Below are 57,671 nucleotides of genomic sequence, written 5' to 3' on the forward strand. Positions count from 1 at the left end.
ACTGACATCGAATGGGCAGCTAGGCTATGAGATGCTACTTCCTGATAAGAAGGTACTAAAAACTTACCAAGTAGCAGTCAATAGAGAATTGACGCCTGAGGATAGTCGGGCTTTTAAAGAAGGAATCGTATTTGATAGCGGGTATCGCTGTCTGCCTGCAGAACTGACGATCATAGAAGCAACCAATACGATCAGTACAGCGACTGTCACGATTCAAGAAGGAAAGTTCCACCAAGTTAAGAAGATGTTTCTAGCTCGCGGGAAAAAAGTAGTAGAACTCAGAAGAATTAAGATGGGTCCGCTACAATTAGATGAAAAATTGCCAGTGGGCGCCTATCGGTCGTTGACGCTCACTGAATTAAAGCAACTAAAAATGTATTTTAAATAGGAGAAGATAAAATGAACTATCAAACAATATTATTTGACGTAGATGACACATTGCTTGACTTTCAATTAACCGAAGCAAAGGCCTTGAACGAATTGTTTGCAGAACAAGGAATCGAATTGACTCCTGAAGTGAGAACAAGTTACAAAGCATTGAATCATCATTTGTGGCGTGAATTTGAAAAAGGAAATATGACAAGAGAAGAAGTTACAGGCAATCGTTTTGGACTATTATTCCAACAATTTGGAAAGACCGTTGATAGCGCAGCAATGGAAAAACGCTACCGTCACTATTTGAATCAAGGACATGATTTGATCGAGGGTAGTCATGAACTGCTTCAAGCACTAGAAAATCAAGCAGACCTCTATATCGTGACCAATGGTGTATCGAAGACACAATACCAACGTTTGACTGATGCGAAGATGCTAGGATATTTCAAACAGATTTTTGTTTCTGAAGATGTCGGCGCACAAAAACCGATGAAGGCTTTCTTTGACCATGTATTCTCTCATATCCCAAATTTCGAAAAAGAAAAAACAGTGATTATCGGTGACTCGCTCACTTCTGATATCAAAGGTGGAAATGCTGCTGGAATCGATACGATTTGGTTCAACAAAAATAAATTGCCTGAGATTACTGAAATCAAACCTACTTATCGAGTAGATTCACTAGCTGAACTTTATCCTCTTTTGGAAATAGACGTACATTAATTTTCAGAAAAATATAGCATTTTCGTGTTTTTTCGCTATAATAGATTAGAATGAAAAAACGGATATGAAAGAGGTTTTAGTCAATGACAAAAAGCAAGCCAATTATCATTGGTGTGACGGGTGGATCAGGAAGCGGAAAAACAAGTGTTAGTCGCGCAATCTTCAATAATTTTCCAGACCATTCCATCATGATGCTTGAACAAGATTCTTATTATAAAGATCAAAGCAATTTAAGCTTTGAAGAACGATTGAATACGAATTACGATCATCCCTTTGCCTTTGATAATGATCTGCTGATTCAGCATGTAGAAGAACTACTGAACTATAAAGCCATTGAAAAACCAGTCTATGATTATGTTGCACACACAAGAAGCCAAGCAACGATCATTCAAGAACCGAAAGAAGTAATTATTTTAGAAGGTATCTTAATTCTAGAAGACGAACGCTTGCGTGAGTTGATGGACATTAAAGTCTATGTTGATACAGACGATGATATTCGCATCATCCGCCGAATCAAACGAGATATGGAAGAACGTGGCAGAACATTGGACTCGGTCATCGAACAATATTTGACAGTGGTCAAACCGATGTATCATCAATTTATCGAACCGACCAAACGTTACGCAGATATCATCGTGCCTGAAGGCGGCGAAAATCACGTTGCTATCGATTTGATTACGACTAAAGTTGCTAGTTTTTTAGATCATAAATAAGTTGTAGCGAGGATAAGAACAGTTGTATGTACTGGAGCAGTGAATCTGTCAGAAATAGTTCTGATGGGTTGCTGATTGGATTTAGGATAGAGTGATAGATGACTCTCTTAAATTCTTTACCAGTCAACTGTTTTTTTATTTAGAAAAAAGTAGGATTATACTTAAGATGGTGGAGAGACTATTTATGGTAAAGAAAGCAAGTATACACAAGTACATACAGGCTATCCCGATTATCGGCTTCGTGTTTTTTCTAGTATTGGTTCTGTACGGATACCGACATGGTATTTTTCAGTCAACGGATTCTTTACAGAAATTTTTTCAACAATTTGGCCAATTCGCGGTAATCATGTTTATCTTATTCCAAGTTATCCAAGTCATTATCCCTATTCTGCCAGGCGGTATTTCTTCTGTAGCAGGAATGTTGATGTTTGGCAACGGATTTGGTCTGCTTTATAGCTGTATCGGTTTAGTGATCGGGGAGGCAATTGGTTTTTTGCTTGTTCGCTATTATGGCGTAAGTTTTGTTCAACTTATCCTTTCACCAAAAAAATACCAGAAATTTGATCAATTATTGACACGAAGAACAAAAGATATCAAAAAAGTATTGATTGTCACGCTGTTATTACCTTTTGCGCCTGACGATCTTATCTGTCTTGTCGCAGGATTGACAAAATTGACTTTCAGAGAATACATGCAGATCGTTATTCTTTTGAAGCCATGGTCTGTTGGGATCTATAGTATGATCATGCTGTTTTTATTTCATAAAGCGCAAGGCAGCTTATAAGAAGGGAAGAAAACGATGTTAGAAAAAGTCAAAGTTACGCAAAATGAACTAGAAGAACTAGTCGCAGTTATCCAAGAAGTCTGGCCGGAAGCATTCATTCCAATCATTGGACAAGAACAGGTGGACTACATGTTAGCGACCTATCAATCAAAAGCACAGATCGAAAAGGAATTAGCCACTGCTGTCAATTATTACTTGTTGAAAGATGAAGGCGAAACAGTTGGCTATACAGCATATGAAGTGATGGATGGGAAAATCTACTTGAGCAAATTGTACCTGCTAAGCAAAGTACGAGGAAAAGGGCTGACATCTGCAATTTTTCGTTGGTATGAAGAATTAGCAACCGAACAAGGGCTGAATGAAATCTTTTTACGCGTAAATCAAGAAAATACCCAAGCTATTGCAGTTTATCAACACCAAGGATTTGAAATCGAAGAAGAATTGATTTCCGATATTGGCCGAGGATTTCAAATGGTGGATTACAAAATGAAAAAAACACTCGCATAAATGGTGGGGGTGTGTTAAAGTAGCTTCATGCGACGGGTCGAGAAGGCCTCTGGTTTACAGATGCGCCTGATTGATTTTGGAGGCACACGATAAGTTAATTATCACTTGCCGGAATGCAAGGGTGTCGGACAAGACTTTTGTGGAGAAGGGCTTGTCTGCTTAAAAACAGCTGTTTTTAAGCACCAGTAAGTAAAAGCCGATCAACTCAACAAAGATAAGTGCGAATTTTGAGACGTTACTGTTTCATTCATACTTATTTGAGTGATCGGCTTTTATTTTTATGTATCAAAAAGAATATACGAACGTGAGGTTGGGACAGAAGTGTTTAACTCCGAGAAATAAGAAGAAATTCACGAAAATTGCTTTTCAAATTTTTGTGAATTTCGGCTTATTTCCGAAGGAGTTGCTTCTGTTCCCACCGTTTATTCGTTTTTAAAGAATGAGACAAAAGTGTTTCCTAATTTTGTCCCACGCTCAACCTCTCAGTTCTAAGCTTAGTATCAGGACATTCTGTGGCTGAGAGCATAGTGATCGCCGTTTATTCAGAATTAAAGTCTGTAGCAAAACTGATTTTTAGATTTGTCCTACATTCTTCTATTTAAAATGAAACATAATGAATATTTTTTAATTTATAATTGTAGTTATTTAACTTTTTATTTTTAACAACGATTATGATCTTTTTTTCGACAGTTATGTTGCTTTATTTTTGGATATTGCTTAGTTTTCAAAGTTTTTTATTGCAAAATAGAAAGCTTTTTTTTATTCTCTATTTTTTAAAATAAATAGAGGAGATTTATTAATTATGAGATAATATAAGATAATCTAATATCAAATAACAGTAAGTTTTATCAGCTTCATTGCCTTAGTGTAAAAGCTTTAATGTTGATCAGCAGAAGGAGGATAGAGATTGTTTTAGAAACTTGAAAAATTGAATGATTAAAGTTAAAGCTTGTTCCTTAGATTCCATGAATTTTGCTATCATGTTTGTGAAACTTGAGTAAAGGAGAGGTTTATTGTGGACTGGATCTATTTAATTCTCGGTTTAGCAGTAATTGGCTGTTTTGTTTGGAGTTGGTCCAAAATGCCTAAAATTTTGGAGTACTGGAAGGAGCAAGGAAAAGATGAAAAAGATGACTAGGCTTGTAGCAGTAAGTGCGCTTTTCACAATTTTGGCAATATCTGAAACACAAGTAACTCAAGCTTCCGAAGTAGTAATAGATACTACGAATGCCGTTTCTGAGGAACAACCTACAAGTTTTGATAAAGGACAAAGCATTGAGGAAGTTGTTAAAATAATTGACAACTACTATAATAATCCTATTCCCGTTAATGGATTTTTGCTCAGAGCGGCTGCTGGGACTAAATGGGCTGCTGGGACAGTAGAATATGTGGGGCAAGGGTCCCAATTAGTTACAAATTATTTTTGGGTTAAGGGAAGCTCCATGTCTTCGACGAATGTGGTTGGCAAGGCTCAACGAAACGCAGTAACTGCAAAATATGGCTCGGTTAATAACAATACCTCGTACAAAATGAAGACACAACAAAAGCTTAACTTAAGCCCTCAAACTCAAGGCTATGTAACTGTGTCAGCGCAAGCTTGGTGTTATGCAAGAGATTAACTCATAGGCTGAAGTAAAAAAGGAAGTTTCAACTAGGACATCTTTTTTTTGGCTCTTCGTCAAATCGTGTTGTTTTGAATTAAATCGTAAAAGGGAGACGTTCCGGTGTTTCCTTTTTGTTATAAAAAAAGATTGGCGTTCCTACTTCTAAGAGTAACAACACCAAATATTATAGAACCCAATTTTTATGTATTCAAAAGAATATACGAACGTGGGACAAAAGTAAGAAACACTTTTGTCCCATTCTTTAAAAACGAATAAACGGTGGGAGCAGAAGCAACTCCTTCGGAAATAAGCCGAAATCCACAAAAATTTGAAAAGCAATTTCCGTGAATTTCTTCTTATTTCTCGGAGTTAAACCCTTCTGTCCCAACCTCTCAGTTCTAAGCTTAGTATCAGGACATTCTGTGGCTGAGAGCATGGTGATCGCTGTTTATTCGGAATTAAAGTCTGTAGCAAAACTGATTTTTAGATTTGTCCTACATTCTTCTATTTAAAATGAAACATAATGAATATTTTTCAATTTATAATTATAGTTATTTCATTTTTTATTTTTTAACAACGGTTATGATCTTTTTTTCGACAGTTATGTTGCTTTATTTTTGGATATTGATTAGTTTTCAAAGTTTTTTATTGCAAAATAGAAAGCTTTTTTTTATTCTCTATTTTTTAAAATAAATAGAGAGGATTTATTATTTATAAGATAATAGTAGTGTAAATAATAAAAAGAAAGGAGGATAACTAGTTGTCCGTTGCTTAGTTTAAAATAAAAGGAGCATATATGAAAAAAAGAGGAAGCTTATTTCTGTCGTTGTTGTTGCTTTTGTCATTTGTTACGAGTCCATTAGCTGTTCACTCACTTGATACTGCCACTGAAAGATAAGATACTTTGCCAAAAGAGTCACTTGTTTTTTCGCAACCACTCTCATCAGAAACTACTCCAGAAAATCGCGATGTTACTAGCGCTATCACATTATTTAATAATCTGTCTTTTTCTCAATATGCTTCTGCCTTACCGGGAGCCTTAACTTTAGGTGCTGGTTTTTTAGGAACTGTCGCTGCCCCGATCGTACTACCGGCTATTCTTGGAGCAAGCGTCGCCTATGGTAGTTTACAACTAGGTTCTCATCTGGGAGTAACGACGAATGACTTAATTAAAACATCTAATGGTCTTCGTGAATCTTTGGCTAGTGATCAAAGTTTACAGCAAGACCTTGCTGATTTTGCTCTTTCAGGGATGGACTCGACCGCTGGAACCTATGATTTTTCACAGAAATTGCAAACGCGTTACGCTCAGGATCTGACTAGCCATACATTGATGAGAGAATATCTTACCGGAACTGGCGATTATGGAGCCTATGAATTCGATTGTAATGATAATCTTAATCTTGCACGTCGCTATATCAGCTATGGACTTCTTTGGTCGGAGCGAGAGCGAGCGGCCATTGTTGGTCGAGATGCTTCCGTGGCAACACAACCGTATGCCAATGATCAATTTTTTGTACTAGAGAGCCTTCGCTTAGTAGAAACTAGTCGAGGGAGTAATCAAACCAAGGTCGAGGTCGTTGGGCGTTCTTATGTTAGTGGTGGTGCATCGCAATCCTTTGTTTATGAAAAAGAGATTGCTCTACCAATGACTACTGCTTTAGAACAACTTACCACATTAGATGATTTACTTGATTACGTGCAAAAAATCACGACTTTTACGTTAGGATCCATTGCGACACCTTCAAAAGAAGTCGCAATTGAAACCGCTAAAACAATGGCTAGTACATATAAAATTCGAACACAACAAATTAGTGAAGACCTAACTAATGCATTGGCTGAGACCAATAATGGACTAGGCTTTGATCCGTCAGGAATGATTGCTACGCTATATGGGGAAACAATTGTTTTAGATCAATCAGGACAGTTTATATATGCTACTACCCAAGAAGTTGTTCCTACTTACCTTTGGGATGCCATTTCATTTTCTTATAGTGCTGAAGCTATCCCGAATGATGATTCTCTTACGATAGATGGAAAACGTGGGGTGCTGGATGAAGAAACGGGGGATATCGTTGATGATAATACAAAGGAGGTCCTTGTAAAAGGGGCCATGGGAGCTACTTGGACCTCTCTAAGCATGAAATTATTGATGGAAAAGATCCAAGAAATCAAAGCATCTGAGAACAATGGGGAAGATGAGGATGAAAACGAGTGGTATACACCAATAGATTTATATTATGACGAATACATTGCTGATGGGGGTAAAGGGCATACGGTTGCACGACATGTAGGTAAAACAAGAGCTGAGCTAGAAGCACGCCTCCCTGAGCATGGTAAGCGAAAGTATGCCTCTACGTTTGATAATATCGTCCAGGCATTAATCGCTATCAATGTAGGGATTTTTACGGCTAACCGTGACTATTTGGGGGGAAGATAAAACTATCATTGGGGGATTGCTCTTTTGATTCCAAAATGAATCGAGTGATCTATAGTTCTGTGCAAATTATTCCTTTTGGCTGGGGACTTCATAAAAAAGCTAAAAATGAATATGATTATCATAGTTTAATTCGACGAACTAAGGTGATTATTCAGAAAAAAAATACTATCATTCGAAAAAAACGTAAATACTATATTGTTACTGCTTATCCAGACATTCAAAAGAGCCTACAGGATGGGTACTCGTTTGTGTCCACTACTAATTTTTCGATTGGCTGAGAAAGTAAAGAAGAAATAAAAACTATTATTTTTTATGTATTTCACTTTAAAACAGCTAGAGAACAAGGTCAGTTGGTTTGATCTTCTCTCTAGCTGTTCATTTTTTAGTCTATGATGAGCACGATATCCATTACGGTAAATTGTTTGTTTTCAGGGTCATAGATCGACCATAAAAATGCCCCATCGTCTTCTCTGCCATCATTATAGATATTTGTAAAGTCGTTGTTCCATTGGTAGATCACTAAATTCTTTTTATCAGGGAATAAGAGATCATTGACTTTCCAAAAGTCTTTGCGTGTTCGCTGTATACCAACGTAGCTAAGAAAAGCCGATTCATATTCTCCATCTTCCGCGAAAAAATTTTCCGGTGTGAGTGCCACAGCTTGCATCATTTGAGGATTCACGCGAATAGGGAATCCATTATAAGAATCAAAAGAGGGAACATCCATGTAGACAAGTTTTACGTCTGCGGTTAATTTATATAATTGAGGGAATTGTTTAGCATCGGCTTCCCAACCTTTTCTATACCCTATTCGTTCCCGTATGATTCTTGCTCTATATTGTTGCACGGGTTCGCCATATATGGGAAAGCCTGTGGCTTCTTTTGTTATCATGTCAGCTTTAATCTGGGCATCGACCCTCATCTCTATGGCTTGCTTTATTTCAGGCGTCAAAGTGATCTCTACATCTGGTACTTGATCTAGCTTTTGTTTTAATCCTGGTACGAGCTGAGGTACTTGGATTGACCATTTCCGATTCATATACGTGAGGTAAGCCAAGACGGCTTCTTGATGGCTGGCGTACCCCTTGTAATTTTCTTCTGTAAAAAAAGCGCACTCTACAGGTTCGATTAAGCGATCATTGAATTTATAATAAAAGGTTTCTTTTTCTAACAGTTTCATGTTTTTACGCTCCTTACGATTATTTACGTATCTATGCTGTTTTTTCATTTTATCATGAAGCATCGTTCAATAAAGGCAGTCTTTAAATCTCCTTTTTTCCTAAAAAAGAAATTTTTGAAAGGTATTTTTTCTATTTATACATAGGACGATTTCCTAATGTGGTTGAAGGGAGAGGCTTAAAGGCATGGAAGACGAGTGTTCGAATGAGCCAGATTCGTTCAACTTTTTTCAGTATAAAAAAGTTTGATTTCAAAACCTCGGTTGCAGTTTTGCTAGTAACAGGGTTTGATTATTTTATAAAATTGGTTTCTGCTACAATTAATGCTAGAATGATTTTAAATTATAAAATTGAATAAGTAGCTAAGGAGCTTTTTTATGTACGAAAAAATCAAACAATTCGGTCGTAATTTTACGCAAACTACGCCGTTTATTTTAAGTAATACGGTCATTTTGATTCCGTATCTTTTATTTTTAAGCTTAAGCGATGGTAATGGCTGGCTATCCATTTTACCATTTACGCTTTTTTATACGTTTCGTATGACGGGGCTGTTTTTAATCAGTAGTCTGCGGTTTGGATTAGATAGCTATACTTTATTGATGATCTCTTTACTGATGGGCGGAGCAGGCTCGCTATTAGGCATTCTAGGAGTTATCTATTTTCCTTTGTTTTATTTATCAAGTATTTTATTGGGTTTGAGTGCTTCATGGCTAGTTCCGGCAAATGTTACTGTGAATGCGCATGAAAAACATCAGGGATTTACGAATATGACAGCCAACAAATTCCCGTTTGCTATTCTGTTATTGATTTTGCTGTTTCGCTCGATTGCTCTTCCTGGTACTACGCAGATCGTTGTGACACTAGCTATATATACCTTGTTTTATATCATGGCTTACCATACGGTTAGACATTATCCGCGGTATGAATTAGATTTCAAGGACATCAAATCCAATTTAGTAGCAACCAAAGAATTTGTTCTCTTTATTGGTTTCTTCATCCTTTTGTTTTTGCTGCGTAACGCGCGATTACTAGTTGATCCTGAACTGTTCGATATTGCGGTTTATGGTTTTTTATTGTTATTTGTTTTGGCAGCCTTTTATTTAGGCAGGGCGAAGAAAAACTGGAAGCTGCCAACATGGATGAATCTCTATACCTTTTTAAATGGCATGCTAGGCAATTTCTTGTTTTTATTCAGTACGATCTATGTGGGAAGAGTCTATGGTTTTGATCGCTTGGCAATTGACATGTACTTGCCATATATTGCAGGAATGATTTTAGCAAAACTTATTGGCAATAGGTTGTTACGAGGTTTCTCAGCTACACCGCTTGTTGTCCAACTTGCTGGTCTCTTTCTTTCATTGCTCGTTCTTTTAGTGCCGTACGGCTTTGTTCCAGGGCTATTTTTACTCAGTTTTTGGCATGCGGTTGCTAGCAGTTGGCTGAACCACGAATACTATGAGATTGAGACAGAAATTCCAATGGATCGCAGAATCATCACAAAATTTACTACTCAAAACAAGGGAAGTGTGACGCATCAATTTTTGTTGATGGTTTGGATGTTGGTCATTGCTCGCTTGATGGGTGAGCCAGTAGCTTTGCTGTTGCGATTAACAGGAAAATTAAGTGTGCTAAGTTCAAGTGTTCAATTGATGACTTATGCCAAATGGGGAAACGTGGGCCTATTGTTGTTAGGCGTTATCACAGTCTATTTACTATGGAAGCGAGATGAAAAACATGCGCCTATTCATTGATGGAGATGGATCACCAGTCAAAGAGGATGTCATTGATTTAGCCAGCAAAAAAAAGCTTGAAGTAGTGATTGTGACAAGTGTCGATCACTATACTACAAAAGAATATCCCTCAAATGTGCAACTCGTGTATGTTGATCGTGGTACAGATAGTGCAGATTTTAAAATCGTGGGTTTGATTCATCGAGGAGATTTTTTAGTCACCCAAGATTATGGTCTGGCATCACTCGTTTTGCCAAAAGGTGTACGGGTCTTTCATCAATCTGGAAAAGAATTTGATGAAAGTAACATTGGTTCACTTTTAGAGCAACGGTATCATAGTGGGAAAATGAGAAAAGCTGGTCTGAGAACTAGAGGGCCCAAACCCTTTACAAAAGAAGACCATGCAGCTTTTCGGCTTGCTTTTGAGCAAGCATTGGCGGAAAAATAGTTGGAATTAAACATGAGGTCGAGACAAAAGTCGTTTCGATTTGAGAAATTGAAGAAAAAAACGAGGTTGGGACAAAACTAAAAATCAGTTTTGCCACAGACTCTAACTCCGAATAAACGGTGGGAGCAGAAGCAACTCCTTCGGAAATAAGCCGAAATTCACAAAAATTTGAAAAGCAATTTTCGTGAATTTCGGCTTATTTCTCGGAGTTAAACACTTCTGTCCCAACCTCGTTTTTTTGTATGGAGATTATTTTTTTCTTTTCTTATACAACTGGATCAATGAATCGATGGCTAAGAAGATAATGACTAACGCAGCGATCGCATAGGTACAAATCCCTAAGATGGAGATGACATTGAAACGATCATCTGGTGCGGCTTGTACTAAAAGTGAGGCTCCTACGATCAATGCAGCAAGGATCACGCCGAAAACGATCCGATTGACCATGTTTTCTATACGACTTAATAGATCTTCTTGCTTTTTGATCTCTAAATTCACTTTTCCTTGCCCTGAGGTCCATATCTCAAGTAGATGATGCAGTTGTTGAGGAAGTTTCGGTGCAGTTTTCAATCCGCTTAATAAGTCTAATCCCGTTTTCTTCAACGTTTCTTCGATTTCTAAATGAGTGAAAAAATAATTCTGAGCAAATGGTGTGGCAATCTCCATCAATGACATTTCAGGATCTAACACACGAATCACACCTTCTAATGTACTAAAAGCTTTGAGTAATAGAGTGATATCGCGATCAAACTGTAAATTGTTTTGGTGGCAGATCACAACGATTTGAGTAAAGACCTCTTGGATCTCGATTTCTTCGATGGGAGAATCGGTATATTGTTCAAGAAAGGTAGCCAGTTCTTGATGGAAATTACTTTCATCAAAAGAACCTTCCTGTTGGCAAAGTCGTAAAACAGCCTTCTCAATACGATAATTATCTTTGGTGTATAACGCAATGACGGCTTCTGTCAAGCGTTGGCGAAGTGTCAGCGATAGTTGGCCCATCATGCCAAAATCAATATAGTTCAGCGTATAAGGTGCGGCTTGTCTCGTGACACGAGAAGTAGCTGTCACACTGATCGAATGAAATTCTTTTTGTCGTTTTTTTGTTTCGGTTGTTTGGTTGTGGCTTAACTCATCTGGGGTCAATAGATGGAATAAAATATTCCCAGGATGAGGATCTGCATGGAAAAAGCCATCATCGAATACTTGCTTCATAAAATTTTCGACTAATAATTTTGCGATGTTTTGTTTTAATTGCTGATTTTCATACCCTTCAATGAGTGGTGGTTCATCAGCTGTTATGTTCATTAAATGGTTTAAATTTTCTCCAGGCATTGCTTCCATCACGATCACTTTTTTCGAACAAAAAGCTTCATAGATTTTTGGACTGCGAATCTCTTGCCAATGGTCATTCTTTTCATAAAATAATACGCCATTCTTACTTTCTTTAAAAAAGTCCAATTCATTCGTCAACGAACGTCGTACTTCTTGCAGCACACCATTCAAATCTACTACGCTAGTTTCAGGAATGTATTTGATCAAAGGAAGAGCTCTTTCAAAAAGTTGCAGATCCAACATGATCTCTTCAGCAATATTTGGATGTTGGACTTTAACGACCACAGTGTCGCCATTTTTTAACTTTGCATGGTGTGCTTGACCCATAGAAGCTGAGGCAAAAGGAGCTTTGGTAAACTCTTCAAAAATATCTTCGATCAATAAGTCCAACTCTGATTCGATTGTTTTTTTTACGGTTAGATAGCTATCACTAGGGACACTATCCTGTAAGGTTTTGAACGTTTTTGTAAACTTAGTTGAAAGCAAGTCATCACGTACAGATAACATTTGACCGATTTTAATAAATGTTGGTCCTAATTCTTCGAAGGCAGTTTTCACCTGTTCAGGATTTTTTTGCTGGACAAAGTTAGGAACGACATTGTATTTGATAAATATTTTGATGATTTCTGCTAAACGGCTGCGAGAAGTTGATTTTGACATGTAACTCACTCCTTTCTATTATCATAACTGGAAAGGAAAAAAGGAACAACTAACTTGACGGTATATTTTACAATTCCTCAATCGGATTTTTCTAATCAGCAAATCATCACTATTAGACAAGAATCTAAAAAAAGTGAGGATCTATTTCTTGCATTTTTTCCTACGATTCAACACGAAACGCTTCTTTCACAACCATCTTTTTTGTGCTAGAATATGAAATAAATCACTGAATGATTTAGAATACAGGAGGACAATCTTTTGAAGATTACTTTACTATATGGCGGACGCAGTGAAGAACATGATGTTTCGATTCTTTCAGCGTTTTCAGTCTTGAATGCTATTTATTATGCGTATTATCAAGTGCAACTTATATTTATCAGTAAAGATGGTCAATGGGTCAAAGGACCATTGTTAACAGAAAAACCAGCCAGCAAAGATGAGTTGCATCTGACTTGGGATCCAAGTGGAAAAGTAACAGACGGCTTTACTGGAAAGGTGATCAATCCTGGAGAAATCAAAGAAGAAGGAACGATTGTTTTCCCAGTTCTGCATGGACCAAATGGAGAAGATGGCACGATCCAAGGATTTTTAGAAACATTGAATTTACCTTATGTGGGCGCGGGTGTGTTGACGAGTGCATGTGCTATGGACAAGATCATGACGAAGTACATTTTACAGGCCGGGGGAGTACCACAAGTTCCTTATGTCCCAGTATTGAAAAATCAATGGAAAGAAAATCCTAAAAAAGTTTTTGATCAATGTGAAGGCTCTTTACTTTATCCGATGTTCGTCAAACCTGCGAATATGGGATCAAGCGTAGGGATCTCCAAAGCGGAAAATCGGGAAGAATTACAAAATGCGTTAGCGACTGCATACCAATATGATTCACGTGCAATCGTTGAACAAGGGATCGAGGCTCGTGAGATCGAAGTCGCAGTCCTTGGAAATGAAGATGTACGCACCACGTTACCTGGTGAAGTAGTAAAAGATGTGGCTTTCTATGACTATGATGCAAAATACATCAATAATAAAATCGAAATGCAGATCCCTGCTGAAGTTCCAGAAGAAGTGTATCAAAAAGCACAGGAGTATGCGAAACTTGCCTATACGATGTTAGGCGGAAGTGGCTTGAGCCGTTGTGATTTCTTCTTAACAAATAAAAATGAGCTTTTCTTAAACGAATTGAATACAATGCCTGGATTTACTCAATTTAGTATGTATCCTCTACTATGGGAAAACATGGGCTTAAAATACGGAGATTTGATTGAAGAACTGATCCAACTAGGAATCAATCGCTTCAACCAACGCCAAAGTTTTTTTGAAGTAAATAAATAAAACCAGAATGAAGCTGGATCAAGTGTCAACTACGCTTGTTCTGGCTTTTATATGCGAAAAGGAAGGTTTTTATGAAATTAACGATACAAGAAATCGCACAAGCAGTCGGTAGTGGGAATGAGGAATCAGGTAAGATAACTGGAGTGGAATTTGATAGTCGTAAAATCAAAGCCGGTGATCTATTTGTTCCCTTAGCTGGAGCAAGGGACGGGCATGAATTTATTCAGCAAGCAATTGAACAAGGCGCTTCGGCTACGCTGTGGAGCAAAGAACCAGCAAAAGCTCCGCAAGAAATTCCAGTGATCATTGTAAAAGATACATTAGCAGCAATGCAAGATCTGGCAAAATACTATTTAGAGAAGGTTGGCGCGGATGTTATCGCGGTGACTGGGAGCAATGGCAAAACAACTACGAAAGATTTGACTGCATCGGTATTATCGCAAAAATTCCATACGTACAAGACACAAGGAAATTACAATAATAATATTGGTTTACCTTACACCATCTTGCATATGCCTGACGAAACAGAAAAAATCGTTTTAGAGATGGGGATGGATCATGCCAATGAGATCACTGCACTTTCTTTGTTAGCCCACCCTAAAGTTGCGGCAATCACGATGATCGGAGAAGCGCATATCGAAAACCTTGGTTCTCGAGAAGGAATCGCTAAAGCGAAGATGGAGATCGTAGATGGGCTTGCATCGGACGGTTTATTGATTATTCCAGAAGCAGAGCCGCTATTAAAACCACTCACAAAGAATTTGACACAACGTGTGCAAACATTTGGGATTGGTTCAGGAGATGTCGATGCCACTGTTGAAAAAGAAGAAAAGACAGAAACAAACTTTAAAGTAGCAAACGACCACTTTATGATCCCTCTTCCAGGTAGTTATAATGTGACCAATGCGCTGATTGCTTATACGGTAGGCCGCTTTTTTGGGTTATCTATTGAAGAAATCCGTCTTGGTTTAGCAAATGTCGCTGTGACACAAAACCGTACAGAATGGCTGACAGCAGGTAATGGTGCCTCCATTTTAAGTGATGTCTACAATGCCAATCCAACCGCCATGGGCCTGGTTCTGGATACTTTTGGTCAACTCCCTTCTGAAGGCAGACGAATCGCTGTGCTTGCAGACATGCTTGAGTTGGGACCAGATTCCTTGCAGATGCATGCAAGCATGAGTGAACATATCAAGCCCGATAAGTATGCTGTAGTCTTTTTGTATGGGCAACAAATGCGCGCACTGAAAGAAGCCTTAGAAAAACAATATCCCACATTATCAGTCGTTTATGTTGAAAAAGAAAAAGAAGAATTGATCAAAGCAATCAAAGAAGAATTGCACCCTGAGGATAGTATTCTATTAAAGGGAAGCAATAGTATGAAACTGAATGAGGTCGTTCAACAGTTATTGGAAATGAAATGATGAACTGTAAACTTGCAGAAAATGAAAAATCATGCTAAAATAACCTATTGCCGAAAGATGAAGAGAAATTGGACTGGTTTTATCATAATGTAAATTGCTAGAGCCAGATGTCATAATAATGATAAAGCTGAACGCGACCCGTTTGGCTTTTCTAATGCCTAAACTTCGCAAAGTGATTTTTCGGTGGTGCCACAGGGGCTAAGAATGGATAAAAACGTGCGTGGCCACTGTCAAAAAGAACCAAACACTTTGACCGAACAATCGACGGGGTAGCAAAAATTAAGCTACATCCTCAGTTAACAACCATATAGGAGGATTCATTTGAAATTTAAAGAACTAGAATTATCACCAGAATTATTGAAATCAGTAGAGCGTGCAGGCTTTGAAGAAGCAACACCAATCCAGTCAGAAACAATTCCTTTAGCATTGTCTGGAAAAGACGTGATCGGACAGGCACAAACAGGAACTGGTAAAACGGCTGCTTTTGGTTTGCCAATGTTAGAAAAAATCGATACAAATCGTAACGAACTACAAGGATTAGTTATTTCACCAACTCGTGAACTAGCAATCCAAACACAAGAAGAACTTTACCGTCTTGGCCGCGACAAACGCGTACGCGTGCAAGCTGTCTACGGTGGAGCAGATATCGGCCGTCAGATCCGTGGATTAAAAGATCGTCCACATATCGTTGTCGGTACACCAGGACGTATGTTAGACCACATCAACCGTCACACATTGAAATTAGGGACTGTTGAAACACTAGTATTAGACGAAGCAGACGAAATGCTGAACATGGGCTTCTTAGAAGATATCGAAAGTATCATCTCTAGAGTTCCTGACCAAAGACAAACATTATTGTTCTCAGCAACGATGCCTCCAGCGATCAAAAATATCGGCGTGAAATTCATGAAAGATCCAGTGCACGTGAAAATCAAAACAAAAGAAATGACTGCTGATTTGATCGATCAATACTATGTACGTGCAAAAGAATATGAAAAATTTGACATCATGACTCGTTTGTTTGATGTACAATCACCTGAATTAACGATTGTTTTCGGGCGTACAAAACGACGTGTGGATGAATTAGCTCGTGGACTAGAAGCTCGTGGCTATCGAGCAGAAGGAATTCACGGAGATCTTTCACAACAAAAACGTATGAGTGTATTACGCTCATTCAAAAGCGGACATCTAGACATTTTAGTTGCGACAGACGTTGCAGCTCGTGGACTAGACATCTCAGGTGTGACGCACGTGTACAACTATGATATCCCTCAAGATCCAGAAAGCTATGTTCACCGTATCGGTCGTACAGGGCGTGCCGGAAAAGGCGGAATGTCAGTAACTTTTGTTACACCAAACGAGATGGATTATCTTCATGTCATTGAAAACTTAACGAAAAAACGTATGACTACATTGCGTCCTCCTACTGAAAAAGAAGCATTCAAAGGACAATTAGGCGCAGCAATCGAACAAATCGAAGCAAAATTGGAAGAAAATGGGTTAGATAAATATCTTCAAACAGCTGATAAGCTTTTAGAAGAATATTCTGCTCAAGATCTAGTAGCGTTGTTATTAAAAACAACAGCAAAAGATCCTTCAGACGCAGTCCCAGTTAAAATCACACCAGAACGTCCATTGCCTATGCAGAAAAAAGGCTATAACAAGAATGGTAAACGTGGTGGCGGTAATAACCGTAATCGCCGTGATAATGGGAATTATCGTGGAAACAAATCTAAAGGTGGATATAACAAAAACAGTAGCCACCAAAAAGATGGCGGTAAACGTCAAAACGATAAAAAACGTGGTTTTGTGATTCGCACAAATAATGATTAATAACAAAATGAAAGTTTCTCTTTTTTAAGAGAAGCTTTCATTTTTGTTATTTCTATACATATTGGTGGTAAAATAGCGAGAATTTGGTAGAATGAGAGTGTTCTAGAATTTTTGAAAAGAGAAAAGTATATGATAAAAGGAATTGGTATTGACGCAGTTGAATTACCTAGGATTGCGAAGATCATCAAAGAAAAACAAAAATTTATTGACCGTGTGCTAACGTCTAACGAAATTGCTCAATTTCGTGAATTGCCTTTTCATCGGCAAGTAGAATTTTTAGGTGGGCGATATGCTTGCAAAGAAGCATTTTCCAAAGCTTGGGGAACCGGCATTGGCAAAGTGACCTTTCAAGAAATCGAAATCTTAAAAAATGATGCAGGACAGCCCGTGGTGACAAAATCACCTTATAGTGGGAAAGTTTGGGTCAGTATCACGCATACGGATGAAGTCGCCTATGCACAAATTATTTTAGAAGAGTAGAAAGAAGGAAAAAATATGGTTGTCGCTTGGCACCGTCCTACAAGAGCAGTTATACATACAAAAGCTATTACTGAAAACGTGAAAAATGAAGTGGATCGATTACCTAAAGGGAAAGAATTATTTGCTGTTGTCAAAGCAAATGGTTATGGACATGGGGCAATCCAGACAGCTGAAGCTGCTGTTGCTGGCGGAGCTACCGGTTTTTGTGTATCTAACCTGGATGAAGGAATCGAATTGAGAGAAGCCGGTTTTACACAGCCGATTCTAGTATTGAACATGGTTCCAATCGATGCACTGACATTAGCTGTTGCTCACGATCTATCCATCACTGTAGGAAACCAAGAATGGTTGAATGAGGCGGCAGAGTCCCTGTCTGATCGTGGAACAAACCATCCTCTTTCACTGCACCTAAAAGTAGATACTGGGATGGGCAGAATCGGCTTTACGACTCCAAAAGATGCCGTAAGCGCTGTGACGTTCATTCAGCATAGTTCTGTGCTACACTGGGAAGGAATCTATACCCATTTCTCAACAGCTGACCAAGCTGACGATACTTATTGGAAGCTACAACAAAAGAGATTTATCGAAATGATCGATGCAATGCCTGAATTACCGAGATATATCCATGTCAGCAATAGTGCCACAGCATTATGGCATGATGAACCAATCGGCAATATGATTCGTTTTGGGGTGGCGATGTATGGACTGAACCCTTCTGGTCATGCGTTGGCTGAAACATACCCTTTACAGCCTGCACTTGAATTAGTATCAGAGTTGATCCAAGTGAAACAATTGGCTAAAGGAGAAGGTATTGGTTATGGCAAGACTTATACGACTAGCGAAGCAGAGTGGATCGGAACGATCCCTATTGGTTATGCAGACGGTTGGTTGCGGAAAATGCAAGGATTTTCAGTTTTAGTAGAAGGAAATTTTTGTGAAATCGTTGGTCGTGTCTGTATGGATCAAATCATGGTGCGTTTACCTCACGAATTCTCTATTGGAACAAAAGTGACCTTGATCGGTAAGAATCATGGACAAGAAGTAACAATGCAAGCAGTGGCGGATCATATCGATACGATCCATTATGAAGTAGCTTGTGTACTAGGAACACGGATTCCTAGAGAATATCAAGATTAAGGAGAATCCTATGGTTAAAAGAGGAGATATTTATTTTGCTGATCTTTCTCCAGTCGTGGGATCAGAACAGGGCGGGACCCGTCCCGTCTTAGTCATTCAAAATAATTTAGGCAATCATTTTAGCCCTACGATTATTGTTGCGGCAATCACGGCAAAAATGGCAAAGCCTAAATTACCTACGCATATAGGGATCAAAGCAACGGGGACAGGAATTGAACGTGATTCCGTCATTTTGCTCGAGCAAATCAGAACAATCGACAAATCAAGACTGAAAGAAAAAGTCTGTCATTTGGATCGTGGGATCATGACAGATGTTGATCGTGCATTAAAAATCAGTGTAGGCATCGAAGCATTGGCGCCTGTCACTAAATAAAAGCATTACGCCTTTACATATAAAAGGATTGATGAAGCTCAGTCGTGCGTATGTTTTACCGAACGGATAAAATAAAAATAGAAGAACAAAAAGAACCCTAGATCCAAACACACGAGAAAGTGTCCTGAATCTAGGTTTCTTTGTTTACTTACTGCAAGATTGGCTTACCAACTTGCTTTTTTTACGCCAGGGATCAATCCTTGATGCGCTAATTCACGGAATTTGATCCGAGACATGCCAAACTTACGCATGTAGCCGCGTGGACGTCCATCGATCAAGTCACGATTTTTTAAGCGTTCCGGACGAGCGTCTAAAGGAAGTTGTCTTAATCCTTCATAGTCCTTATTGGCTTTTAATTCTTGGCGTAAAGCGGCATAGCGCTCAATCGTAGCTTGTTGTTTTTTAACTTTGGCGATTTTTGATTTTTTTGCCATATTCTTTCCTCCATTTTTATAAATCGTAAAGGTTTCGTTTTCGGAAATGCAACTTTAACATAAACAGTAGATAAACGCAATTTATTTGAATTTATTCAAAATAAGGCGCATTTTTTGTCAAATGGAACGAGGGAACGTAAACTAAAAGTAAAAAGGGGTGCAAAGAACATGGAAAGATTAGGGATTACAGGGTATGGACCAGCAATAGAAGTCTTTAAACGTATCACTGCAGAACCAAGGGAATTGACCGCAAATCATATTCGGGTAAAAATGAAAGCGTTCGGAATCAACCCTTATGATATTGCTTTGCGTTCAGGTAGCATGCAAGAAGTACGCAAATTGACGTTTCCTTATGTCTTAGGAAACGATGGTGCGGGAATCGTAACGGAAGTAGCAGCGGATGTTCAATCTTTTAAAGTGGGGGACCGAGTGGCAGTTCACCCAATATCAGGAGCGTATGGAGAAGAAATCGTCTTACCAGTGGGGAAAGCGGCTAAAATCCCAGAAAAAATGAGTTGGTCAGAAGCGGCAGCAATCGTCACACCGGGGATTACCGCCTACAATCTGATCAATCACCTGCTAGATCTTCAACCAACCGATACAGTAATGATTGAAGGGGCATCGGGAGCGGTAGGAACTAGCTTGATCCAATTACTTCATATAAGAGGAATCCGAACACTCGCCAGTGCTTCTAAAAAGAATGAAGAAAAGATACGTCAACTTGGAGTTTCTGATTTTTCTGCATATGACCAAGAAGATCCTGGGATAAAGTTCCAAAATCAGGCAGATACTGTGATCGATGCAACAAAAGGGAGCGTAAAAGGTGAATCTGGTATCCAAATCATGAAAGAGGGTGGAAGATACATCGCCTTGAATGATCTTCCTTCCCTAGAACTACGTCAAAAAAAGACAGGATTCTATGAACCTTTTATACCTAGAAAAGAATATCAGGACCAAGAAGCGTTTACTCACTTATTCAACGCATATCAAAATGGTGATTTTCATATTTTTGTGGGGAAAGAATTACCGGCTACGATAGAAAACGTGATTTGGGCACATCAACAATTAGAAGGGCACTCTACAACAGGCAAAATCATTTTGACTTTTGATTAAAATTTGCTGTTTTTAGGAATTTTATGAAAATTTGTTGATACCACTCTTAGACTTTTCATAATTCTAGTACTGTATTGGCGTAAAAATATCTTTCTTCTTCAATAAATGATAAAGTAAAACATGTAAAATTTAATCATTCGTTCATTTATGCAGGAGTAGAATAGGACAATTTCAGCTATGTGTCAAAATTATTGCTGTTTTTGAAAAAAGAGAATTGAAAATTACATGATTTACATGGTAAAGTAATTCAGCTGAAAAAAAGAAGAAGGGGATATTTATGCGTTCAATCAAAAATACATTGAAGTTATACCTACTTGATTGGAAAAGGATTTTTAAAAATCCAATTGCAACAATTTTGATTATTGCGATTATGATTATCCCTTCATTGTATGCATGGTTCAATATCAAAGCATTATGGGACCCATATGGAAATACAGGGGAGCTGCCAATCGCTGTCTACAGTGCAGACAAGCCGGCAGAATTCCAAGGGAAAGAAATTGCAATTGGCAAAGAAGTCATCAAGTCACTTCATGACAATAAACAACTTGGATGGCAATTCGTTGACTCAAAAAAAGAATTAGAAGACGGTGTACGTTCAGGAGAATATTATGCAGGTATTTACCTGCCAGAAGATTTCTCTGAGGACTTATTGAGTTTTACAAGTGGCGACATCAATAAACCTAAAATCGAGTACACAGTGAACGAAAAGATCAATGCCATCGCTCCGAAAATCACAGATAAAGGAGCAACCGCGATCCAAACACAGATCTCAGATGAATTCATCAAGACAGCTAGTTCTACTTTGCTGAAAGTTTTCAATGAAATCGGCTATGACATTGATTCAAATCTTGTCAGCATCAACAAAGTAAAGTCAATGATCCTGTCCACAGATGAAAATCTGGATACAATCGATGGGTATACGCAACAAGTGCTTGACTTGCAAAAGCAACTACCAGACATCAAAGAAAAATTGAATAAAGCCAATGAATTCATCGATTATTTACCAAAAGTCGATGAGATGGGGCAAAAAGTCGTTGAATTAAACGGCAAAATGCCTCAACTACAAGAGCAAGCGAAAATCATTTTAGACTTGCAACAAAAGATTCCGGAGATCCAGAATGCTGGAAAACAATTAGCTGAAATCGATGGAGACTTTTCATCAATCCAAGAAACGATGAACCAAGGAATCAATGAAGCGAAACAAGGCTTGACGATCATTCAACAAGTCCAAGATATTTTGCCAGATGTCAAAAATCTGGAAGGGCAGGCCAATAACCTCGCTTCACAGACTAAAACTGGTGCAAATCAGCTGAAAGACGCGCTACCTGGTATTACGACAAGTGTTAAGACAACACTTGATTCAATTGGACAAGTAGCGACTACGACAAGTTCGTTAGCTTCAACAATCAATCAGGCAATCTCGGACAATCAGCTCACAGATGATGAAAAACAAAAAATTGGTGAAGTGTTAACGAATTTTGCCAATAGCATTCCAGAGCAACAAAATGCGATTGATCAATTAGTATCGTTCCTAACAAAATTACAAGAAAATGCTGGGAATACAAAGCTACAAAACATTATTGATGCGTTAAATAACGCAAAACCTGTGTTAAGCATTCTGCAAGAACGCGTGACAGCATTAAATCAAGCGATTCAAAGTGGAAACATTGAAAATGTCAAAACATTATTAGGACAAGTTCAAGATGCTGCTAAAAACGTGAATAGTCTTGTATCGGCTATTGACCCAGCCCAAGCTAGTTCAACCGTTGAGTCTATCTTGAACCAAGTGATCAGTACGATCGAAACAGCACAAGGTGCATTAAGCAAAGCAGATCAAATCGACTTTGATTCATTGTTAAGCTCAACAAAAGCTACTGTGACGAATGCAGTAGCGATCTTAGAAAAATACCAAAAAGAAATGCCTGCTATCGGGCAAGAAATCCACGATGCCAATACCATGTTGAATGGCAATATGGCAACGATCGTTGATGGAATCAACAAAGGCGCAGACCTATACAACAATGATCTGCCAGTACTAGCTAATAAATTAAATTTGGCTGCTGACTTCATTCAAAATGATTGGCCTACGTTGAAAAACGAAATTACCGGAACGATGTCGACAGTAAATGAAAAAATGCCTCAAGTGGAAACAGCTGTAAATGCCGCTGCTGACCTGATAACCAATGACTGGCCAAGTATCAAGGCAGGTATCCAAAAAGCCGCTGACGCGATCCGTAAAGGCGAACAAGAGGTAGATCTTGGAGAAGTAATCAAACTCTTGAAATTAGATGCAACAAAAGAGAGCGACTTCTTTACTAGTCCTGTAGAACTAAAAACCAATGCACTCTATCCAATCGCAAACAACGGTTCAGCAAGTACACCGTTTTATACAGCGTTATGTTTATGGGTCGGTGCGGTACTACTATCGAGTGTCGCTACAACAGATTATTATTTAGGGAAAAAAGATCGAAACAATTTTACAAAACGTGAACAATTCGTTGCCCGTATGTTGACATTCCTAACTATGGCGGTCGCACAAAGTTTGATCGTTACACTAGGAAATATCTTCTTATTAGGCGTAGATGTCCAAAATCCAGTTTACAGCGTCTTATTTGCTGTATTGATCGGCTTAGCCTTTATGATGATCGTCTATGTTTTAGCTGCCTTGTTCGACAATGTCGGGAAAGGATTAGCGATCATCATCTTAGTACTATCTATTTCCGGTGGTGGCGGGAACTACCCGATCCAAGTATCAGGGAAGTTCTTCCAAATGATCAATCCATTCTTGCCATTTACCCATGCGGTCAACCTATTGAGAGAATCAGCAGGCGGAATCTATTGGCCAAACGCCATCCCAGCCATTTGGATCATGATCGCACTATTCGTAGTCTTTGGCATAGTAGGAACAGCCGTAGCACCATACGTACAAGAAAAAATGCTCAAATTCAAAGAAGCAGCACACAAGAGCCATATATTCCATTAGGCCGTTTCAACGCTGCTCTGCATCAAGTAATAAGCCCCACCAGACGAAAATAGTTCCTCATATTTTTGTTTGGTGGGGCTTATTATCGTAGATGCAAGCGTTGAAACGCCGATTATCGGGGAAGATACAGGGACAAAGCAAATTGGAATTGTAGACCAGACGAAAATAGTTCCTCATAGTCTGAGAAACAGAGGCTTCGTTCAAAGAGTTGTTTCATGGATATTGATTATCAGAAACATGAAGAAAACTAGTGGATTTCGAGCGAAGAAGACGGTATTTTTCAATTGCTTTTTCCAAGTGTGATGAATGAAGAGTAGCCTAGTCATCTGTTTATTAAAAGTTAGCCATGTTACATATTTTAACAAGAAGGGTGTAACGATGTATATCAGCTGGGCGCTTTTCACTTTAAGGTACGATTGAAAAAAACTATTGATTTTTTTCTGCTTTTTTCCAATTATTTTTAATAAACTTTATTGACTTTTATATTTTGTGAGCGTACTATAACATCTTGTTTAATATAAAACTTCGATAATAATCATTTGAAGCAAATATGTGTGTAAAGGAGTAAAAAAATTGGATTACTTAAAAAGGTTGTTAGTAGGTAAGCCGTTAAAATCAGCTGACAACGATGACCAGAAATTGACTCGATTTGCGGCGCTTGCTCTGCTTTCATCAGATGCGCTATCTTCCATTGCGTATGGGACAGAACAGATCGTAGTGGTTTTAGTTGCATTGTCGACTGCAGCTATCTGGTATTCGTTACCAATTGCAGCATTTGTCATTATTCTATTGATTTCATTAACATTATCCTATCGTCAAATTATCCATGCCTATCCCCATGGTGGAGGCGCTTATGTCGTAAGTAGTGAGAACCTCGGTAAAAACGCAGGGTTGATCGCTGGTGGGTCGTTATTGATCGACTATATGTTGACGGTCGCAGTTTCCGTTTCAGCCGGTGCAGAAGCAATTACTTCGGCGATCCCGGCTCTATATGGGCATCAAGTGGGAATTTCTGTGGCAATCGTACTACTTTTGATGATGTTGAATTTACGCGGGTTAAGGGAGTCGGCTTCATTCTTGCTCTTCCCAGTGTATACGTTCATTATCGTCATCACGTTATTGATTGCTGTTGGTTTGTTTAATATATTAACAGGTGCGATGCCGTTGCATGCAACAGCTTTACCAGGTGCTGCTGTACCAGGTGTGTCCATTGCCTTGATTTTACGAGCATTTTCTTCTGGTTCATCTTCACTGACAGGGGTTGAAGCAATTAGTAATGCTGTACCTTTCTTCAAGAAACCACGGGCGAAAAACGCTGCTGGAACTTTGACGATGATGGCGTTGATTCTAGGATTCTTCTTTGTAGGAATTACCTTTATCAACTATTGGTACGGAATTGTTCCTGAAAAAGAAGTAACTGTATTATCTCAAATCGGTCAAGCTGTTTTTGGTCATGGGATCTTATATTACATTTTACAATTTGCTACTGCGTTGATTTTAGCTGTAGCTGCTAATACTGGTTTCTCAGCTTTTCCTGTTCTAGCTTTTAACTTGGCAAAAGACAAATTCATGCCTCATATGTACCAGGATCGTGGAGATCGTTTAGGGTACTCTAACGGGATCATGACTTTAGCATTTGGATCAATCATCTTGCTATTCATTTTCCATGGTTCAACAGAGCGCTTGATTCCATTGTATTCAATCGGCGTATTTATTCCATTCGCGTTATCACAAACAGGGATGGTCATCAAATGGAAAAAAGAAGGCAAGAAGTGGTTAGGAAAATCAATTGCAAATATCGTAGGAGCATTTATCTCATACGCCATCATTGCAATTTTGTTTGTTTATCGTCTAGGCGATATCTGGCCGTTCTTTATCATTATGCCGATCGTCATTTTCATTTTCTATAAGATCCACGATCATTATAAAAAAGTAGCTGAGCAACTTCGTTTAGAAACGGATGCGAAATTACATGATTTCGATGGGAATACAGTACTTGTATTAGTCGGAAATGTGACTCGAGTAAATATCGGTGCGTTGAATTATGCGCGTTCAATCGGTGATTATGTTGTAGCGATGCACGTTTCCTTGGATGAAGATGTGGAGAAGGAAAAAGAGATTGAAGCCGAATTTAAAAAGCATTTTCCAGATGTTCGTTTCTCCGTAGTCCATTCGTCTTATCGTTCGATCGAAAATCCGATCATCCGCTATGTGGATCTTGTAAGTAAGAATGCTGCAAAACAAAACTATACAACGACTGTTTTGATTCCACAGTTTGTACCGAACCGTAGATGGCAAAATATCTTGCATAACCAAACAAGCTTACGTTTACGTCTGCGTTTGTCATGGCGAGAAAATATCGTGATCAGTACGTATAGTTATCATTTGAAAAAATAATTGAAAAAAGTGGCTCTTTGTCAAATGATGTTGGTAAAGAGAAATCTTAGAATAATTTGGACAGAACAGAAAGAAGAAACCCTCTTTCTGTTCTGTTTATTTGGTTAAAAATGTTTTGCCATGACGAATCATGATCCGTAGTTTGAAATTGTAAAAGTTGCGAAAGCCGTACGCATTGCGTTTTAATACTTTGATGTGGTTGTTTAAACATTCTAATGGTCCGTTTGAATAGCTGTAGTGAAGCGCATTTTGGATCTGTGGCAGAAAATTTTTAAACGTTCGTAAAGTGGTTGTATAGGTTTCAGGCAGACCGCTAATGTCTCTAGTTAAACAATCCTCAAATAGTGACTGATCTCTTTTCTTTACCGCATAAAGAATGTCTTGGTATAACTGATAGCCTTGGCGTAAGTTGGGACAAGCAGCTAACAGTCGATCGACAATCTCACTTTCAGTCAAATAATCTTTAAAACTGGCACGCCAAACCCGTTTTTCATAGTTTAACTTTGCTTCTTCTTTTTGTAGGAGTTTCCAATAACGTTTCATTTTTTTCCCTAGTCCTCGTTGAGACTGAGAAGATCCTTTAAGTCGTACAGTGGTTTCTTTCACTCGGTGATTCAAGAAAGTTCTGCCAATATGTTGGACGATGTGGAAACGGTCGATGATCAACTGAGCATTCGGGAAAAGCTTTTTCACCAACGAAACATAAGGCGCATACATATCAATAACAATCAATTGAACGGCTTCACGAGTCGCTAATGAAAACCGAGAAAAATAGCGTTCTAAATAAGGCAAGCGTCGATTTTCGACAATATCCAATAATGCATGGCTTTGTCCGTCCATCATGATAAAACTCATTGCACTGGCAACACTTCGAACCGATTTGAATTCATCAAAGCATAAGACCTTTGGCAAAGTCTGTTTGAAAGGATTCAATGGGCGGTAGAATCGCTTCATGACACGATAGACCGAAGAAGTGGAAATATTTTTCTGACGAGCGATTTCCGTCATGGAAGTATTCTCTTTTAAGCGAGCAATAACAGACCAACGAACTTTTTGAGTAATGAAACAGTGTTTTTCAGCAACAGAGGTATCCGCTACGAATGTTCTTTGGCAAGACTTACATTTAAATCGTTGTTTCTTCAACTCCAGATAAGTGCGATACTCAGACACATCATTCAGTAACAACCGAACGGTTGTCGTCCCCCAACGAATGATCCTAGAGGGGACGACACAAAGACAATGGGGACACTCTTCTGGCTTGTACAGAAGAGTTCCTTTGTAAATCAAGCAAATTTGCCCTTTATATTTTTCTTTAGTTAAACAATTTTCCTCGAAATAGATATTTAGGTCTAGAATATTTAGGGTATCTTTGATAAGCTGAGTATGAGACATCTTGAATCCTCCTATGAATTGGTAGCCAAATTAATTCTAAAGGATTTCAGGGTGTCTTTTCTATATTTTTTTATACAAAAAAGATGTTGGCGAAGTTCACCAACATCAAAAAGTATAGAGCCAAAAAAGTGTGGGGAAAGTAAAAAATACTTTCAGCCCACACTTTTTGTTTAGAAATATTTTATCCTTGATTATTCGATGTCTTCGCTGCTGGATCAAGTCGGCGTTCTAGGATTCCTAAGACCCAGTCGGTAATGATAGCCATCAAAGCAGTTGGCAACGCACCGGCTAGTATGATCGATGTACCATCTGTGGCATTGGTCCCACGAATGATGATATCCCCTAAGCCGCCTGCACCAACGAAGGCACCAATAGCAGTGATCCCGATGGCTACGACTAAGGCATTTCTGATCCCAGCCATGATAACAGACACAGAAAGGGGAAGTTCGACCATAAATAGCCGTTGTGTAGCTGTCATCCCCATTCCTTTTCCAACATCAAGGATTCCCTTATCTACTTGGATCATCCCAGTGTAAGTATTTTTGATGATCGGTAATAGAGAATAAAGAAAGACGGTCACGATCACTACATTGACACCTAATCCAAGTCCAATCATCAAAATAGAGATCATTGCCAATGAAGGCACCGTTTGGATGATATTTGCCAAGCGAATCACCCAGTTAGCTAATTTTCGTTTGCGAGAAACCATGATCCCAATTGGAATCCCGATGACTGCTGCAAATAATACACCGTAGATCGAAATCAGAAAGTGGCGGATGAATTGTGAAAAGACATAGGCGCCGTTTTCTTGAAAATAAACGATGAATTGTTGAAACCAGTTCATATTTTCCATTACGCTCACTTCCCTTCAAAATAGTGATTTTCTTTTAAAAATCGTTCAGCTACAACAGAAGGTTCAACGAGATTGTTGTCTGCTTCATAGTTCAACTGCTGCATTTTTTCCGTACTGATGGTGTTGCCTAACTTATTCAATGCTTCTTCTAATCCAGGGGTATTCTTCAATACCTGATTGTCAACAACAGGAGCAGCATCATAAGGAGGGAAGAAGTTGCGATCATCTTCTAACATAACTAAGTCATAGCTTGCAATCCGTCCATCGGTGGAATATCCTAGAACGATGTCCATTTTTCCCGCTTCTACAGCGTCGTAAACTAGACCGATCTGCATAGGCAGGATCGAATCAAAAGAGAAGCCATAGGTTGTTTGAAACCCATCGTATCCATCTCCTTTACGAGTGATCCAAGAGGTATCTACACCAGCGACAAGTTGGTCAGCAACATCTTTTAAATCACTGACTTTTTTTAGATTGTATTTTTCAGCCGTATCTTTTCGCACAAGAAAAACGTAGGTGTTTTCAAAACCGTAAGAAGGGAACCATGTTTGATCGTATCGTTTTTCAAATTCTTGTTTCACGATAGCAAATGCTTTCTTAGGATCTTTTTCTGGCGGCAAGTTCAAGGTAGTTGTTAAATCTGTGCCAGTATAACGTGCGGCAGAGATAGAGGCATCGCCATTCATCATCGCTTGATGATTGATCGTGGTTGTCGCCAAGTTGTTGATGATAGCAGTATTTTTATCTGTATAGTGTTCCACCATCCCAGCAACTAAACTAGCCAAAATTTGCGCTTCAGAGGTAATCCCGCCGGTGATGGAGATCGTCTCTTCATCGGTGTTGCTGGCTAAACCAGGAAAAGAACAGCTTGCCAAAAGAAGAGCCGTGACCATAAGTAAGAGACTATTTAGTAATCGCTTCATTCGTCATTCTCCTCTCTTAAGGCAATAGGGGTAAGACGATTTTCTAATAGCCCTAGTAAGAAATCTGCCAGTAGTGCTAGGATCGTTACAGGAATTGTTCCAGCGAAGATCAAATCTGGCTGATAGTTATTCAAGCCACTAAAAATCAGATCACCTAAACCGCCAGCACCGATATAAGAGGCAAGCGTTGCCCAAGCGATGACATAAACGGCAGCTAAACGAATTCCTGCCATGATCGTTGGCATAGCAATCGGCAATTCTACAGAAATAATAGACTGGATATTTGTCATGCCCATCCCTTTTGCAACGTCACGATAGTTCCAGTCAACGTTTTTCATGCCAATAAACGTATTTCGCAAAATCGGTAGTAGAGAATAAATAAATAGTGCAATAATGGCCGGTGTTTTTCCGACACCAAAGAGAGGGATCATCAAAGCTAACAAAGCAAGAGAAGGGACCGTTTGTAGCGCACTAGTGATACCGATTACGATATTGGCGATTTTAGGCAGACGAGTCAATGCTACGCCAAGTGGTACAGCGACTGCGACCCCGAGAATCAAAGCTACAGCGGAGATGTAGATGTGTTCGATACTCTTGTTTAAAATTTCAGCGCCATATTGTTGAAAAAATTCAGTCATCAGTTACTCCTCCTTTGTGTCAACGGAGGTGGATGAACCAATCGCATTGGTGATCGAGTGTTCTTCTCCCCAGATGACATCATAGACGATATCCACCAGAGAAGCTCTTGTCAAAATACCTACGACTTTGTTGTTTTCATCCACAACAGGGACGTATTTCAATCCGCGTTTCAAGATCCGTTGTAAGGTATCACGTAGATAGGCGGATTCTTTTACATAAAAAACTTGTTTATTCAAAATATCACCGACACTTGATACTTTGCCACGTTTTTTATCTAGCGTTTCAACATCGATAAATCCTTTTAGAACATTTGAATTGTCTGTAACTAATAATGTATCGACACGTTTTTCCCGCATGAGTTTGATTGCTTCTTGTAATGATTTTTCAGGCGTGATCGTAATGGCTTTATTCAACATTACTTCGCCTACTCGTGTGGTGTCGGGTTTCGCTTGGAGTAGTCGATCTTCACCGATCAATTCTTCGACAAATTCATTTGCAGGATTGCGTAAAATGTTTTGAGGGGTGTCGTATTGGATCACTTTTCCTTCACTCATGATAGCGATCCGGCTCGCTAATTTGATGGCTTCATCCATATCATGGGTAACAAAAACAATCGTTTTCCCTAAACGTTCTTGCAGATCCTTGACTAAGTCTTGTAAAGAATCACGAGTAATGGGATCAAGTGCGCCAAATGGCTCGTCCATCAAGATGATATCTTGGTTAGCTGCAAGCGCTCTTACTACACCGATCCGCTGTTGTTGACCACCAGACAACTCATGAGGATAACGGTCAAGCATTTCACGTGGGAGTTCAACCAGGTCGATCATTTTTTCCGCAGTTTTATTGCGTTCTTCTTGGCTGACTTTCAGGAGTTTTTGCACGAGGGTGATATTCTCACGAATCGTCATATGAGGCATCAACCCGATACTTTGGATCACGTAACCGATTTGTCTGCGTAGCTCTACAGGATTGATATCTTGGATCGATTGACCATCGATCAATATTTTTCCTTTCGTCGGATCAGTCATTCGGTTGATCATCCGCATCGTCGTTGTTTTACCGCTTCCGCTGGTACCTATAAAGCAAATAAATTCACCTTTTTCGAACGAAAGATTGACATTATCGACGGCTATTTTTCCACCTTTGTAGATTTTTGATACATTTTGGAATTCAATCATGATGCCACCTCTTCTTCACTTTCTATAAAGACTGTTACTAATAATAGTATGCCTAAAATAACGTAGGAATACAAATGTTGCAGCTGTCATTTGTTCTTAGGTTTTTGCCAATCCGCTGGTAAAAATGGTAGAATGATGGGGCACAAGATAGAAAGTGAGTGACGATATGTTAACAACAGAAGATTTTGATTTTGACTTACCAGAAGAATTGATTGCTCAGACACCGTTAAAAGACCGTGACCAATCTCGTTTACTTGTTTTAGATCGAACAACAGGTGAAATGAAGGATAAACATTTTCATGATATCATTGAAGAATTAAATCCTGGTGATGCACTAGTAATGAATAATACACGAGTGTTGCCAGCACGTCTATATGGAGAAAAGCCAGAAACAGGCGCACACTTGGAAGTTCTTCTTTTGACAAATACAGAAGGTGATACATGGGAAACGCTGATCAAACCAGCGAAACGTGCGAAAGTAGGCACACGGATTTCTTTTGGGGATGGCCGATTGCAAGCGGTGGTCAAAGAAGAATTAGAACATGGTGGCCGCATCATCACATTTGAGTACGAAGGGATTTTCTTAGAAATCCTTGAATCATTAGGTGAAATGCCTTTGCCGCCTTATATCAAGGAACGCTTAGAAGACCCAGATCGTTACCAAACCGTTTACGCTAAGGAGAACGGCTCGGCAGCAGCACCAACAGCAGGCTTGCATTTCACGAAAGAATTATTGGATGAAATCGAAGCAAAAGGGGTAGAACTAGTCTATCTTACGTTACATGTTGGTTTAGGAACGTTCAGACCTGTAAGTGTGGACAAAATCGAAGAGCATCACATGCACAGTGAATTTTATCGTCTAACGGAAGAAGCAGCTGAACGACTAAATCAAGTGCGTCAAAATGGCGGGAAAATCGTAGCCGTGGGAACAACATCTATTCGAACACTAGAAACGATCGGTACGAAATTTGATGGAGAAATCAAAGCGGATAGCGGTTGGACTGATATTTTTATTACACCAGGCTACCAATTTAAAATCGTTGAGGCGTTCTCGACTAACTTTCATTTACCAAAATCAACATTGGTCATGTTAGTTAGTGCGTTTGCTGGAAGAGAGCTGACGTTAGCGGCGTATCAACATGCAATTGATGAACGCTATCGTTTCTTTAGCTTTGGCGATGCAATGTTCGTGAAGTGATTTTAATAAAGAGCATGAAGCAAAAAAACTCGAAATAATCAAAAAACAGTGGTCGCAGCAGAATTTCTCTGCTTGGATCACTGTTTTTTGATGTTGCTCAGTTTTCTGGCTGATCAACATATCTTTTTAAAGGAATAATATTTAACACTTTTTGTGCGTTAGGATAAGTTGCTTGGATAGCGGTCAAAATCGATTGATTTTTCGGATGAACAACATTTCGAACGATTTTTTTCCTACCCGCAGATTCGAAATAGATTTGATGAACATCCGCATCAGTAAAAATGATTTTTTTTCGTAACAACTCTCTTTGAAAAGGCGGTGCGACATGTCCCCAGTCGAAGAAATCAAGTTGTGTCTGTTGCTGATCAAAATGAATCTTTCGCTTTAATTCGTTTTCCGTCACACAATCGTCTGTAAAGATGAATTGTTTGAACAGATAGTGATTCCCCAATGAATCCGTTTTTTTGTCATATTGAATATAAATTTTACAGTCTAATAAATGCATCTTGCTTCCCCCTGAAGAAAAGATAGCACAAATTAGGGTGCAGAAATATCGATATTTTAGTTAATTTAAAAATTTTTTGAACAAAAAAAGAGCCAAGCTCTCGATAAGCTCAGCTCTCTCGTATTCGGAAGGAATCGAATAAACAGAAATAAGTGTAACTTTCCATGATTCATGCAAAGTACGGCGTTGAATTTCTTCTTGATAAACAAAAAATCTTGTTTTCGTTACATCTTCAACAGTTGAAATGTTGAAACATCTCTTGTTCCTATTCAACTTTCAGACGTTCATGTTATTCATTTGTTACGTATCTTGTTACTTCTTGTTTTGGAGACTCGATCATCCAAACATCCATACGCATTCACTATTTATAAAGGTATACTTTACATGTAATCAGTGGTGAAACCTGTACTTCTAACAACTTTGTTTGCCTATTCTAATCTATCGAGAAATTCTTCTGTTTATTTGATGTTATCCTCCTTCCTTACACCCATATAATATCATAGTTTGATAGCGTTTGCAAAAGAAAAGTATTTTTTTCTACCTATCTAATTTGGATACCATTAAGCGCTATACTTGAATGGATCAAAAAAAAGATGTTATAGTAAAATTAGTACCTTTTTTGTGCGTACAATATTAAAGGAGGAATAGGATGGACAAATACAAGCAGACGGTGAAAGAAGTAGAGCAGGAAACAAAGACAGATATTGAACAAGGACTGACGACGGGAGAAGCAGAAAAACGAAGTCAGCAGCAAGGAAAAAATCAATTTGATGAAGCACCAAAAGAATCGATCACAAAAAAATTTCTGCGGAGTTTATCTGATTTTACAACGATCATTTTACTTATAGCAGCAGTCATTTCGTTTTATACAGCGTTCGCAACAGAACATGGCGACTTATTTGAAGGTCTTTTGATCATTGCTATCGTCATCATTAACTCAGTGTTAGCGATCGTGCAAGAAGGAAATGCAGAAAAAGCGTTAGAGTCATTGCAAGATATGAACAAGCAGACGGCAACTGTTATCCGCGATGGCAAAGTAGAAAAAGTTGATGCAGAAAATCTGGTAGTAGGCGATGTCTTAGTTTTAGAATCGGGTTCTGCTATTGCCGCTGATGCTCGTTTAGTTGAAACATCACAGTTGCGAGTAGAAGAATCGGCACTGACAGGTGAAAGTGAAGCGGTCGAAAAAGAGGCAGATTACATCACTAAAGAAGATGAGTCGCTTGGCGATCAGTTGAATATGGTCTTTAAAGGATGTACTGTAGCGGCTGGTCGAGGAAAAGCAATCGTTACGGCTATTGGGATGGACACAGAAATGGGTAAGATCGCTGGTCTTTTGAATGACCATACAGCCCAAAAAACACCTTTACAAATACGGTTGAATCAACTAGGAAAACGGATCAGCATGATTGCACTAGCTGCTGCTGTATTGGTTTTTATTATCGGGGAACTTCAAGGTGAACCATTGCTTGAAATGTTTATGACGTCAGTTTCTTTAGCAGTAGCCGCTGTACCGGAAACATTGACCGTTATCGTTACGCTGACATTGGCATATGGTGTGCAGAAAATGGCTAAAAAGCACGCGATTATCCGTCAATTACCAGCAGTCGAGACCTTAGGGACAGCCAATGTCATCTGTTCGGATAAAACTGGTACATTGACCCAAAATAAAATGCGCGTTCGTCGTGTTTGGAGCAAAGAAGATGAAGTAACGGATATCGAGGACTCCATGACAAACAGCGCGATGGAAATCTTGAAAATGGCGGCGCTTTGTACCGACGTTACAGTAGAAAAAGAAAACGATGATCTTATCGTGAAAGGAAATCCGACTGAAGCGGCAATTGTACGTGCTGTAGAAGAAAATTATCATACAAAAGAGGAATTAGAAGAAAAATACCCACGAATTGATGAACTTCCATTTGATTCTGATCGTAAGATGATGACGACAGTCCATCAAATGGGGGAGAAATATATCTCAATCACTAAGGGAGCATTTGATGTTTTATCTGAACGCTTTACTTCAGGTGATGTGGAGCAAGCCACTGCTGTTAATGATCGTTTTGGTAAAAATGCGTTACGTGTGATTGCGGTTGGCTATCGAACATATGACGAAGAGCCGCAAGAAATCACCTCCGAAGCGTTGGAAAATGATCTTCGCTTGATTGGTTTGATCGGGATGATCGACCCACCACGACCAGAAAGTAAAGGGGCAATCAAACGCGCGAAAAAAGCGGGCATCAAAACGGTGATGATCACAGGGGACCATGTCGTGACTGCCAGCGCCATTGCAAAAGAATTAGGGATCTTATCTCATCCATCGGAGGCGCTTTCCGGTTCTGAATTACAAGCATTGTCAGATGAAGAACTAGATGAACGGGTACAGGAGCTTTCGGTTTATGCTCGTGTGACTCCAGAAGATAAGATTCGTATCGTAAAATCATGGCAACGAACAGGTGCTGTAGTAGCAATGACTGGAGATGGGGTCAATGATGCTCCAGCTTTAAAGGCAAGTGATGTTGGCTGTGCGATGGGCATTGCAGGAACAGATGTTGCGCAGAGTGCTTCGGATATGATTTTGACAGATGATAATTTTGCTACGATCGTTGATGCAGTAAGTCAAGGACGCTCGGTTTATCAAAATATCCGTAAGGCAATCAATTTTCTATTGAGTTGTAATATTTCTGAGATTTTCATTGTGTTGATTGCGATGTTATTAGGTTGGGGAGCGCCATTCACGGCTGTTCAGTTGCTATTTGTCAATGTCGTAGCAGATGGATTGCCAGGATTCGCTTTAGGAAGAGAGCCTGCTGAGAAAGGGATCATGAATGAAGCACCGATTCCTAAAAATGAGGGGATATTTGCTCGTGGTCTGATGCAGAAGATCGCCATCAATGCGAGTGTTTTTACAGTCGTTACTTTATTTGGTTACTATTTAGGAACATTTGTAAATACGATCAGTCCATGGGTAGAAGCAAGTCAAGAAGTAGGGCAAACAGTTGCTTTCTTGGTATTGGCGTATTCGTCAATCTTACATGTCTTCAATGTGCGCAGTAGCCAGTCGATCTTCAAAGTGAACCTAGCAACGAATAAATCGTTACTAGAAATGGCTGTTCTATCGATCGTCATCACTACGGCAGTTGCATTATTACCATTTACGCAGACACTATTCAATTTAGTCCACATTAGTTTGAATCACTGGCTCTTAGTGGGATTATTATCGATCGTACCAATTGCGGTCGTCGAGTTGATCAAATTCCATCAATTACCAGAAGCAGAAGAAGAGGAAGAATGATAAATAAAAAAGGTTACTGCTTGGGGCAGTAACCTTTTTTGCTTTATCTAGAACGTTTAAACTTCTTTTGGTAGTTCATTATAAAATGCTGCTTTTGTTGCAGAGATATAAGGATTCAACCATAGATAACCGATTCCAAATGTTAACATCGCTAAAATGTGCCAGCCGATAAAGGTAAGATCCAACCAGAATAATTTTCCTTTATAGCCATCCATCAATTTACGACTTGCTGTGATCGTATCTAAGACGCCAGGTTTTTCTCCAGTATCTGTGACGATATCATAATAGATAAAGTAACTTTGAGAATAAGAATAACTTTTGATGATCCCAGGAATAACCAAAAGTAATGCCCACAAGGTAATAAAGATTGATGTTAAAAGTGCTAATAAAATGATCCCGCCGATGAACAAACCAGAAAATCCGCGAAAAGCATCTTTAAACGGTTCGATCTGTGTCTTAGTTCCACGTAAGAGATCTAAGTATGTCCAAGAGATCCCACTCATGAACAATGCACTGATGATAGAAGAGATGATCCCGCCACCACTACTTGCCCCACCACTGGTATTGTTTGCCGCCATATCTTGGACCGCTGTAGGATCACTATAGAAATTGACAAATAGCAAAGCAGTAGGGACAGCAATGATAAGGATAATAGCAATGGCAATCAATGTTGGAATCAGATTCAATAAGACTGCTTGCCCCCAACGACCTCTTAAACTGTCTTTTGCCTGTTGTTTCAGTTCTTTTGAAGATAACATATTTTTCACTCCTCTTTTAATTGATGTGAACAGTATAACAAAGAAGAACCATTTTGGCTTTTAAAAAAGTTAGGAGTTATTAAAAAAATTCAAAAAAGGGGTATTAAATAAAAATGGAATAAAGGAAGAGGTCTTGCAAAAAGTAGGTGAAACGATTATGATGGTGGGAGTTGTCATTGCGATTATTTTTAAAGAAAGTAGGGAATTGAATGTCACAACCTGCCATTCGTTATCGTTTAATCAAAAAAGAAAAACACACGGGTGCCCGTCTTGGTGAATTGATTACCCCTCATGGGACATTTCCCACACCAATGTTCATGCCTGTAGGTACATTAGCAACAGTAAAAACAATGTCACCGGAAGAGTTAAAAGCAATGGGTGCGGGGGTCATTTTAAGTAATACCTACCATTTGTGGCTACGTCCTGGCGAAGACCTAGTAGAAGAAGCTGGTGGCTTGCATAAATTTATGAATTGGGATCAGCCGATTTTAACTGATTCAGGAGGCTTCCAAGTCTTCTCATTAAGTGATATGCGAAACATCGAGGAAGAAGGCGTACATTTCAAAAACCATTTGAATGGTTCAAAAATGTTCCTATCTCCAGAAAAAGCAATCAATATCCAAAATAAACTTGGTTCAGACATCATGATGAGTTTCGATGAATGTCCCCCGTTTGATGAAAGTTATGACTATGTCAAAAAATCAGTGGAACGGACATCTCGTTGGGCAGAAAGAGGTTTGAAGGCACATGCCAATCCAGATCGACAAGGATTATTCGGGATCATCCAAGGAGCGGGCTTTGAAGACCTGCGTCGCCAAAGTGCAAAAGACTTAGTCGGTATGGATTTCCCTGGTTATTCAATCGGCGGATTATCTGTTGGTGAACCTAAAGCAGAAATGAATCGAGTGTTAGAATTTACGACACCATTGATTCCAGAAAATAAACCGCGCTATCTAATGGGGGTTGGTGCAGCTGACTCATTGATCGATGGAGTGATCCGCGGTGTGGATATGTTCGATTGCGTGTTACCTACACGTATTGCTAGAAATGGAACATGTATGACGTCACAAGGTCGATTAGTTGTTAAAAACGCGCAATATGCACGTGATTTTCGTCCAATCGATGAAAAATGTGATTGCTATACATGTAAGAACTATACACGTGCGTATATACGTCATCTGATCAAATGTGATGAAACATTTGGTATCCGTTTGACTTCCTACCACAATCTATACTTCTTGTTGAATTTGATGAAACAAGTTCGTCAAGCGATTATGGATGATAACTTATTGGAATTTCGTGCAGCCTTTTTCGAAGAATATGGCTTTAATAAAGAAAATGCCAAAAGTTTCTAATATTTTTATCTAAATTTATGTAAAAAACTAGTGTCTAGCAGGTTTTTCTGCTAAAGTTGAGTTTGTAGATACATGTTAGCGAGGTGAAAAAAATGGGCTCATTACCAATGTTAGTGATGTTCGTGGTTATTTTAGGAATGTGGTTTTTTATGTCACGCTCACAAAAGAAACAACAACAAGAACGTCAAAGTTTGCTAGATAGTATGAAACAAGGCGATGAAGTAGTGACTATTGGCGGATTGCATGGTGTTGTTTCAGAAGTCGATAATGAAAAACGCACAGTTGTTTTAGACTGTGAAGGGATTTTCTTAGAGTACGATCGAGCAGCAATCAAGACGGTGAAACCTGGGACTGTCGTGGCAAACGATACTGTCGTTACACCAGTAGAAGAACCAGTTGAACCTAAAGATGCCGAAACAGCTGAAACAGTAGAAGTGAAAGAAGAAATCACTACCACTGTAGAAGAACCAGAGGATCACAAAGAAGTTAAATAAGCAGTTTCACAAAAAATTGTGAAAGAAGCACTTCGCGTTGAGTAAAAAGAGGTCAAGACAAAAGTCGTTTAGGTTTGAGAAATTGGAGAGAAAAACGAACAATATGCTTTTTTGTATTGTCTGTTTTTCTTGAAATTTCCGAAAAACCTGACTTTTGGACTTTCGTTTATTCGAGATTTTGTAGCAAATCTGATGTTTAGATTTGTCTTATCGCTGAGGCGAGGCTTCTTAAATACAGCTTATTCGAGAGTGTAGGATGCAAGAGATCTTTTACTTGTGTCCTACGCTTTTTTGTTAGTAAAAAACAAGTTTGTTAATAGTTGAATAAGATTATTTAACGGCAATGTATACATAGGGAGTTGAAAATATCTAATACACCTATCTTTTTTATTGAATTAATAGGGATTTATACGTATTTTTAAAACTGTGAAAAAAATCACAAAAAAGTGTTTACATAAGAAAAATTTTATTGTATGATGTGTATGTGAAATAATTAACAAATAACCAGGACCTAGTAGGAGGACTATAATGGCTAAAGTAATGGAAAAAGAACAACCAAAAACGATCGATGTCCAAGCAATGATCGATGAGTTAGCAACCAAAGCAAATGTCGCGTTAAAAGAAATGGAAAATTTTGATCAAGAAAAAGTGGACCATATCGTACATGAAATGGCAATGGCAGCCTTAGACCAACATATGCCCCTTGCCAAAATGGCAGTTGAAGAAACAGGCCGTGGGATCTATGAAGATAAAGCTATCAAAAATATGTATGCTTCTGAATACATTTGGAACAATATCAAACATGACAAAACAGTGGGTGTCATCAACGAAGATACCCAAAAAGGATTGATTGAGATTGCTGAACCAGTTGGTGTCGTTTGTGGGGTAACACCGACAACGAATCCTACTTCAACGACAATCTTCAAATCGATGATCGCTTTGAAAACAAGAAATCCGATCGTATTCGCATTCCATCCAAGTGCTCAAAAGTCTTCTGCTGAAGCAGCACGCGTAGTACGTGATGCAGCGATTGCAGCTGGCGCGCCAGAAAATTGTATCCAATGGATCGAACATCCATCAATTGATGCGACATCTGCGCTAATGAATCATCCGGGTATTGCAATTGTATTAGCAACTGGTGGAGCAGGCATGGTCAAATCAGCTTACTCAACAGGAAAACCAGCATTAGGCGTGGGACCTGGTAATGTACCTGCCTACATTGAAAAAACAGCAAAAATCAAACGTGCAGTAAATGATTTGATCGTTTCAAAAACATTTGACAACGGTATGATCTGTGCTTCTGAACAAGCAGTGATCGTTGACAAAGAAATCTATGCAGCTGTAAAAGCAGAATTCCAAGCGCATCAAGTGTACTTCGTGAAACCTACAGAACTTTCACAATTAGAAGATGCAGTGATGAATGAAGGAAAATACGCAGTCAATCCAGCAATCGTTGGTCATTCTGCTGTAGAAATCGCAAAATTAGCAGGTATCAAAGTACCTGGAGGAACAAAAATGTTAGTAGCAGAACTAGCAGGTGTTGGTGCAGATTATCCGTTATCTCGCGAAAAACTTTCACCAGTCTTAGCAATGGTCAAAGCAAATAGTACGGAACACGCTTTTGAATTATGTGAAGGAATGCTTAATTTGGGCGGATTAGGACATACAGCAGTTATTCACTCAGAAGATGAAGATCTACATGTGAAATTCGGTTTACGTATGAAAGCTTGCCGTATCTTAGTGAATACACCATCAGCAGAAGGCGGAATCGGAAATATTTACAATGAAATGATTCCATCTCTAACATTAGGCTGTGGTTCATATGGGAAGAACTCTGTATCTAGAAACGTCTCAGCGGTGAACTTAATCAATGTCAAAACTGTAGCGAAACGGAGAAATAATATGCAATGGTTCAAATTACCACCAAAAATCTTCTTTGAAAAGAACTCTTTGCTTTATTTAGAAAAAATGGAAAATGTGGAACGCGTGATGATCGTTTGTGATCCAGGTATGGTTCAGTTTGGTTATTGCGATACGGTTCGAGAAGTATTGGCACGTCGTAAGAATGATGTGAAAATCGAAGTCTTCTCAGATGTTGAACCAAACCCTTCAACAAATACTGTCTATGCGGGAACAAAACTAATGGCTGATTTCAAACCAGATACAGTGATCGCTTTAGGTGGAGGATCTGCAATGGATGCGGCTAAAGGCATGTGGATGTTCTATGAACACCCAGATACTTCTTTCTTTGGCGCAAAACAAAAATTCTTAGATATCCGTAAACGTACGTATAAAATCGATAAGCCAGAAAAAACTCAATTTGTATGTATCCCAACAACTTCAGGAACAGGTTCAGAAGTGACACCATTTGCCGTTATCACAGACAGTGAAACACATGTGAAATATCCATTAGCTGATTATGCATTGACACCAGATGTGGCAATCGTTGACCCGCAGTTTGTAATGTCAGTTCCAGCATCAGTTACTGCAGATACAGGTATGGATGTGTTGACACATGCAATCGAATCGTATGTTTCAGTAATGGCCTCAGATTATACAAGAGGATTAAGTTTACAAGCAATCAAAATAGTCTTTGACTATTTAGAAAAATCAGTGAAAACACCAGATATGGAATCACGTGAAAAAATGCATAACGCTTCTACAATGGCTGGTATGGCGTTTGCGAATGCATTCCTAGGTATTTGTCACTCAGTCGCACATAAAATCGGTGGAGAATATGGTATCCCACATGGTCGTACGAATGCGATCTTGTTACCACATATCATCCGCTACAATGCAAAAGATCCACAAAAACATGCAATGTTCCCTAAATATGATTATTTCCGTGCAGATACAGATTATGCAGATATTGCAAAATTCTTGGGTCTAAAAGGAAATACAACGGAAGAACTAGTGGAAGCATTAGCAACAGCTGTTTATGAATTAGGACAAGCTGTAGGAATCGATATGAATTTGAAAGCACAAGGTGTGACACAAGAAATATTAGATTCAACAGTTGATCGTATGGCAGAACTTGCATACGAAGATCAATGTACGACAGCAAATCCAAAAGAACCGTTGATCAGCGAATTGAAACAAATCATTGTTGATGCGTATAACGGGTAATCAATAAGCAACCTAGTCAAATAAGAAAGTCTCTCAAATCAAAGGACGAATCCGAATAGATATCAAGTTTCTTACCTGATTTCTATTATGGAAAACCGTTTCTCGATTGAGAGGCTTTTTTATGTTTAGCACTCTTCTTACAATGACCGTTTTGCTATTTTCAATAAAGTTTTTTATAAGAAATAATAGTTTTAGAATACTGAGAACAGCATGCTAAACTAATAGTTACGATAGAAAATGAAAAGGAGAAATGATATGGCTACAGAACCGAACTATAAAAAAATAAATGAAGACAAACGAAAAGCAGAACTTAGCAAAAGAGAGGATGAGTTAAAAAGGCTAGAAAAATTAGAGCAACAGTTGTCAAGATACGATGATAGTAAAGTGGATCGAATCCTATACTTGAGACAGGAGATAAAGACTCTTAGCAATCCTGATCCAAGTATATCGCATAAGGCACTTCATGAAATAGAAGTCTCTAATTTAAAAGCAGAACGAACTAGTTTAGAGAAGAAACTAGGTGGTAGGTATATTAATCCTAGTGAGGAAGCAAATTGGATAAAAAAACTGAATATTGTGAATGAAAAAATAAAAGGAATCGATAAACAATATCTATATTTAATTGAACAGAAACCAAAAGATGAAATTTCAAAAGGGATCAGCCAGCTACTAGCAAGTGGAAGGCAGAAAAGAGACTATTATGGTAATGAGAACCAAAAAACGGATAAACTACTTACGGAAATATCTAAGTATCAAGGAAATGTATTGGAGAAATTATACAATCAATTAGATAATATCGTAACTGAGGGTCAGAAGAAATTACTTAAAGATGTAGATCAACTTACTTATAATAATTTTATTGAAACAACTATTCCAGAGAAATCTTTTGAGAAAAATAAAACAGCCCAAAACATACTCAATAATGCAGAAAAATATAAGAAAAATTGTGTTGTAATGGTCAATAACTTTTACCAGCAAAACTATGTAGTAGCAGATGCACTAAAAGATTATGAAGAGAAGTTGAAGGGAAATAGAATGAGGAAGCCTGCTTCCGTTGATGTAATAAAATTTGTGTCACGACTTCAAAAAGCTGTTGAAGCAAGACAACAAACAAGCAAAGTAGAAATGCCAGATAAAAATGATCAGAAAAAAGACCAGACATTTTATCAGGAAGTGCCGATTCCTAGTGGACAAGGAGCTACAAAAGATCAAGAAAGTTTTACACAAGCGTCAAATCCAAGTGTGAGTGGACGGGTTAGTTTAGTATCTAATGAATTTGATGCTAAAGAAACCTCTACGGACGTGGTAAAAGAAGCCGTAGCCGTAAAAGTACCAGAGAACAAGGGAACACCGACAGAAGTGAAGAAACAAGCGGCACCTTCGAAACAGAGTTATCCAAGGTATTCAACTGTTAACGGTCAGGTCGTTAAGGATGAAACAGGCATATCCAAAAATTACAAAGAAATATTCGTATTGAATAACGGTATCTCCATCATTAAGGAAGAACTTGGGAAAGCTATAACACAGCGAGAAGTATTCACAGATCGTGGAAAAACCCTTATAGGAAGGATACGTAATTTCTTTAGTAAAGGAACGATCAAGAAGTTAGATAATAGGATTAGTTCTTACGAAAAAGAACTAACAGATAAGCAAAAAAAGTGTGCACAACTCCAGAATCCAACAGATAAATCGAAGGAGGACCCACAGCAATCATTTGAGCAGGTAACAGATCGATCAAAAGAAGTAAGCAAAGATAAAAGCAGCCACAAACCACAAGCGAAGTCTCGAACCAAGAAAGAAGTAGTAACAGAATTGGCATAACTAGCGGATCTCTAGCTGATCTAAAATGCAAGAGTCGTAGCCATACATATAATGTAATAGAACAAAACTTTAGAAAGGTCGGGATGTGTCTTACTCCGAGGATAAGAAGAAATTCACAGAAATTGCTTTTCTGATTTTTGTAAATTTTGGTTTGTTTTTCGAAAGAGTTGCGCTTCTGCTAGCTTCCTTTATTCATATTTAGAACGAGGTCGAGACAAAAGTCGTTTAGGTTTGAGAAATTGGAGAGAAAAACGAACAATACGTTTTTTGTATTGCTCGTTTTTTTAATTTCCGAAAAAACTGACTTTTGGACACCGTTTATTTGAGAGAGGCTGGGACAGAAGTGTTTAACTCCGAGAAATAAGAAGAAATGAACGAAAATTGCTTTTCAAATTTTTGTGAATTTCGGCTTATTTCCGAAGGAGTTGCTTCTGCTCCCGCCGTTTATTCGAGAGTTAAATGAGATGGAAGAATACTCGGGGGGTTACGAGAAAATCATGAGGAAAACCTCAAAATCATCTGCGGAAACTGTATTTTTTGTTGTCAGGAAATATCGTTCAAGCAATACAAAGATTCCATAGTAAGATAAATATCGTTAGTAAATTATAAGGAGGAATGAGCATGTATGATTTGGCAGAGGAAAAAATAAAAAAAAGAATGAAAGAAATGGTATCTGAAATAAAGGATCTAAAGAAAGAAAAAGAAGAACTACAGGTAGAATTGGATACCTTAGCACGAACGAACCAATTAGTAGGAGCTGGTGAATATGAGAAACACCAAAAATTGACTATTGAAATCAGTCAGTTAGAAGAGATGCTAAAAAAATTGCAGAGTAAAGATACACTAATGAGGCATGAGACTTTTTATTCTATATTAGAAAAAGAAAAACAGTCTGAAATAGAAGCATTCCAAGTAACCGCAAATACAAATGATCCACTGACAAGAGAATATGGAAAAAAGAGACTAGCGGAAGTAAATAAGGAACTAGTTGAATTAAAAAAGTTTTTTAGTTATATCGATTTTCTAAAAGAAAAGAAACACAATCTTGAGATCATGGCAGTTGAGATAAAAGGTATGAATCGATTGAGGAAGGAACTGAGTTCTAAGTATCAAGCAGTATTGGATCTGTCTATAGTCGAATTATCTGATAGAGAACTCTCACAAACGATTGGGAATTTAAGAAAAGAAAGCCCGCAAATACTAGATAAAATGATAGCGCTTAACCACAAGCTGGATGGCCTTAAAATTGAGGGGCTTGTCCCACTATCCAATTCATACCTGCGAGCAAAACAGTCTGAAAATCCTGTAGAGAAAACACGAGAGGACGGTATCAATGAGATTAACAGGTATAAGAAAGAGTGTTGGATCGCCCAAAATAATCATGCAAAATATTATTCTTTTTTAGTTTCGCTTACTGCAGAGTATAAACAAATGGAGACTAAAAAAATGAGTATCTCTGAAAAAAATAGACAGACAGCGACCGTGAAGAAAGTCATACATAATCTTAAGAGTGCTGACGAACGTAAAAGAGATCTTGTAGATTATCCATTCTATTTACCTATCATAGAGACATCCAATCCTGCTCTCACTGATTTTAAACAAAGAGTGGAGGATTATGACCACAATAAATTAGGTGTAAATAAAGAGAGTGACTCATCTACAAGGTTATCGATTATTTCTGAGGGATCATATGAAAGTGTAAGAGTTTTTGAAAATCAAGGGTCGACGACTAGCGAAATTCGTTCAGCTGACAGTCAGATAGCCAGTGGTTCCGATTCTGAAAAGGGCATGAATTCAAAAGGATCTGGATTTGAAAAGAATGAAATTTCAGGAATAGAGAAGTCACAACAACATATGGATGATCATATGGAAGGCTCTAACTATGATGCAGCGGACAGTCGTTCCATTATTCTTGAAGCTGATCTTAATGAAATTCGGGAACTAACCAAGAAAAAATTGGTGGAAATGACGGATAAGATAAACAATTTTTCTCATATGCTGAATGCAGTAGAAGAAGATATCAAGAAATCAGGAGAGAAGAATGCAAGCAAACTGTTGCTTAAAAAACAGGTTCTACAAGCTGATATTGAACTACATGAAGAATTAAAGGGAAGTTTCAAAACAAAATTAGAAAATTATCAAAAATCAGCTATCACAAAAGCTGCTCAAGTGAGAAGTCTTCAACCTACAAATGAAAATAAAAAAAGTAGAGAGAGGTAACAAGTAGGAATGTATATCCGTTTTTTCTGAAATCAGAGAGTACAAAGTAATTAGTCAGAAGTAATCAACTATAAGAATCTTGATGTATTTTCCGGAAAATTTGCGTTTAGAATGCCATTTATTCAAAAAGAGTGTGTCGAGAAATTTGTCACACTCTTTTTCAATTTTATTGAAGCAATTTATCATTTATTTTTAGGCTGAATTCTTTTTTTAATAGAAATCCCTTTCAATTTCCGTCTAATTTGATTATAATTTCCTATATAGAAATAGGAGGAAGCGATATGGAAAAAAAGAAACCTTACGGTACGGTGCTGATCAAAGCATCGATTATTTTAGATTTTTTGGCGGAGCAGCCAGACACTTCTTTGCAAGAAATTGCGAAAGGCACAGATATGACACCATCGACAGTATTGAAAATTTTAGATACATTACTGCTGATTGGGTATGTCAATAAGAGTACAGAGAAAAATTATCGCTTAGGCGGGAAACTTGTGCGTTATGCCAATAAAAATATCGATCAGATCGATTTAGTTGAAATCACGCGACCATATTTAGAAAAATTACAGGAAACGATTGACGAAACGATTCACTTAGGTGTGCTGGACAACGAGGAAATATTATACGTCAATAAACTAGATCCCAAAAACCAGACAATCAGAATGTCTTCTAAAATAGGAATCACAAGGCCTTTATATAGCTCGGCTATGGGGAAAGCCGTATTAGCTGAGTTCGCTGAACCGCAGTATGAAAAGTATGTGGAGTCACACCAATTGATCCCATATACAGAATATACAATAACGAATAGTTTGAAACTGAGAAAAGAACTTGATGAAGTAAAAATGACCCAGGTTGCTTTTGATGACGAAGAAGTCGAAAAGGATATTTTTTGTATCGGGGCTTCGATTGTCAAAGGAGAGGAAATCATCGGGGCTTTTAGCATTAGCATGCCTAAATATCGTTTGACACCTGAAGTAAAAGATAAAATCATCCAATCAATCAAACAAACGAAAGAAGAAATTGAAAAAACACTCAAAAAAAAATGAAAAAGCGTTTGCATTTTTTCGCCACTGTCGTATAATATGGATATAGATTTCCAAATTATAAAACTAAATTTCTTTATAGGAAACGGGTGAAAAAAATGAAAAAACTAGACATTTTGACACGTTTAAAAAAAGCTGGAGTAATCGCTGTTGTCCGTGGAGAGACGAAAGAAGAAGCGCTCAGTGCTTGCCAAGCAATAGTCAAAGGTGGGCTAAAAGGGCTTGAACTGACATTTACTGTCCCACAAGCAGATCAAGTGATCAAAGAATTATTGTCGATCTACAAAGATCAAAAAGATGTGGTGATCGGTGCGGGAACAGTCTTAGATGCTGTAACAGCACGATTAGCTATTTTGGCAGGAGCTGAATATATTGTCAGTCCTTGTTTTGACAAAGAAACGGCTGAGTTATGTAATTTGTATCAGATACCTTACTTGCCAGGATGCATGACGATCGATGAAATGAAAACAGCACTTAAGAGTGGTGTGGATATCGTCAAATTATTTCCAGGTAGCGCCTATGGTCCTAGTATCGTTACTGCATTTAAAGCGCCAATGCCGCAACTCAATATCATGCCGACTGGTGGAGTCAGTTTAGATAATATGAAGGATTGGTTCGATGCCGGCGTGATCACTGTAGGTGTAGGAGGCAATTTATTGGCTCCTGCCGCAACAGGCGACTTTGATAAAGTAACCGAAGTGGCTCAGCAATACGTCGCGAAATTACAAGAAATAAAGGGGTAGGTGCGATGGGGAAAGCAATCACATTAGGTGAAATCATGTTGCGTTTATCAACCGATCAGGGGAAAAGACTTGAAACCAGTGAAACTTTCCACGCGCATTACGGCGGTGGTGAAGCAAATGTGGCCATCTCATTAGCTAATTATGGACATGAGGTTGGTTTTGCTTCCAAGGTTCCTGACCATGCAATAGGGAAGGCCGTTAAAAAACATCTGCAAAGTTATGGTGTGGATACAACACATCTTTTATTCGGTGGTCCGCGGTTAGGTTCTTATTATATGGAAACTGGGGTCGGGGAACGAGCGGCTTCCGTTATTTATGACCGAGCGGGTTCGAGCTTTGCACTGATGGAAGAAGATGAATGGAACGGCAAACAGCTGTTCCAAGGAGCAGAGATCTTCCATATTTCGGGAATTACACCGGCGTTGTCACAAGCTTGGCGAGTCCTCACAAAGAAACTCATGCAAGAAGCGAAGAAAATGGGCTGCTTAGTCAGTTTTGATATCAATTATCGAGGAAAGCTTTGGACACCAAAAGAAGCAAGTGAAACAATCCAACAATTATTACCGTATGTCGATATTTGTTCCGCTGGCGAACTAGATGCTCGTTATCTATTAGGTATCAAAGATGCTCCAGAAGAAGTGGAACAACCGTTGATTTATTATTACCAGAAAATGCAAGAAAAATATCCAAACATCAATGTTTTTTATTCGACGAAACGAAAAGTTCATTCCGCTAGTGACAATGAGTTACAAGGTACTTTATGGATGGATCATGGATATTTCGAATCACAAGTACATGAAATTACACCTATCGTGGACCGCGTGGGAGGTGGGGATGCTTTTGCCGGTGGGGTCTTACATGGCATTTTAGAAAAAAATACGCCACAAGAGATCATTGATTTTGCAACTGCTGCATCTGCTTTGAAACACACCGTCCATGGGGATTGTAACCAATTTGATCAATCAGAAGTCGCTCGCTTTTTAGCGTACGGCTCAGGAAAAATCATAAGATAAAAAGGAGAAGATAAACATGCAAGAAATGGAAACACGTTATACACATAGTCCGGAAGATATTCGTCATTATTCAACAGAACAATTAAGAAAAGAATTTTTAGTGGAGAAAGTATTTGAACCTGGAAAAATCAGTTTGACTTATACCCACAATGACCGCATGATTTTTGGCGGAGTAACACCAACAGAAAAAGAATTAGAAATCACGCTGGATAAAGAATTAGGTGTTGAATATTTCTTGGAACGTCGTGAATTAGGGGTAATCAATATTGGTGGACCTGGATTCATCGAAATCGAAGGAAAGAAAGAAGACATGAAAAAGCAAGATGGCTATTACATCGGCAAAGAAACAAAGCATGTCGTATTTTCTTCAAAAGATCCAGAAAATCCAGCAAAATTTTACATTAGTTCAGTACCAGCACACCATAAATATCCAAATGTCAAAATCAGCATCGATCAAGTGAAACCAATGGAAACAGGCGAAGGGTTGTCATTGAATGAACGCAAAATCTATCAATATATCCATCCAAATGTTTGCGAAAGCTGCCAGTTACAGATGGGTTACACTATTTTAGAGCCAGGTAGTTCTTGGAATACGATGCCATGTCATACACATGAACGCCGCATGGAAGCTTATGTTTATTTTGATTTTGCCAAAGAAGATACACGTGTTTTCCATATGATGGGTAAACCTGATGAAACAAAACACTTAGTAGTGGACAACGAGCAAGCAGTTACTTCTCCAAGTTGGTCGATTCACTCTGGTGTCGGAACGAGCAATTATTCATTTATTTGGGCAATGTGTGGAGAAAATATCACGTATACCGATATGGATATGGTACCAATGGATCAGTTGAAATAAGAAGGAGGATAAAAAATGGAATTTACAATGGATATGTTTCGTTTAGATGGAAAAGTAGCACTAGTAACTGGTGCTGTTTACGGAATTGGGTTTGAGATCGCTCGTTCACTGGCAGCAGCCGGGGCAACGATCGTGTTCAATAATTTGTCACAAGAATCAGTCGATGAAGGGGTAGCGCACTATAAAGAAGCCGGGATCGAAGCAAAAGGGTATGTTTGTGACGTAACAGACGAGCCTGCAGTTCAAGCAATGGTCAAACAAATCAAAGAAGAAGTTGGCTCTGTTGATATTTTGGTCAATAACGCTGGGATCATCAAGCGCACTCCGATGATCGAGATGGATGCGGCAGATTTCCGTCAAGTGATCGATGTGGATCTAAATGCACCTTTTATCGTATCAAAAGCAGTTATTCCGGATATGATCGAAAAAGGTGGCGGTAAAATCATCAATATTTGTTCAATGATGAGTGAATTAGGTCGTGAAACAGTTAGTGCTTATGCAGCTGCTAAAGGCGGCTTGAAGATGTTGACAAAGAATATTGCTTCTGAATATGGTCAATACAACATCCAATGTAATGGCATCGGCCCTGGCTACATCGCCACACCACAAACAGCACCTTTGAGAGAAAAGCAAGAAAATGGAGAACGTCATCCATTTGATCAATTCATCGTTGGACGTACACCAGCAGCACGTTGGGGTGAACCAGTCGATTTAGCTGGTCCATCTGTATTCTTAGCATCTAGCGCTTCTGATTTCGTCAATGGGCATATCCTTTATGTAGACGGCGGTATTCTAGCGTATATCGGGAAACAACCTTAAACAACGTGTGAGCTTAGAAGTAACAAAAAGAGGTCGGACAAAAGTGTTTAAAAAAGGGTTGGGACAGAAGTGTTTAACTCCGAGAAATAAGAAGAAATTAACGAAAATTGCTTTTCAAATTTTTGTGAATTTCGGCTTATTTCCGAAGGAGTTACTTCTGCTCCCACCGTTTATTCGGAGTTAGAGTCTGTGGCAAAACTGATTTTTAGTTTTGTCCCACGCTCTTTTTTTGTGATTTCTAGACCGACGTGAGAAATCTCAAGAAATAAGAAAAAATCCACAAAAATCGAATTTAAAATTTTTGTGGATTTCATTATGTTTTTCAGAGAGACTATTTCTGCCGTTTATTCGAGAGTCTGCAGCAAACTTGATTTTTAGATTTGTCCCACATTCATTTATTTCCGATTTCCGTATTTCGTCAAAGAGATCCCTCTTGCTTCGCACCAATCTTTGGTAGCCCCCGTCAAGATAACTGGGTGATGATGCAGCTGATCGATTGTTTCTGCACCAACCATCGTAAATAACAAACGAAGTTCATCCTGCCAATCTTTGAGTAACTGTATAGTATCTTCTACGCCATTACTCATCAAGGAATTCAGTACGGTTCCTGATATTCCTACGGCTTGAGCGCCAAGACAGAGAGCTTTAAAGATGTCAAAGGCATTTCGGATGCCGCCAGATGCTAATACCTCAACAGGATATTTCGCTTCATTTGCTTCTAATAGTGAAGTAACCGTTGATTGCCCCCAATCAGCTAGATAGTTCAATTCTCTTTTAGGGCGACGTGCATTTTCGATCTGAGTAAAACTTGTACCACTGCGACCACTGATATCAATTGTTTTGACGCCTAATGCAGCCAATTCGTCAATCGTTTCTCTGGTCATCCCAAAACCCACTTCTTTGACAATCAAAGGTACCGAGATTTCTTCTCTGATTGCTTGGATCAACTCTTTCCAATTTGAAAAATCACGATCACCTTCAGGCATGACTAACTCTTGGGGTGCATTTAGATGGATTTGTAAGGCATCTGCCTCAAAAAGTTCAATTGCTTGTTTCGCCTTGACGACCGAAGTACCTGCGCCGACATTCGCTAAGATCTTTCCATTAGGATAAACGTCACGCATCACTTGGTATGTCTCAGCTAATGTCGGATCTTTTAAAGCGGCACTCACTGAACCTGTCGCAATCATTAAGTCTGTTTCTTTAGCGATTGTTGCTAATTCGCGGTTGATTTTTTTGGTTTTTTCGCTTCCGCCAGTCATTGCATTGATATAAAAAGGATAATGCAAGTCTAAACCAGCCACGGAAGTATGAAGACTGACTTCTGAAACTGTAAGCTGCGGTAAAGCATTATGAACGATCCGTACGGTATCAAACTCATTTTTTTGTTTGTTATGGAAGGCTTTCGCTAATGAGACATGTTCATCTTTACGATTCATGCTTTTTCCTTTCTTTGATAGCTATAGACATGAAGAGGAAGTGGAGTGATCTCTGCGGCTTCCCACGCACTCATCAAAGGGAGAATACCTGATTTTTGATCAACGATCACGATCCCACAGTCGCCACCACCAGCGCCTGATGATTTCGCTGCTCCCTCATATTCTTCTGCTAAACTGCATAATTTATTCAAAGCAGGTGTTTCGATCAATACACCAGTGATCGCGGAAAGATCATGTAATAGCTCACGGTTTTTTCGGATCATTTGTTGGATCAGTGATACATTGTTCTCTTTGAATCCTTTGATCATTTCATTGACACATTCTGTACTAGCTTGCAAAAATTGTTGATAAGCGGTCATTTTATCTGTTCGTGACCGATGGACTTGGTCCACTAGATCAGAAGTGGACGCTGGACTTCCAGTCCAACCAATCAATAAACGTAAATCTTTGGGAGTACAAAGCGACTCGACTGAAAGTCCTGGCCAATCCATCGCTAATAGTTCACTGATGGAATAATTTTTTTCTTGTTGTTGGAGCCAACGATGATCAAAAGTGGAAAAAGCGATCCAACCACCATAACAACTTGCGGCGATATCTCCGCATGAGCCGTTATCTTGAACGGCCAAATTTGCTAAAGCAGCAATTTTGAATATCTCCAATTGTGTTAGATTCAAGGCGTAAAAAATATTTAGTGCCTTAACTGTCGCAACAGTAACTGCACCACTAGAACCCAACCCATATTTGCGACCATTGGAACTATCGAGTTCACTTGTTACTTTCAAGTCATAGAAGGAAAGTAAGATATTGTTTTCTTGCGCATATTTCTCAGTCAAGCGGATGGCTGCGAGAATATAATGAAATGGATTTTCACGAATATCTAGGACTAACTCGCCACGGCGTCGTGTCCAACGAACCGGCATTCCACTATATTGAGCAGATTGGATACTGCCGACTTTTCGTGCGGCTTCTACGGTGACTGTCACAAATTGATCTACAGCAACGATGATTGCTGGATGACCGGTTTCAACAACTGCATATTCTCCAGCAATATAAAGTTTTCCTGGAGCAGATACTTCAATCATAAAAATCTCCCTTTATTCAATAATCTTGATTCCTGGACCAGCATGAGCCGTAATGACTTGCTGCGGGCTAAATAAATCGCTAAATGCTTGGCGAACAATCTCTTCTTGTTTCTTTTCAACTAACACTTTCACATTTGGCCCAGCATCCATTGTAAAGTAGCAAGGAATCCCTTCATTTCGTAAAGTACGGACGGCTTGCATCGCCTTTAGGCTATCAGCTGACCAATAAGTAAATGGAGGGAGAGCGGCTAATGTCGTGCCATGCATCTTCAATGCGTTTCTTTCCATCGTTTCTCCCAGTGTTTGAAAATCTTTTGTGTGGATTGCTTGTTTTAATTGATAAAGATCAGCTTCGACAGTATCTAGCCAACCTTGATAAAAACTGGAAGTTGCTACAGTACGTCGCATGCCATCTCTGCTAGAGACATCTTTTTTTTGATCGTTGAGAAGCACAAAGACCATAGCTAACTCTTCTTCAAAATTATTTGAGGGTACGGGTTGAGCGTAGGAACTTTCATCATCATGCCCCTTTTCCCATTCGACAAATCCACCGAAGATGCTGCGACAAGCAGAGCCAGAACCACGTCTAGCCAGTCTGGATAATTCTTTGTCATCTAAGCCTAAGTGCAATGCTTCATTACACGCACCAGCTAATGCAGCTAGTCCACTAGCAGAAGAAGCCAATCCAGCAGCAGTAGGGACAAAATTTTGACTCGTAATGGTTGCTTTATAGGCTATTCCTGCTTTTTTTCTAGCTAGATCTAAAAATGCACTTATTTTTTTTGTGGCTTTTTCATCTTGTAACTGATCGTCTAAGTAAAAACGATCTTCTGTAAATTCCTCAGAGAAGAGGACTTCAGTTTCTGTATAAAACGCATCAAGTGTCAATGACAAACTATTATTCATTGGGAGGATCAGCGTTTCATTTTTTTTGCCCCAATACTTGATTAGCGCAATATTCGTATACGCACGTGCTTTTCCTTTAAACATAGGTATGTACTCCTAATCCTTGAATCCAAGTTGCAGCAGCACCTGCTTGAAGAAGTGCATCGCTGATTTCTTGGGCTTTTGTTTTTGTTTGAGTAAGAGCAATCATACAACCGCCTCTGCCGCCACCTGTTAATTTGGCACCTAGCGCACCAGCGTCTTTTGCCGTCTCAATCAACAAATCTAAAAAGTCATTACTGATGGTCAAGCTTTTTAAGAGTTCTTGTGCTTCGTTCATTGCTTGAGCGAGGTGTAGCGGATCATTTTCGATGATTGCTTTTTTTGATTGCCTTGTTAAGTATCCTAGTTGTTGGATTTTTTGTCCAGTTTTCTGTTGATCTTTTTCAAATAAATGAGCGACATCTTTCACTGCTTCACGTGTTTGTCCCTTGATGCCTGTGTCAGCTACGATTAAAAAAGCATCGATATTCAAAGAAAAATAATCAAAGGGATGACCTTTGACAAAATAGATGGGTTCTAAACTACTTGTTGCAGCAGCATCGATTCCACTAGGATTCCCATGAGCGATTTTTTCTGATATTTGCACATTTCTTAGTAGCTGTTCGCGAGAAAGAGGTTGGGCAAGATAGTCATAAAAGGCACGTGTGACAGCAGTTGCTACGGCTGCACTAGATCCCATCCCACGCTCGGCGGGAATCGTACTATCGATCGTTAATTGAAAATTTGTACTGATGTGCTGTTCTTTTTTTAAACTAGCTACTAATTGTTTGATATTTTTCAACGTATGAGGAGCGCTAGTCAATTTTCCTGTATAATAAGAAGAAATCAATTGATCGGCTGACGAAAAAGGTAGTTCTTCAAAAGAAGCAGTCGCTTTAGTCGCGTAAAAAGGAAAAGCAATGGCTGGTTCGCCGTAGACGACTGCATGCTCTCCCATCAAAATGATTTTCCCATTTGATTCTCCTTGGCCATAGTTTGCCATAATCTAACTCCTTCTATATGTTACGCTAACTTTTTGAGCAAAAAATAAAGCGCCGTGTATCATTTGCGCTATCGAATGATTTTTTACATGTAAGTTCAAAAAAACAATCCATCTTTATTTTACTAAATCCAACGCAGAAGTAAAATAAAGAATACGTTTTTCCGCAAAAAAACATTTTTTTCTTAAGAAATTTTTGGCTTTTTATTTTAGTGAAAAGGGGAGATTTCTATTTGACACTACCAGATATTGGGGGTATATTTAGAAAGAATTGGAAAAAGACACTATATTTAGTGATGAAGTGAGTTGGAGGTAAATGAGCGTGATCGTTTTAGCAGGTACGATTGGTGCCGGTAAATCAAGTTTAACAGAAATGATGGCTGAACGCTTGGGCAGTCAGGCTTTTTATGAATCAATCGATGATAATGAAGTACTACCCTTATTTTATGCCAATCCTGAGCAGTACGCATTTTTGCTACAAATATATTTTTTGAATAAACGTTTTGCAAGTATCAAGCAAGCAATGGAAGAAGATAACAATGTTTTGGATCGTTCTATTTATGAAGATTCATTGCTGTTCCACCTAAATGCAGATCTAGGTAGAGCAACGGAGACTGAAGTTCGCGTCTATGATGAATTGCTTGAAAATATGATGGAAGAACTTCCATATGCTGCACACAAAAAGCATCCTGATCTACTCGTTCACATTCGAGTGTCATTTGAGACGATGCTTGAACGGATCGAAAAAAGAGGACGTTCATATGAGCAACTTTCTTTTGACCCTACCTTGTATGACTATTACAAAGAATTGAACCGTCGTTATGATCAGTGGTATGAGGAGTATAAAGAAAGCCCTAAAATCCAGATCGATGGGGATCAGTTTAATTTCGTGGAAGATCCTGAAGCTAAAGAGGCGGTATTGAAAATAATCGAAGAGAAACTAGCAGAAATTCGAGAAGAAGTCAGTATTTCTTAATTTTTTTCATAGAAATGATAGAATGAGGTTGAGACAAAAGTCGTTTAGGTTTGAGAAATTGGAGAGAAGAACGAGGTTGGGATAGAAGTGTTTAACTCCGAGAAATAAGAAGAAATTCACGAAAATTGCTTTTTAAATTTTTGTGAATTTCGGCTTATTTAAGAAGGAGTTGCTTCTGCTCCCACCGTTTATTCGTTTTTAAAGAATGGGACAAAAGTGTTTCTTACTTTTGTCCCATGCTCGTTTTTTTTTGAAATTTCCGAAAAAAATGGCTTTTGGACGCCGTCTATTCAGAATTAGAGTCTGTAGCAAAACTGATTTTTAGATTTGACCCACATTCATTTTTGTGTACAAGTAAAGGGGGAGCTAAAGTGAGAGAAAAAATTTTTTTTAACCACGATCAAAATTTTTGGATGAATGTCCCAAGTGATGATGCCATCGCGGTTAAAAATCTAAAAGAAGAGTATGGGATAAGTGATGAAATGTTGACTTACTCACTCGATAAAAATGAACGAGCACGTGTAGAATATGATAGCTTAGATGGTGCACTATTATTAGTAACGAATGTTCCGCATCAACAAAAAATCGAAAATCATTATGAAACTAGTCCAGTAGCGTTTATTTTAAAAGATGGAGGGCTGTTTACCTTTACGACTAAAAATACAGAGTATGTTATCCGATTGATCAATGCTCTGTTAGAAAGAGACTCAGAAGTTTCTGTTTATAGCTTGCTATTTAGAACGTTATTTCTGATTTCTGGTTCTTTCTTCCCACTTATTGAAGAGGTTAACAGTGAACGTCAACGATTGAATATGCGACTGCGAGAAAAAACAACAAATAAAAATCTGTTGGCTTTATCTGACTTAGAAGTCGGTTTGGTCTATCTAGTCACTGGGACAAAACAAAATGTCGTTTTACTTGAGCAAATCAAAGCTCTCGCTATTTTTCGGAAATTAACAGAGAAAGAAAAAGAACAGTTGGATGATGCACTCATTGAAGCCAAACAGGCAGTTGAGATGACTAATTTAGCTTCTCAAATTTTAGACCAGTTATCAGGAACATATAATAATCTATTGAATAATAATTTGAATGATACAATGAAATTTCTAACTGTCTGGTCATTGATTTTAACGGTGCCGACCATCGTTACCGGATTTTTTGGGATGAATCTACAATTACCCTTTACACATTCCGTCTTTGGATGGGGCATCGCCTTGATCATCAGCTTACTTTTATCGATCTGGATGTTAGTGGCATTATGGCGAAGAATCCGCTGAACTTGAAATAGTGAAAGAATGCTGTCGGAAGTTATTCGAAAGTGAAACAACAGAAAACAATTGCTGGGAAAATCGTGAATGGATGTTTAAAAATTATTCCTACAAGAAGAGATCGAGACAAAAGTTGTTTAGGTTTGAGAAATTGGATAAAAAAGCGAACAATACGTTTTTTGTATTGCTCGCTTTTTTTGAAATTTCCGAAAAACCTGACTTTTGGACGCCGTTTATTTGAGAGAGGCTGGGACAGAAGTGTTTAACTCCGAGAAATAAGAAGAAATGAACGAAAATTGCTTTTCAAATTTTTGTGAATTTTGGCTTATTTCCGAAGGAGTTGCTTCTGCTCCAGCCGTTTATTCGAGAGTCTGTAGCAAACCTGATTTTTAGATTTGTCCCAGACTCTAGGTTGGAATGTCTTTCCTAGTTGCTTTGCTTTTTTAGTTTAAACGGAATAATGTATCTGCCTGATCAGGGGCCCAAGTCGTATCACCATAATTAACATGTGTTTGTAATGTTACGTACAGTTTTCCTTGGTAAACCACTTTTTCATGTTTTGTATAAAGCTGTGGAGAAGCGAATGTTCCTAAGATCCATTGTCTGCCTTCCGTTTCTGTGCCACCTTCTTCCTTTTTATCTGTGGTCACAGTTAAAACATTGCTGGTATCAGAAACTTCATTAGAATTACTGATTGCTTTGACTGTATAAGTATAAGTTGTATTCGCTTTCAAGTTCGTATCATCAA

The 57,671-nt window shown here is 38.6% G+C and carries 48 protein-coding genes and 3 pseudogenes (2 of these 51 running past the window's edge); 36 read left to right on the forward strand and 15 right to left on the reverse strand.

Annotation, left to right across the window (positions count from 1 at the left end):
* The 8 genes from CJZ72_RS05985 to CJZ72_RS14485 all read left to right on the forward strand — a co-directional run.
* Positions 1-388, forward strand: partial view of a 16S rRNA pseudouridine(516) synthase gene (locus CJZ72_RS05985; RefSeq protein ID WP_081133773.1) — the 3' portion only. The gene continues 329 nt to the left of window position 1, outside the view; the window shows 388 of its 717 coding nt (coding positions 330-717); its start codon lies beyond the left edge, outside the window; the stop codon is at positions 386-388.
* An 11-nt stretch (positions 389-399) separates the two neighbouring features.
* Positions 400-1,095 (forward strand): YjjG family noncanonical pyrimidine nucleotidase, encoded by a 696-nt coding sequence (locus CJZ72_RS05990; RefSeq protein WP_081133774.1) that lies wholly within the window; start codon positions 400-402, stop codon positions 1,093-1,095.
* Between the two features lie 83 nt (positions 1,096-1,178).
* On the forward strand, positions 1,179-1,808 hold the full coding sequence (udk, locus tag CJZ72_RS05995; RefSeq protein ID WP_005875342.1) for a uridine kinase: 630 nt from the start codon (positions 1,179-1,181) through the stop codon (positions 1,806-1,808).
* Positions 1,809-1,992: 184 nt separating this feature from the next.
* A complete protein-coding gene (locus CJZ72_RS06000) occupies positions 1,993-2,592 on the forward strand; it encodes a TVP38/TMEM64 family protein (RefSeq protein ID WP_081133775.1) in 600 nt (199 codons plus the stop codon).
* A 15-nt stretch (positions 2,593-2,607) separates the two neighbouring features.
* Positions 2,608-3,099, forward strand: coding sequence for a GNAT family N-acetyltransferase (locus CJZ72_RS06005; protein ID WP_081133776.1), 492 nt, complete (start codon positions 2,608-2,610; stop codon positions 3,097-3,099).
* A 1,015-nt stretch (positions 3,100-4,114) separates the two neighbouring features.
* On the forward strand, positions 4,115-4,237 hold the full coding sequence (locus CJZ72_RS14925; protein WP_258863805.1) for a hypothetical protein: 123 nt from the start codon (positions 4,115-4,117) through the stop codon (positions 4,235-4,237).
* On the forward strand, positions 4,221-4,718 hold the full coding sequence (locus CJZ72_RS06010) for a hypothetical protein (RefSeq protein ID WP_081133777.1): 498 nt from the start codon (positions 4,221-4,223) through the stop codon (positions 4,716-4,718). Before CJZ72_RS14925 ends, CJZ72_RS06010 begins: the two co-directional genes overlap by 17 nt.
* Positions 4,719-5,607: 889 nt before the next feature.
* Positions 5,608-7,143 (forward strand): RNase A-like domain-containing protein, encoded by a 1,536-nt coding sequence (locus CJZ72_RS14485; RefSeq protein ID WP_232509792.1) that lies wholly within the window; start codon positions 5,608-5,610, stop codon positions 7,141-7,143.
* Between the two features lie 382 nt (positions 7,144-7,525).
* Here CJZ72_RS14485 and CJZ72_RS06020 read toward each other — a convergent pair whose 3' ends face one another.
* Positions 7,526-8,323 (reverse strand): hypothetical protein, encoded by a 798-nt coding sequence (locus CJZ72_RS06020; protein ID WP_095444033.1) that lies wholly within the window; start codon positions 8,321-8,323, stop codon positions 7,526-7,528.
* 375 nt (positions 8,324-8,698) lie between these two features.
* Between CJZ72_RS06020 and CJZ72_RS06030 the strand changes: the two genes are divergently transcribed.
* Both CJZ72_RS06030 and CJZ72_RS06035 read left to right on the forward strand, forming a co-directional pair.
* A complete protein-coding gene (locus CJZ72_RS06030) occupies positions 8,699-10,072 on the forward strand; it encodes a hypothetical protein (protein WP_081133779.1) in 1,374 nt (457 codons plus the stop codon).
* Positions 10,056-10,499: a YaiI/YqxD family protein gene (locus CJZ72_RS06035; protein ID WP_005875352.1), complete on the forward strand. Its 444-nt coding sequence runs from the start codon at positions 10,056-10,058 to the stop codon at positions 10,497-10,499. The genes CJZ72_RS06030 and CJZ72_RS06035 overlap by 17 nt, the downstream gene beginning before the upstream one ends.
* Before the next feature lie 249 nt (positions 10,500-10,748).
* Here CJZ72_RS06035 and CJZ72_RS06040 read toward each other — a convergent pair whose 3' ends face one another.
* Complete coding sequence (locus CJZ72_RS06040) at positions 10,749-12,494, reverse strand: ABC1 kinase family protein (RefSeq protein WP_081133780.1); 1,746 nt, start codon at positions 12,492-12,494, stop codon at positions 10,749-10,751.
* A gap of 258 nt (positions 12,495-12,752) precedes the next feature.
* Here CJZ72_RS06040 and CJZ72_RS06045 point away from each other — a divergent pair, with 258 nt between their 5' ends.
* The 6 genes from CJZ72_RS06045 (at position 12,753) to CJZ72_RS06070 (ending at position 19,076) form a co-directional block, all read left to right on the forward strand.
* Positions 12,753-13,829 carry a D-alanine--D-alanine ligase gene (locus CJZ72_RS06045; RefSeq protein ID WP_005875355.1) on the forward strand — a complete coding sequence of 359 codons (1,077 nt, stop codon included), beginning with the start codon at positions 12,753-12,755 and terminating at the stop codon, positions 13,827-13,829.
* Between the two features lie 71 nt (positions 13,830-13,900).
* On the forward strand, positions 13,901-15,253 hold the full coding sequence (locus CJZ72_RS06050) for a UDP-N-acetylmuramoyl-tripeptide--D-alanyl-D-alanine ligase (protein ID WP_081133781.1): 1,353 nt from the start codon (positions 13,901-13,903) through the stop codon (positions 15,251-15,253).
* Between the two features lie 321 nt (positions 15,254-15,574).
* The gene (gene cshA, locus CJZ72_RS06055; protein ID WP_005875359.1) at positions 15,575-17,086 is read left to right on the forward strand and encodes a degradosome RNA helicase CshA; all 1,512 of its coding nucleotides are present in this window, start codon (positions 15,575-15,577) and stop codon (positions 17,084-17,086) included.
* A 129-nt stretch (positions 17,087-17,215) separates the two neighbouring features.
* Positions 17,216-17,566, forward strand: a complete 351-nt coding sequence (gene acpS, locus CJZ72_RS06060; protein ID WP_005875361.1) for a holo-ACP synthase — start codon at positions 17,216-17,218, stop codon at positions 17,564-17,566.
* Between the two features lie 15 nt (positions 17,567-17,581).
* Complete coding sequence (gene alr / locus CJZ72_RS06065) at positions 17,582-18,703, forward strand: alanine racemase (RefSeq protein ID WP_081133782.1); 1,122 nt, start codon at positions 17,582-17,584, stop codon at positions 18,701-18,703.
* 10 nt (positions 18,704-18,713) lie between these two features.
* Positions 18,714-19,076: a type II toxin-antitoxin system PemK/MazF family toxin gene (locus CJZ72_RS06070; protein WP_005875364.1), complete on the forward strand. Its 363-nt coding sequence runs from the start codon at positions 18,714-18,716 to the stop codon at positions 19,074-19,076.
* 164 nt (positions 19,077-19,240) lie between these two features.
* Here CJZ72_RS06070 and rpsN read toward each other — a convergent pair whose 3' ends face one another.
* On the reverse strand, positions 19,241-19,510 hold the full coding sequence (gene rpsN / locus CJZ72_RS06075) for a 30S ribosomal protein S14 (protein ID WP_005875366.1): 270 nt from the start codon (positions 19,508-19,510) through the stop codon (positions 19,241-19,243).
* Between the two features lie 168 nt (positions 19,511-19,678).
* Between rpsN and CJZ72_RS06080 the strand changes: the two genes are divergently transcribed.
* From CJZ72_RS06080 to CJZ72_RS06090, 3 genes are all read left to right on the forward strand, one after another.
* Complete coding sequence (locus CJZ72_RS06080; protein ID WP_081133783.1) at positions 19,679-20,623, forward strand: NADP-dependent oxidoreductase; 945 nt, start codon at positions 19,679-19,681, stop codon at positions 20,621-20,623.
* Between the two features lie 277 nt (positions 20,624-20,900).
* A complete protein-coding gene (locus CJZ72_RS06085) occupies positions 20,901-23,606 on the forward strand; it encodes a YhgE/Pip domain-containing protein (protein ID WP_095443687.1) in 2,706 nt (901 codons plus the stop codon).
* A 573-nt stretch (positions 23,607-24,179) separates the two neighbouring features.
* Positions 24,180-26,003: an amino acid permease gene (locus tag CJZ72_RS06090; protein WP_005875369.1), complete on the forward strand. Its 1,824-nt coding sequence runs from the start codon at positions 24,180-24,182 to the stop codon at positions 26,001-26,003.
* Positions 26,004-26,099: 96 nt separating this feature from the next.
* On the opposite strand, the gene CJZ72_RS06095 is transcribed toward CJZ72_RS06090, so the two are convergent.
* The 5 genes from CJZ72_RS06095 to CJZ72_RS06115 all read right to left on the reverse strand — a co-directional run bounded on the left by CJZ72_RS06095 (position 26,100) and on the right by CJZ72_RS06115 (position 30,988).
* Complete coding sequence (locus CJZ72_RS06095) at positions 26,100-27,395, reverse strand: ISL3 family transposase (protein ID WP_095443582.1); 1,296 nt, start codon at positions 27,393-27,395, stop codon at positions 26,100-26,102.
* Positions 27,396-27,576: 181 nt separating this feature from the next.
* Positions 27,577-28,248 carry an ABC transporter permease gene (locus CJZ72_RS06100; protein ID WP_016177242.1) on the reverse strand — a complete coding sequence of 224 codons (672 nt, stop codon included), beginning with the start codon at positions 28,246-28,248 and terminating at the stop codon, positions 27,577-27,579.
* Positions 28,249-28,253: 5 nt separating this feature from the next.
* A complete protein-coding gene (locus tag CJZ72_RS06105) occupies positions 28,254-29,171 on the reverse strand; it encodes an osmoprotectant ABC transporter substrate-binding protein (RefSeq protein ID WP_081133785.1) in 918 nt (305 codons plus the stop codon).
* Positions 29,168-29,809: an ABC transporter permease gene (locus tag CJZ72_RS06110; protein ID WP_005875373.1), complete on the reverse strand. Its 642-nt coding sequence runs from the start codon at positions 29,807-29,809 to the stop codon at positions 29,168-29,170. Before CJZ72_RS06110 ends, CJZ72_RS06105 begins: the two co-directional genes overlap by 4 nt.
* A 3-nt stretch (positions 29,810-29,812) precedes the next feature.
* Complete coding sequence (locus tag CJZ72_RS06115) at positions 29,813-30,988, reverse strand: betaine/proline/choline family ABC transporter ATP-binding protein (RefSeq protein ID WP_005875375.1); 1,176 nt, start codon at positions 30,986-30,988, stop codon at positions 29,813-29,815.
* Positions 30,989-31,154: 166 nt separating this feature from the next.
* Between CJZ72_RS06115 and queA the strand changes: the two genes are divergently transcribed.
* On the forward strand, positions 31,155-32,186 hold the full coding sequence (gene queA / locus CJZ72_RS06120) for a tRNA preQ1(34) S-adenosylmethionine ribosyltransferase-isomerase QueA (protein ID WP_005875377.1): 1,032 nt from the start codon (positions 31,155-31,157) through the stop codon (positions 32,184-32,186).
* Between the two features lie 97 nt (positions 32,187-32,283).
* On the opposite strand, the gene CJZ72_RS06125 is transcribed toward queA, so the two are convergent.
* Positions 32,284-32,691, reverse strand: coding sequence for a hypothetical protein (locus CJZ72_RS06125; protein WP_081133786.1), 408 nt, complete (start codon positions 32,689-32,691; stop codon positions 32,284-32,286).
* A gap of 649 nt (positions 32,692-33,340) precedes the next feature.
* Between CJZ72_RS06125 and CJZ72_RS06130 the strand changes: the two genes are divergently transcribed.
* The gene (locus CJZ72_RS06130) at positions 33,341-35,983 is read left to right on the forward strand and encodes a calcium-translocating P-type ATPase, PMCA-type (protein ID WP_081133787.1); all 2,643 of its coding nucleotides are present in this window, start codon (positions 33,341-33,343) and stop codon (positions 35,981-35,983) included.
* 56 nt (positions 35,984-36,039) lie between these two features.
* Here the strand turns inward: CJZ72_RS06130 and CJZ72_RS06135 are convergent, their stop codons facing one another.
* The gene (locus tag CJZ72_RS06135; RefSeq protein WP_016177244.1) at positions 36,040-36,741 is read right to left on the reverse strand and encodes a DUF975 family protein; all 702 of its coding nucleotides are present in this window, start codon (positions 36,739-36,741) and stop codon (positions 36,040-36,042) included.
* Between the two features lie 209 nt (positions 36,742-36,950).
* Here CJZ72_RS06135 and tgt point away from each other — a divergent pair, with 209 nt between their 5' ends.
* The 11 genes and pseudogenes from tgt to CJZ72_RS06190 all read left to right on the forward strand — a co-directional run bounded on the left by tgt (position 36,951) and on the right by CJZ72_RS06190 (position 50,231).
* Positions 36,951-38,096 (forward strand): tRNA guanosine(34) transglycosylase Tgt, encoded by a 1,146-nt coding sequence (gene tgt, locus CJZ72_RS06140; RefSeq protein ID WP_081133788.1) that lies wholly within the window; start codon positions 36,951-36,953, stop codon positions 38,094-38,096.
* 92 nt (positions 38,097-38,188) lie between these two features.
* Positions 38,189-38,590 (forward strand): preprotein translocase subunit YajC, encoded by a 402-nt coding sequence (gene yajC, locus CJZ72_RS06145; protein ID WP_005875384.1) that lies wholly within the window; start codon positions 38,189-38,191, stop codon positions 38,588-38,590.
* 528 nt (positions 38,591-39,118) lie between these two features.
* Positions 39,119-41,716 carry a bifunctional acetaldehyde-CoA/alcohol dehydrogenase gene (adhE, locus tag CJZ72_RS06150; protein WP_081133789.1) on the forward strand — a complete coding sequence of 866 codons (2,598 nt, stop codon included), beginning with the start codon at positions 39,119-39,121 and terminating at the stop codon, positions 41,714-41,716.
* A gap of 255 nt (positions 41,717-41,971) precedes the next feature.
* Entirely contained in the window at positions 41,972-43,537 is a 1,566-nt protein-coding gene (locus CJZ72_RS06155) for a hypothetical protein (RefSeq protein ID WP_081133790.1), read from the forward strand.
* Positions 43,538-43,869: 332 nt separating this feature from the next.
* A pseudogene (locus CJZ72_RS15045) lies at positions 43,870-43,989 on the forward strand (DUF3788 family protein); the annotation flags it as partial.
* 169 nt (positions 43,990-44,158) lie between these two features.
* Positions 44,159-45,757: a hypothetical protein gene (locus CJZ72_RS06165; protein WP_227260039.1), complete on the forward strand. Its 1,599-nt coding sequence runs from the start codon at positions 44,159-44,161 to the stop codon at positions 45,755-45,757.
* A 281-nt stretch (positions 45,758-46,038) separates the two neighbouring features.
* A complete protein-coding gene (locus tag CJZ72_RS06170) occupies positions 46,039-46,800 on the forward strand; it encodes an IclR family transcriptional regulator (RefSeq protein WP_005875388.1) in 762 nt (253 codons plus the stop codon).
* 95 nt (positions 46,801-46,895) lie between these two features.
* The gene (locus CJZ72_RS06175; protein ID WP_081133791.1) at positions 46,896-47,540 is read left to right on the forward strand and encodes a bifunctional 4-hydroxy-2-oxoglutarate aldolase/2-dehydro-3-deoxy-phosphogluconate aldolase; all 645 of its coding nucleotides are present in this window, start codon (positions 46,896-46,898) and stop codon (positions 47,538-47,540) included.
* Between the two features lie 5 nt (positions 47,541-47,545).
* Positions 47,546-48,553, forward strand: coding sequence for a sugar kinase (locus CJZ72_RS06180; protein ID WP_095443688.1), 1,008 nt, complete (start codon positions 47,546-47,548; stop codon positions 48,551-48,553).
* 16 nt (positions 48,554-48,569) lie between these two features.
* Positions 48,570-49,412: a 5-dehydro-4-deoxy-D-glucuronate isomerase gene (gene kduI / locus CJZ72_RS06185; RefSeq protein ID WP_081133793.1), complete on the forward strand. Its 843-nt coding sequence runs from the start codon at positions 48,570-48,572 to the stop codon at positions 49,410-49,412.
* A gap of 15 nt (positions 49,413-49,427) precedes the next feature.
* Positions 49,428-50,231 carry a gluconate 5-dehydrogenase gene (locus tag CJZ72_RS06190; protein ID WP_005875395.1) on the forward strand — a complete coding sequence of 268 codons (804 nt, stop codon included), beginning with the start codon at positions 49,428-49,430 and terminating at the stop codon, positions 50,229-50,231.
* A 395-nt stretch (positions 50,232-50,626) separates the two neighbouring features.
* Here the strand turns inward: CJZ72_RS06190 and fni are convergent, their stop codons facing one another.
* The 4 genes from fni to mvk are packed head-to-tail and all read right to left on the reverse strand — an operon-like array spanning position 50,627 to position 54,682.
* A complete protein-coding gene (gene fni / locus CJZ72_RS06195; protein WP_095443689.1) occupies positions 50,627-51,670 on the reverse strand; it encodes a type 2 isopentenyl-diphosphate Delta-isomerase in 1,044 nt (347 codons plus the stop codon).
* Complete coding sequence (locus CJZ72_RS06200; RefSeq protein WP_081133795.1) at positions 51,667-52,752, reverse strand: phosphomevalonate kinase; 1,086 nt, start codon at positions 52,750-52,752, stop codon at positions 51,667-51,669. Before CJZ72_RS06200 ends, fni begins: the two co-directional genes overlap by 4 nt.
* Before the next feature lie 12 nt (positions 52,753-52,764).
* Entirely contained in the window at positions 52,765-53,742 is a 978-nt protein-coding gene (gene mvaD / locus CJZ72_RS06205; RefSeq protein ID WP_081133796.1) for a diphosphomevalonate decarboxylase, read from the reverse strand.
* Positions 53,735-54,682, reverse strand: a complete 948-nt coding sequence (gene mvk / locus CJZ72_RS06210) for a mevalonate kinase (protein ID WP_081133797.1) — start codon at positions 54,680-54,682, stop codon at positions 53,735-53,737. Before mvk ends, mvaD begins: the two co-directional genes overlap by 8 nt.
* A gap of 313 nt (positions 54,683-54,995) precedes the next feature.
* On the opposite strand from mvk, the gene CJZ72_RS06215 reads away from it, so the two are divergent.
* From CJZ72_RS06215 to CJZ72_RS15050, 4 genes and pseudogenes are all read left to right on the forward strand, one after another.
* A complete protein-coding gene (locus CJZ72_RS06215) occupies positions 54,996-55,655 on the forward strand; it encodes a deoxynucleoside kinase (RefSeq protein ID WP_025481376.1) in 660 nt (219 codons plus the stop codon).
* Positions 55,656-55,740: 85 nt separating this feature from the next.
* Positions 55,741-55,857: pseudogene (locus CJZ72_RS15235) on the forward strand (DUF3788 family protein); the annotation flags it as partial.
* A 169-nt stretch (positions 55,858-56,026) separates the two neighbouring features.
* Positions 56,027-56,932 (forward strand): magnesium transporter CorA family protein, encoded by a 906-nt coding sequence (locus CJZ72_RS06225; RefSeq protein WP_095443690.1) that lies wholly within the window; start codon positions 56,027-56,029, stop codon positions 56,930-56,932.
* Positions 56,933-57,170: 238 nt separating this feature from the next.
* A pseudogene (locus CJZ72_RS15050) lies at positions 57,171-57,290 on the forward strand (DUF3788 family protein); the annotation flags it as partial.
* Positions 57,291-57,366: 76 nt separating this feature from the next.
* Here the strand turns inward: CJZ72_RS15050 and CJZ72_RS06235 are convergent.
* Positions 57,367-57,671, reverse strand: partial view of a lytic polysaccharide monooxygenase gene (locus CJZ72_RS06235; protein WP_095443691.1) — the end only. It continues 1,060 nt past the right edge of the window; only the last 305 of its 1,365 coding nucleotides appear in the window; the start codon falls outside the window, past its right edge; its stop codon occupies positions 57,367-57,369.

Origin of the sequence: Enterococcus durans, from assembly GCF_002277935.1 — a bacterium.
GTDB lineage: Bacteria > Bacillota > Bacilli > Lactobacillales > Enterococcaceae > Enterococcus_B > Enterococcus_B durans.

Bases quoted from the DNA above. Each gene is read 5' to 3' on its own strand.
- CJZ72_RS05990 (WP_081133774.1), top strand. From the start codon at position 400: ATGAACTATCAAACAATATTATTTGACGTAGATGACACATTGCTTGAC.
- udk (WP_005875342.1), top strand. From the start codon at position 1,179: ATGACAAAAAGCAAGCCAATTATCATTGGTGTGACGGGTGGATCAGGA.
- CJZ72_RS06000 (WP_081133775.1), top strand. From the start codon at position 1,993: ATGGTAAAGAAAGCAAGTATACACAAGTACATACAGGCTATCCCGATT.
- CJZ72_RS06005 (WP_081133776.1), top strand. From the start codon at position 2,608: ATGTTAGAAAAAGTCAAAGTTACGCAAAATGAACTAGAAGAACTAGTC.
- CJZ72_RS06010 (WP_081133777.1), top strand. From the start codon at position 4,221: ATGAAAAAGATGACTAGGCTTGTAGCAGTAAGTGCGCTTTTCACAATT.
- CJZ72_RS06020 (WP_095444033.1), bottom strand. From the start codon at position 8,323: ATGAAACTGTTAGAAAAAGAAACCTTTTATTATAAATTCAATGATCGC.
- CJZ72_RS06030 (WP_081133779.1), top strand. From the start codon at position 8,699: ATGTACGAAAAAATCAAACAATTCGGTCGTAATTTTACGCAAACTACG.
- CJZ72_RS06035 (WP_005875352.1), top strand. From the start codon at position 10,056: ATGCGCCTATTCATTGATGGAGATGGATCACCAGTCAAAGAGGATGTC.
- CJZ72_RS06040 (WP_081133780.1), bottom strand. From the start codon at position 12,494: ATGTCAAAATCAACTTCTCGCAGCCGTTTAGCAGAAATCATCAAAATA.
- CJZ72_RS06050 (WP_081133781.1), top strand. From the start codon at position 13,901: ATGAAATTAACGATACAAGAAATCGCACAAGCAGTCGGTAGTGGGAAT.
- acpS (WP_005875361.1), top strand. From the start codon at position 17,216: ATGATAAAAGGAATTGGTATTGACGCAGTTGAATTACCTAGGATTGCG.
- alr (WP_081133782.1), top strand. From the start codon at position 17,582: ATGGTTGTCGCTTGGCACCGTCCTACAAGAGCAGTTATACATACAAAA.
- CJZ72_RS06070 (WP_005875364.1), top strand. From the start codon at position 18,714: ATGGTTAAAAGAGGAGATATTTATTTTGCTGATCTTTCTCCAGTCGTG.
- rpsN (WP_005875366.1), bottom strand. From the start codon at position 19,510: ATGGCAAAAAAATCAAAAATCGCCAAAGTTAAAAAACAACAAGCTACG.
- CJZ72_RS06080 (WP_081133783.1), top strand. From the start codon at position 19,679: ATGGAAAGATTAGGGATTACAGGGTATGGACCAGCAATAGAAGTCTTT.
- CJZ72_RS06085 (WP_095443687.1), top strand. From the start codon at position 20,901: ATGCGTTCAATCAAAAATACATTGAAGTTATACCTACTTGATTGGAAA.
- CJZ72_RS06095 (WP_095443582.1), bottom strand. From the start codon at position 27,395: ATGTCTCATACTCAGCTTATCAAAGATACCCTAAATATTCTAGACCTA.
- CJZ72_RS06100 (WP_016177242.1), bottom strand. From the start codon at position 28,248: ATGGAAAATATGAACTGGTTTCAACAATTCATCGTTTATTTTCAAGAA.
- CJZ72_RS06105 (WP_081133785.1), bottom strand. From the start codon at position 29,171: ATGAAGCGATTACTAAATAGTCTCTTACTTATGGTCACGGCTCTTCTT.
- CJZ72_RS06110 (WP_005875373.1), bottom strand. From the start codon at position 29,809: ATGACTGAATTTTTTCAACAATATGGCGCTGAAATTTTAAACAAGAGT.
- CJZ72_RS06115 (WP_005875375.1), bottom strand. From the start codon at position 30,988: ATGATTGAATTCCAAAATGTATCAAAAATCTACAAAGGTGGAAAAATA.
- queA (WP_005875377.1), top strand. From the start codon at position 31,155: ATGTTAACAACAGAAGATTTTGATTTTGACTTACCAGAAGAATTGATT.
- CJZ72_RS06125 (WP_081133786.1), bottom strand. From the start codon at position 32,691: ATGCATTTATTAGACTGTAAAATTTATATTCAATATGACAAAAAAACG.
- CJZ72_RS06130 (WP_081133787.1), top strand. From the start codon at position 33,341: ATGGACAAATACAAGCAGACGGTGAAAGAAGTAGAGCAGGAAACAAAG.
- CJZ72_RS06135 (WP_016177244.1), bottom strand. From the start codon at position 36,741: ATGTTATCTTCAAAAGAACTGAAACAACAGGCAAAAGACAGTTTAAGA.
- tgt (WP_081133788.1), top strand. From the start codon at position 36,951: ATGTCACAACCTGCCATTCGTTATCGTTTAATCAAAAAAGAAAAACAC.
- yajC (WP_005875384.1), top strand. From the start codon at position 38,189: ATGGGCTCATTACCAATGTTAGTGATGTTCGTGGTTATTTTAGGAATG.
- adhE (WP_081133789.1), top strand. From the start codon at position 39,119: ATGGCTAAAGTAATGGAAAAAGAACAACCAAAAACGATCGATGTCCAA.
- CJZ72_RS06155 (WP_081133790.1), top strand. From the start codon at position 41,972: ATGGCTACAGAACCGAACTATAAAAAAATAAATGAAGACAAACGAAAA.
- CJZ72_RS06165 (WP_227260039.1), top strand. From the start codon at position 44,159: ATGTATGATTTGGCAGAGGAAAAAATAAAAAAAAGAATGAAAGAAATG.
- CJZ72_RS06170 (WP_005875388.1), top strand. From the start codon at position 46,039: ATGGAAAAAAAGAAACCTTACGGTACGGTGCTGATCAAAGCATCGATT.
- CJZ72_RS06175 (WP_081133791.1), top strand. From the start codon at position 46,896: ATGAAAAAACTAGACATTTTGACACGTTTAAAAAAAGCTGGAGTAATC.
- CJZ72_RS06180 (WP_095443688.1), top strand. From the start codon at position 47,546: ATGGGGAAAGCAATCACATTAGGTGAAATCATGTTGCGTTTATCAACC.
- kduI (WP_081133793.1), top strand. From the start codon at position 48,570: ATGCAAGAAATGGAAACACGTTATACACATAGTCCGGAAGATATTCGT.
- CJZ72_RS06190 (WP_005875395.1), top strand. From the start codon at position 49,428: ATGGAATTTACAATGGATATGTTTCGTTTAGATGGAAAAGTAGCACTA.
- fni (WP_095443689.1), bottom strand. From the start codon at position 51,670: ATGAATCGTAAAGATGAACATGTCTCATTAGCGAAAGCCTTCCATAAC.
- CJZ72_RS06200 (WP_081133795.1), bottom strand. From the start codon at position 52,752: ATGATTGAAGTATCTGCTCCAGGAAAACTTTATATTGCTGGAGAATAT.
- mvaD (WP_081133796.1), bottom strand. From the start codon at position 53,742: ATGTTTAAAGGAAAAGCACGTGCGTATACGAATATTGCGCTAATCAAG.
- mvk (WP_081133797.1), bottom strand. From the start codon at position 54,682: ATGGCAAACTATGGCCAAGGAGAATCAAATGGGAAAATCATTTTGATG.
- CJZ72_RS06215 (WP_025481376.1), top strand. From the start codon at position 54,996: ATGAGCGTGATCGTTTTAGCAGGTACGATTGGTGCCGGTAAATCAAGT.